This window comes from Pseudomonas sp. 5.2 (assembly GCF_059025405.1).
In genome coordinates this window covers 112,959-168,976 of record NZ_JBYBHH010000010.1, presented here as the reverse complement: position 1 = coordinate 168,976, position 56,018 = coordinate 112,959, and the positions used below count along the sequence as shown (strand labels likewise).

The following is a 56,018-nucleotide window of genomic DNA, read 5'->3' as shown; positions in this document are numbered from 1 at the left end:
CGACCTACGAGGGGGAGATTCCTGGTTTCAAGGGCCGTGATCTGCCGTTCTATTCACGCCAGGTGGCCACTGCCGGCGTGCGTTACGCGGTCAACCACTGGACCTGGAACCTGGACGCCTACGCCCAATCCAAGCAGCGCGCGCCGGGTACCGGTATCAATGCCGATGGCAGCTTCAATGGCGACTACATCACCGAGCCGAGCGCCGATGGGCAGTATGGCGACATTCCGGGCTACGTGACCTGGCATGCCCGCGGTGGGTACGACTTCGGGCCGAAGCTGTCCAACCTGACGCTGGCGGCGGGGGTGAAGAACCTGTTCGACAAGCAGTACTTCACCCGTTCCAGCGATAACAATGCGGGGATTTATGTGGGTGAGCCGCGGACGTTCTATGTGCAGGCCAGTGTAGGGTTCTGATACCGCGACGCCTGCTTCGCGGGACAAGCCCGCTCCCACAGGACTTTTGCAAGCCTTGAGGCTGGTGCTTAACCTGTGGGAGCGGGCTTGCCCCGCGAATGGGGCGCAAAGCGCCCCCGGCTTTTATGAAATCACCGCCTCAGCCGGCGACACGATCGAAGTCTTCGCCCCCCGCGAACGCCCCGAACTCAGGTAAGCCGCAATCGACTCCTGCGTCACCTCGCCCAAAAACACCTGCTCGGCATCCAGCACCGGCAACCACGCCCGATTGAACTCGTACATCCGCGACAGCAGGATGCGCAAGTGCTCATCGTGCGACGCCGTAGCGTTGAATTGGCGCAGGAAGTCGCCACAGGTCCCTTGCTGGCGGTGCATGTCGCGCCGGCGCACATAGCCCATCGCCTTGTTCTGCGCATCGGTCACTACCACATAGCGGCGGTCGTGCTCGTCCAGCAGCTCCAGCGCATCGCTCACCGGCGTCTCCGGGCTTACCGACGGTGCGTTGTCTGCCGCATCCTCGGCGCGCACCAGCAACAAGCGTTTCAATGTGCTGTCCTGGCCGACGAAGTTGCTGACAAAATCATCCACCGGGTGCGCCAGCAGGGTGTCCGGGTGGTCCAGCTGCAACAGCTTGCCGGCACGGAAGATGGCAATCTTGTCGCCCAGCTTGATCGCTTCGTCGATGTCATGGCTGACCATGATCACGGTCTTGTTCAGCGCCCGCTGCATCTCGAAGAACTCGTTCTGGATCATCTCGCGGTTGATCGGGTCGACCGCGCCGAACGGCTCGTCCATCAACAGCACAGGGGCCTCGGCCGCCAGGGCGCGGATCACGCCAATACGCTGCTGCTGGCCGCCGGACAGCTCGCGTGGGTAGCGCTGCAGGTACTGCTTGGGTTCGAGCTTGATCATGTGCATCAGCTCGCGGGCGCGGTCGTGGCACTTCTGCTTGTCCCAACCGAGCAGGCGCGGGACCACGGTGATGTTCTCTTCGATGGTCATGTTGGGGAACAGGCCGATCTGCTGGATCACGTAGCCGATGCGCCGGCGCAGGGTCACTTCGTCCAGCGCGCTGGTGTCTTCGCCATTGATGAACACTTGGCCGGAGGTGGGGGTGATCAGGCGGTTGATCATCTTCAGCGTGGTGCTCTTGCCGCAGCCCGAGGGGCCGAGGAACACGCAGATTTCGCCCTCGTTGACGGTGAGGTTGACCGCGTCGACGGCTTTGACGTCCTTGCCGTTGACGTTGAAGGTTTTGCTGAGGTTCTTGAGTTCGATCATGAGCGCAGTCCTTCTGGAGTCAGGGCACGTTGCAGGGTTTGCAGCAGCAGGTCGGCGATGATCGCCAGCAGGCTGACCAATACGGCGCCGACCAGCAGCATCGACATGTCGCTGCGGCTGATGGAGGTGAGGATGAGGACGCCCAGGCCGCCAGCACCGATGGTCGCGGCAATGGTCATCACGCCGATGTTCATCACCACGGCGGTGCGTACGCCGGCCAGGATCACCGGCACCGCGATGGGCAGCTCGACCATGCGCAAGCGCTGGCCGAAGGTCATGCCGATGCCGCGCGCGGCTTCACGGATGCCGGGCTCGACGTTGGTCAGCGCCAGGTAGGTGTTGCGCAGAATCGGCAGCAGTGAATAAAGGAACACGGCGGTGATCGCCGGCAGCGGGCCGAGGCCCTGGCCGAACTTGGAGTAGAACGGCAGCAGCAGGCCGAACAGGGCGATCGAGGGGATGGTCAGCAGCACCGTGGCACTGGCTTGCAGGGGGCCGGCGACGGCCGGGAAGCGAGTCATCAGGATGCCCAGTGGCACGCCGACGAGGATGGCCAGGCTGACGGCAATGCCGACCAACATGATGTGCTGCCAGGTCAATTGCAGGACCTGGGCCCAATCGAGGTGGGCGAAGGTGTCGAGCAGGCTCATGGCTGTACCTCCTTCAAGGGGTGTTCACGCAGGAAGGCTGCGGCCACGGCGGTCGGGTTCTGGTGTTCGACGTCGACCTTGGCGTTGAGCTGACGCATGGTGTCGTCGTCGAGCTGCTCGGCCAGCGGTTTGAGCAGGGCGGCCAGTTGCGGGTTGGCGTCGAGCACGGCTTTGCGTACGACAGGCGCAGCGGTGTAGTCAGGGAAGTAGTGCTTGTCGTCTTCGAGCAACTTGAGGTCGAACGCGTTCAGGCGCCCGTCGGTGGTGTAGACCAGCCCGGCGAACACCTGGTTGTTGTGCATGGCGGTGTAAACCAGCCCCGCGTCCATCTGGCGGATGTTGGCCCTGCCGACTTGCAGGTCGTACATGGCTTTGAGGCCGACCAGGCCGTCCGGGCGATTGGCGAACTCGGTGTCCAGGGCTACCAGGTGGTTGCGTTTGCTTTCGTCACGTAGCACCTGGTTGAGGTCGCTGATCGTATTCACCTGCGGGTAGGCCTCGGCGACCTCTTTAGGCAGGCCAAGGGCATAGGTGTTGCTGAATTTCGACGGGGTCAGCCAGATCAGGTCTTTTTTCGCATCAAGCGCCTTGACCTTGGCGTAAGTGGCTTCGGCGTTTGGCATGCGTTCATCGATGTGGTTGTACGACACCAACGACACACCGGTGTACTCCCACATCAGGTCGAGCTGGCCGGTTTCCTGCGCTTGGCGTGCAATGCTGCTGCCAAGGCCGGTGGTCACGCGCACATCGAAGCCGTTGGCGCGCAGGTATTGGGCGGTAATTTCGGCAAGCACGGTCTGTTCGGTGAACACCCTCGCACCGATACGCACCAGCGGTTTGTCCGCTGCCTGGGCAACACCTGTAAACAGCAGGGCTGCGCCGAGCAGCAAGGCGATTCTCTTCTTCATACGTTCCCTCGTCTTATTGGGCCAGGCCACGTTCCAGCCAGCGCTTGCTGGAGAAGCTCACCAGGGCGTCGAGCAGCAATGCCAGCAGCGCCGTACACGCGGCGCCCAGCAGCAGCTGCGGCTGGTTGTTCAAGGCAATGCCAGGGAAAATCAGGCTGCCCAGGCTGTTGGCGCCAATCAGGAATGCCAGGGGTGCGGTGCCCACGTTCAGCGCCAGGGCTACACGCACACCGCCGACGATGATTGGCACGGCATTGGGCAGTTCCACCTGCCACAGTTGCTGGCGCGGGGTCATGCCGATGCCGGTGGCGGCTTCCTTGAGCGAGGCGGGGACGTTTTTCAGGCCTTCGTAAGTGTTGCGCACGATGGGCAGGAGGGAGGCGAGGAACAGCGCGAAGATCGCGGGCCCGGCGCCGATGCCCAGGATACTGAGCGCGATGGCCAGAACGGCCAGCGGGGGGATGGTGTTGCCAACGTTGAAGAACTGCATGAAGCGCTCGGCTTTGTCGACCCGGTGCGGTCGACTTAGCGCAATGCCAGCGGGGATGCCCACGGCCAACGCCGCCGCCATCGAAGCCAGCACCAGTATCAGGTGCGCTTGCAGGTAGAACCCAAGATCGTCGCGGTAACGCGCGATCGTGTCGATGCCGATCCAGTGGATCAGCAGGGCCAGGATGACGAGCACGGTGGCGCATCCCAACAGCCCTTTTCCGTAGCGTGTAGCCACAGGCGGACTCCTTGTGTTGTCGGCGAGCACACTCTTTTTTTGGCCGGCCATACCTGGCAGCGAGTGGTGTGTTCGCGAGTAGCAGCGTGAAGCAACCGAAGGCTGCGATCAGGCCATGAGCCGAACCCCGTCGGGCCCGAAAAAGCTGATGAAACCAGTCCCCAACCGAAGCGGGTTGCAGGGGAGTGGACGTCTCCGAGGGCGTAAAGGTTCCCATCTGAGGCGGCATTTGGCCAGTGTTAATCACTGGGAGAGGTGTTTTTTCATACGAGAAAACAACGTTATTCCTACGTAAAGGCGTTGGTTTACCTGCTATCAATCCAATTGTGCTGATGGACAAAATTCCCCTCTCGTTTCTTTCAATATTTACTTGAGGGAATATTCCTCTGGAGGTATTTTGTTGGCGTGGACGATCAGATTTTGTGAGGAGTTCATCAGCGATTTCGATGCGTTGGATGACAGCGTTCAGGAGCGAATGCTGGGTCACCTGCGGTTGCTGCAATCATCAGGGCCAGCGCTTGGGCGACCTCATGTCGATACATTGAATGGATCCCGATATCCGAACATGAAGGAGTTGAGATTCACTGGGCGCAATGCGGTCTGGCGGGTCGCATTTGCTTTTGATCCTGACCGTCAGGCAGTCATCCTGGTGGCAGGTGACAAGTGCGGTGTCGGGGAGCACAGGTTTTATCAGGGGTTGATCAAGCAAGCAGACGCTCGCTTTGAGAATCACCTGTCGAGAGGAGAGAAAGATGTCCAAGACACTTGATGAGGTCATCAACGGATTGTCCCCTGAACGCAGGGAGCGGGTGGAGCAGCTGGGGCGTCAATTGATTCGCGAAGAAATGACGCTTCAGGCATTGCGTAAACAGCTCGAATTCACTCAAGAAGGTTTGGCAGAGCGTCTGGACATTCGTCAGGGCAACATATCCAAGGTGGAGAAGCGCAGTGACATGTTGATTTCGACCCTGCGCAGTTATGTGGAAGCATTGGGTGGCACCCTGGAGCTCGTCGTTCATATGCCTGGCCGTCCACCTGTAACGCTTGACGGCTTTTGTGAGGATCAGGCAAAGCGCGCCTGATTGACCGTCATTGACCAACGGCGGGGATCAAATTTTGGTCCCCGCCCAACTTCAGGTATGATATCGCCCCTTTTTGAATCCCCCAGTCAGGCGATTTCCCATGACCAACCAGGCCGCCGAAGTCGCGAAGCGCCGCACTTTCGCCATTATTTCCCACCCCGACGCCGGTAAGACCACCATCACCGAGAAGCTCCTGCTGATGGGCAAGGCCATTGCCGTCGCCGGTACCGTGAAGTCGCGCAAGTCCGACCGCCACGCCACCTCCGACTGGATGGAAATGGAGAAGCAGCGCGGCATCTCGATCACCACCTCGGTGATGCAGTTCCCGTACCGCGAGCACATGATCAACCTGCTCGACACCCCCGGCCACGAAGACTTCTCGGAAGACACCTACCGCACCCTGACCGCAGTGGACTCGGCGCTGATGGTGCTCGACGGCGGTAAAGGCGTAGAGCCGCGCACCATCGCCCTGATGGACGTCTGCCGCCTGCGCGACACGCCCATCGTCAGCTTCATCAACAAACTCGACCGTGACATCCGCGACCCGATCGAACTGCTCGACGAGATCGAAGCCGTTCTGAAGATCAAGGCCGCGCCGATCACCTGGCCGATCGGTTGCTACCGCGATTTCAAGGGCGTGTACCACCTGGCCGGCGACTACATCATCGTTTACACCCCGGGCCACGGCCATGAGCGTACCGAGGTCAAGATCATCGAGAAGCTCGATTCCGATGAAGCCCGTGCGCACCTGGGTGACGAATATGATCGCTTCCTCGAGCAGCTTGAGCTGGTTCAGGGCGCTTGCCACGAATTCGATCAGGACGAGTTCATCAATGGCCAGCTGACGCCGGTGTTCTTCGGTACCGCACTGGGCAACTTCGGTGTCGACCATGTGCTCGACGCCGTTGTCGACTGGGCGCCGCGCCCGCTGGCCCGTGTGGCCCACGAGCGTACCGTGGAGCCGGTGGAAGAGAAGTTCACAGGCTTCGTGTTCAAGATCCAGGCGAACATGGACCCGAAACACCGCGACCGTATCGCCTTCATGCGCATCTGCTCGGGCAAGTACGAGAAGGGCATGAAAATGCGCCACGTGCGTACCGGCAAGGACCTGCGCATCGGTGACGCGCTGACCTTCTTCTCTTCCGAGCGCGAGCAGCTGGAAGAAGCCTTTGCTGGCGACATCATCGGCCTGCACAACCACGGCACCATCCAGATCGGCGACACCTTCACCGAAGGCGAGGCGCTGGGCTTCACCGGTATTCCGCACTTCGCTCCAGAGCTTTTCCGCCGTGTGCGCCTGAAAGACCCGCTCAAGTCCAAGCAGTTGCGTCAGGGCCTGCAGCAATTGGCCGAAGAGGGCGCGACCCAGGTGTTCTTCCCAGAACGCAGCAACGACATCATCCTCGGTGCGGTCGGTGTGCTGCAGTTCGACGTGGTCGCCAGCCGCCTGAAGGAAGAGTACAAGGTCGAATGCGCCTACGAGCCGATCACTGTGTGGTCCGCGCGCTGGATCAGCTGTGACGACAAGAAGAAGCTCGAGGAATTCCAGACCAAGGCCATGGAGAACCTGGCCATCGACGGTGGCGGTCACCTGACCTACCTGGCGCCGACCCGGGTCAACCTGTCGCTGATGGAAGAGCGCTGGCCGGACGTCAAGTTCCGCGCTACCCGCGAACACCACTGACCCCAGGGCTGATCTAGCCCCCTGTAGGCGCAGCCTTGTGCTGCGAAGAGGCCGGTAATATCACCCACATTAGGTGGTGGTTTCACCGGCCTCTTCGCAGCACAAGGCTGCTCCTACAAAAAGCCCTGTTGATGCTGATTGCCCAGATCCGTGTCTGCGCCACCCGCGAACACCACTGATCCCAGGGCTGATCAAGCCCCCTGTAGGAGCAGCCTTGTGCTGCGAAGAGGCCGGTAATAACACCCACATAGGTGGTGGTTTCACCGGCCTCTTCGCAGCACAAGGCTGCTCCTACAAAAGCCATGCTAATTGCACCTGCAGCTTTATCACTGCATGAAGCCTTCCATGAAGTCTGCGAGCGAGCTGGCCAGGCGCCGCCTCCAAGGCGCGCTGGCGGGGTTGGCGAGGGTTCGGTCCTCGTGCACGAAGCTTTGGATGATCGCGTTGTAGCCCAGCCAGCGGCAGGGCTCGGCCGGCCAGGTGGCCAGGCTCGACAGCGGACGGTTGTCGAGCACCCAGGGTTGTGCGGTCAGTGCGTTGTGCTGGTTGAGAATCAGCGCAGCCAGGGTGCGCCCGCCGAGGTTGGTGGCACCGACGCCTTCGCCGCCGTAGCCGCCGGCCAGGGCAATACCGCGTTGGCGGTCGCACAGCATGTGCGGGCGGAAGCGCCGGGCCATGCCCAGGTTGCCGCCCCAGGAATGGGTGATGCGCACATGCTTGAGCTGGGGGAACAGCTCGCTGAATAGGTAGCGGCGCAGGTCAACCTCGGCATCGGTCAGGGTGAAGTCTTCGCGTAGCCGGCCACCGAAGCGGTAGCCGCCGCGGGCGCCGAACACCAGGCGATTGTCGGCCGTGCGCTGGCCATAGGTAACCTGGCGGCTGCTTTCGCTGAACGCCTGGCCCTGGCTCAGGCCGATCTGCTCCCAGGTCGATTCCGGCAGTGGCTCGGTGGCCACCAGCAGGCTCTGCACTGGCAACTGATGCTTGCCCAGCGGTGGCAGGCTGGCGGCGTAACCTTCCACAGCGGGCACCGTCCACTGGCAGCGGATGCGTGCCAGCGGGGTACGCACTTCACCCGGCTGCCAGTCGATGGCAGGGGTGTTCTCGTAAATCGGCACGCCGAGGTTTTCTACCGCCCGGGCCAGGCCGCGCGCCAGCTTGGCTGGCTGGATCGTTGCGGTGTGCGGGCTGTAGATCGCACCGTAGGCGTTGCTGACCCGCAACTGGGCGTCCAGCTGCTCGGGGCGCAGCCAGCGGTAGTCATCCTCGGTCATGCCCTGGCGATAGAGGTCGTCCAGGTAGGCGCGCAGGCTGCGCTCCTGCTCGGGGTAGCGGGCAGCGCAATACAGCACGCCACCTTTGCGGTAATCGCAGTCGATGGCTTCGCGTTGCAGCACGGCGTGCACTTCATCGGGAATGCCGTGCAGCAGGTCGATGCTGGCGCGGCGTTGTTGCGGCGACAGGCTGGCCAGCAGGCGGTCCTCGCCGAGCAGGTTGCCCATCAGCCAGCCGCCATTGCGCCCGGAGGCGCCGAAGCCGGCGATGTTGGCCTCGATCACCGCGATGTTCAACTGTGGCGCCTGGCGCTTGAGGTAGTACGCGGTCCACAGGCCGGTATAACCGGCGCCGATGATGCACACGTCAACGTCGAGGTCATCGCGCAGTGCCGGGCGCGCGCACAGCGGCTCGTCGAGCTGGTCCATCCACAGGCTGAGCGTGCGCAGGGGTTGCATCGGGTTCGGCTCCACATCGGTCAAGGTCTGTGGGCGATCCTAGTGCTGTCAGCCAGCGGCTGTCTTACGTGCGTGCACGCAGAGAAATTTGCTTGAGGTAGGCCTTGGGCGTGAGTCCGGTGTTTTCGCGGAAGCACTTGTAGAACGCCGACAGCGAATTGAAGCCCGCGCTGAATGCCAGGTCGTCGATCGGAGCCTGGGCAGTATTGTCGTCCAGGCTGGCCATCAGGTGCTGCAGGCGCGCCTGGTTGACGTAGCGGTAGAAGCTTTGGCCCAGCACCTGGTTGAGCAGGTAGGAGATCTGGTTGCGGCTGTAGCCGCTGGCATCGGCGACCTGTTGCAGGTCCAGTTCCGGGTCGAGGTAGGGGCGTTGACGCTGAAAGTAGTGCTCAAGGTCCTGGGCCATGGTCGACAGCTGGCGCGGCGAAAGCCCGAGGCGGCTGGTGGCCGGTCGCGGGCCGGCGTTGGTCAGGCCCTTACCCTGCTGTCGCACCAGCGTGGCGTATTCGTTGACCCGCCAGATCAGGCCATCCTTGACGGTGATGGCCTCGCTGGACTGGAACGCGACCAGGCCTTCGCCGCCTTGCACGGTGACTTGGTACTGGATGAAAGCTGTGCAGCCATCGATGCGGATACGGTCGCTGTGGACGATATCTTCACCCGCCTCACGTGGCAGGCTGGCGCGCACGTAGTCGCGCAGGCCGTTGAAGCCGAGCACGCGGTTCTGGAAGAAGTCGTGGTACCGCACGTCTGGGTGATACAGCGCAATGACGCCGTCGAGGTCGCGGTGCTTCCAGCACAGGTGATAGCGCATCACGGTTTCGGCGGTGATGGGCGTTTGTTCGGGGCCGTCGGCAGGGGGGGTAGGACGCATTGGCAAATAGTGCCGGGGGCAGTGGCGGTAGGCAAGCCAGTGGGCGCGGCCAGAAGACATTGCATAAACCCTGAGCCTGTACGAGCAAACCGGGTGTTTTGCACGACTCCAGGAAACGTGTTTGAGCTAACCCGTTGATTCGCTTGAAAGTCATTTTTTGACACATGTGGCACGGCCTCTGCACCGATCATCACGCGACTGGTCCCGATGCTCACAATAAAGGCGAAAAACCATGATCCCCTCTGCCGAATATCCGTATGTCGATTCCCAGAATCGTTCAGGCGTGTCCTGGGCGGCCATCTTCGCGGGTGCCGCTGCTGCTGCCGCGCTGTCTTTGATCCTTGTGGTGCTCGGTGCGGGGCTTGGCTTTGCCGCCACTTCGCCCTGGGCAGATGAAGGCGCCAGCGCCCAGACCTTGGGCGTGTCGGCGATCATCTGGTTGTTGTTGACGCAGATTCTCGCTTCAGGCCTGGGCGGCTATATCGCCGGCCGGCTGCGGGTGAAGTGGGCCAATCTGCATGGCGATGAAGTGTATTTCCGCGACACGGCCCATGGCTTCCTCGCCTGGGCAGTGGCCACGCTGGTTGCGGCCATGCTGATCGTTGGCACCGTCGGTGGTTTGGCCGGTGCGGGCGTGCAGGCCGGGGCGACGGCGGTTGGGGCGGCTGCGAGCATGGCGCCCAAGCCTGATGCCAATGGTTACTTCGTCGACAGCCTGTTCCGTAGCGATGGCCCGGCAGCGGTCAGCGACGATGCTGCCAATGGCGTAGCGGCGCGCATCCTGGCCAAGTCCATCGCGCAGGGTGGCACGCTGGCTGAAGGTGACCGCGCGTATCTCGCGCAATTGGTGGCCCAGCGTACCCGCTTGAGCCAGGCGGAAGCCGAAGCACGGGTAGATGAAGTGTACGCCCAAGTGCAGCAGGCCAAGGTGCAGGCAAAACAGGCGGCTGATACGGCGGCCAAAGTGGCGGCCTGGACGGCGCTGTGGACCTTCGTTGCGCTGCTCTGCGGTGCGTTCTTTGCCAGCCTGGCTGCGTTGTTCGGTGGCCGTCAGCGTGATCGCGTGCTGTGGCTGGAAGGGGAAGGCGTGGGCTACACGACCCATCGAAGCATTCAACGTTAAGGAAGGAGAAACAACATGCGCTCATTACTGCTGTGGATGCTTGGGGTACCGATTCCGGTGATCATCCTGATCGCGATATTCATGCATTGAGACGATGGGGCCGCTTTGCGGCCCTTCGCGGGGCAAGCCCGCTCCCACAGATCTCACACTGTTCTTGAGGGCAGTGTGATACCTGTGGGAGCGGGCTTGCCCCGCGAAGAATGTCACACCGACCTAGAGAAATTGCTCTGCATAATGGCAGGCGACTTGCCGGGTTCCCACTTGCCTGAAGGCCGGCACTTCAACAGCACACCGCTCCGTCGCATACGGGCAACGCTTGTGAAACGCGCAGCCATCCGGCGGGTTCAATGGGTTGGGTAATTCCCCCGCAATGCGAATCTTAGGCTTCAACGGGTCTGGATGAATCGCCGGCGTTGCCGACAGCAATGCCTGTGTATAAGGGTGCAGCGGCTTCTCGTAGATATCCGCCTTCGGCCCCATCTCCGCCGGCCGCCCCAGGTACATCACCAACACCTGATCCGCCACATGCCGCACCACCGCCAGGTTGTGCGAGATGAACACGTAAGCGGTGTTGAATTCCTTCTGCAGGTCCATGAACAGGTTCAGCACCTGTGCCTGGATCGACACGTCGAGTGCAGAGGTCGGCTCGTCCGCCACCAGCACCTTGGGCTGCAGCATCATGGCCCGGGCCAGGGCGATACGTTGGCGCTGCCCCCCCGAAAACATGTGCGGGTAGCGCTGGTAGTGCTCGGGTCGCAGGCCGACCTGCTCCATCATCTTCTGCACTTTCTCGCGCCGCTCGGCCTTGTTCAGCGAGGTATTGATCAGCAGTGGCTCGGCCAGTTGGTCGCCGATCTTCTGGCGCGGGTTCAGCGAGGCATACGGGCTCTGGAAGACCATCTGCACATCGCGGCGCAATTGCTTGCGCTCGGCCTTGCTGGCGCCTGTGACCTCGGTGCCGGCGATCTGCAGCGAGCCGGAGGAGGGCTCTTCGATCAAGGTCAGGGCGCGGGCCAGGGTCGATTTGCCACAGCCGGATTCACCGACCACAGCCAGGGTCTTGCCGGCCTCCAGCTCGAACGATACGCCATTGAGCGCACGCACCAGGGCATGGCCCTTGAACAGGCCGCGGGATACTTCGTAATGGCGAGTCAGCTCGCGGGCAGTAAGTACGACGGCCATCACGCCACCTCCTGGTTCAGCGGGTAGAAGCAACGCACCAGGCTGTGTGCCTGGGGGGCGAGGGGCGGGCGTTGTTGCCGGCAGTTGTCCTGCACATACGGGCAGCGCGGCGACAGCAGGCAACCTTGCGGCCGGTCGTAACGGCCAGGGACGATGCCGGGCAGGGTGGCCAGGCGCTCGGCGCCCAGGCTGTGCTCGGGGATCGCTGCCAGCAGGGCTTCGCTGTAGGGGTGGGCGGGGACGTCGAACAGCTCGGGCACCTGGCCCACTTCTACCGCTTGCCCGGCGTACATCACACACACGCGCCGGGCGGTTTCAGCCACTACGGCCAGGTCATGGGTAATGAGAATGAGCGCCATGTTGCGCTCTTTCTGCAGGTTGACCAGCAGCTCCATGATCTGCGCCTGGATGGTCACGTCGAGGGCGGTGGTGGGTTCGTCGGCGATCAGCAGCTTGGGTTCGCCGGCAATCGCCATGGCGATCGCCACGCGCTGGCTCATGCCGCCAGACAGCTGGTGCGGATACGCGTCCAGGCGGCTTTCCGCGGCGGGGATTTCGACCTTTTTCAACAGTTCCAGGGCCCGCTGGCGCGCAGCCTTGCCCTTCAGGCCCAGGTGCTGGCGCAGCACTTCTTCAATCTGGTAGCCCACGGTGAAGCTCGGGTTGAGCGCGGTCATCGGGTCCTGGAAGACCATGGCGATGTCCTTGCCCACCACCTTGCGCCGCTGGCGGCCGCTGAGCTTGAGCATGTCGGTGCCGTTGAACGTCATGGTATCGGCGGTGATGCGCCCGGGGGCGTCGATCAGGCCCATCAGGGCCATCATGGTCACGGATTTGCCCGAGCCGGACTCGCCGACGATGGCCAGGATCTCACCGGCATCCACGGCCAGGTCCAGGCCATCCACTACCGGCACTGCATGGGCATCGCCGAAGCGCACATTGAGGTTGTTGATCTGCAACAGTGACATGGCGTTCTCCTCAGGCGGCGTTCTTGAGTTTCGGGTCCAGCGCATCGCGCAGTCCGTCGCCCATCAGGTTGATTGCCAGCACGCTGAGCAGAATGGTCACCCCCGGCAGGCTCACCACCCACCAGGCCCGCTCGATGTAGTCGCGGGCCGAGGCCAGCATGGTGCCCCACTCGGGGGTGGGCGGTTGCACGCCCAGGCCGAGGAAGCCCAGGGCCGCGGCGTCGAGGATCGCCGAGGAGAAACTCAAGGTGGCCTGCACGATCAGCGGCGCCATGCAGTTGGGCAGCACGGTGACGAACATCAGCCGCGGCAAGCTGGCACCGGCCAGGCGGGCGGCGGTGACGTAGTCGCGGTTGAGTTCGCCCATTACCGCGGCGCGGGTCAGGCGCACATAGGCAGGCAACGAGACGATGGCGATGGCGATCACCGTGTTGATCAGGCCAGGGCCGAGGATGGCGACGATGGCCACGGCCAGTAGCAGCGAGGGCAGGGCCAGCATCACGTCCATCAGGCGCATGATCGAGGGGCCGAGGAAGTGCGGAAAGAAGCCGGCCAGCAGGCCCAGCAGAATCCCCGGGATCAGCGACATCACCACCGACGACAGGCCGATCAGCAATGACAGCCGGGCGCCCTGGATCAAGCGCGACAGCAGGTCGCGGCCCAGTTCGTCGGTGCCGAGGATGAACTGCCAGGTACCGCCTTCGAGCCACACCGGCGGGGTCAGCAGGAAGTCGCGGTACTGCTCGCTCGGGTCATGCGGTGCGACCCAAGGGGCGAACAGGGCGCAGAACACCACCAGGCACATGAAGGCCAGGCCCATCACCGCGCCTTTGTTGCGCGAGAAGGCGTGCCAGAATTCCTTGTACGGCGAGGGGTAGAGCAGGCTTTGGTCCACCGGGCTGGCCGGTGCGACGGATTTTGCAATCGGGCTAGTCATGGCGAAGGCCTCAGCGCTGATGACGGATGCGTGGGTTGGCCAGGCCGTAGAGGATGTCCACGACGAAGTTGACCAGAATCACCAGGCAGGCGATCAACAGGATGCCGTTCTGGACCACGGGGTAGTCACGGGCACCGATGGCTTCGATCAGCCATTTGCCGATGCCCGGCCAGGAAAAGATGGTTTCGGTGAGCACGGCGCCGGCCAGCAGTGTGCCGACTTGCAGGCCGAACACCGTGAGCACCGGGATCAGCGCGTTACGCAGGCCGTGCACGAACACCACGCGGGCGGGCGACAGGCCCTTGGCGCGGGCGGTGCGGATGTAGTCTTCGCGCAGTACTTCGAGCATGGACGAGCGGGTCATGCGGGCGATCACCGCCAGCGGAATGGTGCCCAGTACGATGGCCGGCAGGATCAGGTGCATCACCGCATCCTTGAACGCGCCTTCTTCGTCACTGAGCAGGGTGTCGATCAGCATGAAACCGGTTTTCGGCTCGATGTCGTAGAGCAGGTCGATGCGCCCGGACACCGGCGTCCAGCCCAGGCTGACCGAGAAGAACATGATCAGGATCAGGCCCCACCAGAAAATCGGCATGGAGTAGCCAGCGAGCGAGATGCCCATCAACCCATGATCGAACAGCGAGCCCCGCTTCAGTGCCGCGATCACCCCGGCCAGCAGGCCGACGATGCCGGCGAACAGCAGGGCGGCGAAGGCCAGCTCCAAGGTGGCGGGGAACAGGGTGAGGAATTCGGTCCACACGCTCTCGCGGGTACGCAGCGATTCGCCCAGGTCACCCTGGGCGAGCTTGCCCACATAGTCCAGGTACTGGACCGGCAGTGGCTTGTTCAGGCCCAGGCGCTCCATGGCCTGGGCGTGCATTTCGGGGTCGACCCTGCGCTCGCCCATCATCACTTCCACCGGGTCGCCGGGGATCAGGCGTATGAGCGCGAAGGTGAGCAAGGTGATACCGAAGAAGGTCGGGATCAGCAGGCCCAGGCGCCGGGCAATAAAACTCAACATTGTCGGGGTTACCTCTTCAGGCCAGGCGGCAGTCAGCACGCCACGGCAGTGCCGCCGGTCCCCATGTGGGCTGCCGGCGGTCGTTGTTTTTCTACTTCACCCGGGTGGTGGCGAAGTTGTTGTTGGTCAGAGGGTTGATCACGTAACCCTCCACGTTGTCACGCATGGCGGTAAACACCTTCGGGTGGGCCATGCTGATCCAGGGCTGGTCGTCATCGTACACCTTCAATGCCTCGCTATAGAGCCTTGCACGCGCGTCGTTATCGATCACCTCGCGGGCTTGGGTGATCAACGCCTGGAATTTCGAGTTGCACCAGCGCGCGTAGTTCTCGCCATTTTTCGCCGCCTCGCAGCTGAGCAGTGGGGTGAGGAAATTGTCTGGGTCGCCGTTGTCGCTGGCCCAGCCGGTGGACACCAGGTCGGCTTCGCCTTTTTTGGCCCGGCGCAGCATCTCGGCCCACTCCATGACGCGGATGTCGAGCTTGATGCCAACCTTGGCCAGGTCTGATTGCAACATCTCGGCGGACAGCCGCGGGTTGGGGTTGGTCATGCCACCGCCGTTGCGGGTGAACAGGGTGATGACCGTACCCTCCGGCACACCGGCCTCCTTGAGCAGCGCACGTGCCTTGTCGAGGTCGCGGGGCGGGTTTTTGTTGTCGCGGTTGAAGCCGATCATTGACGGCGGGTAGGGGTTGATAGCGACCAGGGCGTTGCCTTTGCCGAACAGCTGATCGACGTGGGACTGGCGGTCGAAGGCCATGTCGATGGCTTTGCGCACCCGCACATCGTTGAGGTATTTGTGCTCTGTGTTCATGGCGATGTAGCCGGTAACCAGTGCTTCGGTGTTGGCGATCTTGAGCTTGGGGTCTGCCTTGATCGACGGCACGTCCTCGGGCTTGGGGTACAGCGCTACCTGGCATTCGTTGGCGCGCAGCTTCTGCAGGCGGACGTTGCTGTCGTTGGCGATGGCAAAGACCAGGGCATCGGCCGGTGGCTTGCCACGGAAATAGTCCGGGTTGGCCTTGTAGCGGACCTGTGCGTCCTTGCTGTAGCGCTGGAAGATGAACGGGCCGGTGCCGATCGGCTTGCTGTTGAGGTCGCCTGTCTTACCGGCCTTCAGCAACTGGTCGCCGTATTCGGCGGAGTAGATCGAGGTGAAACCCATGGCCATGTCACGCAGAAACGGTGCTTCCGGGCGGGTGAGGGTGATCACCACGGTTTGATCGTCAGTCTTGTCTACCGACTTGAGCAATTTGCCAAAGGCCATGCTTTCGAAATACGGGTAGCCGACGCTGGTCTTGTCGTGCCAGGGGTGTTGTGGGTCTAGCTGGCGATTCAGGCTCCACAGTACATCGTCGGCATTGAAGTCGCGGGTGGGCGTGAAGTAGTCGGTGGTGTGGAACTTCACCCCCTGGCGCAGGTGGAAGGTGTAGGTCAACCCATCGGCGGAGATGTCCCAGCGTTCCGCCAGGGCTGGCTGGATGTCGGTCGTCCCGGGGGTGAAATCGACCAGGCGGTTGAACAGGGTTTCGGACGAGGCATCGAACGTCACGCCCGTGGTGTACTGGACGACATCGAAGCCCTCGGGGCTGGCTTCGGTACACACCACCAGCGGCTTGGCCGCAAGCGGCGCGGCGCTGCCCAGGATGAGCGCTGCCAGGGCAGCGCGGAGCGGTAGCGATTTCATGAATACTCCCTGCAAGCTTTGATTCCAGCGTAGCCGCCACGGCCTGTTTTTTTCAGTGGGCGAAGCAGGCCGTGGCGTCATGGGTCAGAGGATGTTGAACGGAATGGTGGTCACCACGCGGAACTCGTCCAGGCTGCCATCGGCCTGGGCCTTGCTGGCGCGGTGTGCGGTATAGGTGGCGCGGATGCTGGTGTCTTTCAGCGGGCCGCTCTGCACCGCGTAGCTGGTGCCGATGCCCCACTCGTAGTGGGTCTCGCCGTCCATCCCCTTCACGTCATAGGCGGTGCCGCGGTAGTGCGTGCCATCGATGCCCCAGCCGCGGGCGTTGTACAGGTTGAACTTCAGGCCCGGCACGCCGTAGGGCGCCATGTTCAGCACATAGGAAATCTGCAGGGATTTCTCGTTGGGGCCGTTGAAGTCCGAGAGCAGCGAGTTGGCCAGGTAGATGCCGTTGGTTTCGTGCAGGTAGTCGAAGTACTCGTTGCCGTTGACCTGCTGCCAGGCTGCCGAAAGGGTGTGGGCCTGGTGGGTCAGGCCAAGCGACAGGCTGTAGGTGTCGTTGTCGATCTCACCCATCTTCTTGCTGCCTTCGTCCACGGTCTTGTAGTAGTTCAGACCGGTGCTCAGGCTGAGTACGGCGCTGTCACCCAGCACGTGGTTGGCGCCGAAGTAGTACTGGTTCCAGAAGTCGTCGACCTTGGTGGCGTACAGGCTGGTGGTCAGGCTCTTGAACGGCTGGTAGTTGACCCCGGTGGTGCTGGCGCGGTCGGTCTCGACGCCAGCGGCGCCGTACTCGCTGCGGAATTTGCTGAGGCTTTGCTCGGTGCGCGGCGAGACGCGGTCGAAGGTGCCCAGGTCGAACGAGAGGTTGTCGAATTCGGCACTGTGCAGAAAGGCACCCTGGAAGCTCGAAGGCAGAGCGCGGTTGCCGATGTAGGCGATCATCGGCGTGTCCACCGACTGGCGGCCGACGGTGAGTGTGGTGTTGGACACACGGGCTTTGATGTTGCCCAGGCCCAGTTTGCTCCACTGGCCAATGGGGTCGCCGTCGCTGTGGGTCAGCGTCCGGTTGTTGGGGCCGGCGATGGCCTCGCGGTCCTGTAGCAGGGCAACGGCGTTGTAGCCGGCCGCTTCAACGGCAAAGCCCACGGTGCCTTGGGTAAAGCCCGAGCTGTAGTTGAGGATGGTGCCTTGCAGCCAGTTCTCGCGGCTGTGGGTGTCGTGGCGGGTGCCGTCGCTTTTGTAGTACTTCCACAACGGGCCGCGGGTGGCGCGCTCGCGGGCGTACCAGTTGCGGGTAGAGCCAGACAGGCTCTGGCCGTCGATGAAGCCAGTGGCTTGTTCCTGTTCGTTGCCGGTCTTGAGGGTGAGCGGGACGTAGTCCTGGCTCTGAGGGTCGGCTTCGACCACGGAGCAAAAGCTGCCGATGGTTAAGGCCAGTGCGGTTGAGGTGAATATTCTCAAGGTGAAAGCTCCCTTTCCTTTTTCTAGTTATTACCGGCCTTGTGAGCCGGGTTTTTTGCTGCGGTGTTGCCAGGTTTGCCTGGGGTTGCCGGGCTAATCAGGGGGAGAGGTGTTGCCTGCACTGACCTCTTCGTGGGGAACCTGTGGGAGCGGGTTTACCCGCGAAGAGGCCGGTGCAGGTTGAAAAATCAATCAACACTCACACCGGAAAAATCATTGCGGCCAAAGGGGCTGACCTTGAAGTCGGAAACCTTGACACTGATCGGCTGGTTCACCGTGGAATGCGCCACCGGGGTAATCGGCACCTGTTGCTTGAGCCGCTGCTGGGCCTGGCGGTAGAGGGCGGTGCGCTGGTCGCGGTCGGTCACCTGCTTGGCCTGCTTGACCAGGCTGTCGTACTGCGGGTCGCACCACAGGGAGTAGTTGTTGCTGCCGATGGCGTCGCAGTTGTAGAGGGTGCCGAGCCAGTTGTCGGGGTCGCCGTTGTCACCGGTCCAGCCGATCAGGGCGATGTCGTGCTCGCCGCTTTTCATGCGCTTGAGGTACTCGCCCCATTCGTAGCTGACGATGCGCACCTTGAAGCCCAGCTTGTTCCAGTCGGCCTGGAGCATCTCGGCCATGAGCTTGGCGTTGGGGTTGTACGGGCGCTGCACCGGCATGGCCCATAGGGTGACTTCGGTGCCGTCCTTGACCCCGGCCTGCTTGAGCAGTTGCTTGGCTTTTTCCGGGTCGAACGGGGCGTCCTTGAGGCTGTCGTCGTAGGACCATTGGGTGGGCGGCATGGCGTTCACTGCCAGTTGCCCGGAGTCCTGATACACCGCCTGCAGGATCGCCTGCTTGTTGACTGCCATGTCCATGGCCTGGCGCACTTCCAGGCGGTCGAAGGGCGGGTGCTGGGTGTTGTAGGCGATGTAGCCGAGGTTGAAGCCGGGCCGTTGCAGCACCTCGAGTGTCTTGTCGGCCTTGAGCGCGGGCAGGTCGGCCGGCCGTGGGTGCAAGGTGACCTGGCATTCGTTGCGGCGCAGCTTCTGGATGCGCACCGAAGGGTCGGTATTGATCGAGAACACCAGGTTGTCGATCTTCACCTCGTCCGGTGCCCAATAGTCCTTGTTGCCCTTGAAGCGGATCTGCGCGTCCTTCTGGTAGCGCTGGAACACGAACGGCCCGGTGCCGATGGGTTGCTGGTTGATGTCGCTGGGGCGCCCGCGGGTCATCAACTGCTCGGCGTATTCGGCAGACAGGATGGACGCGAAGCTCATGGCAAGGTTCTGGATGAACGCGGCGTCGACCTTGTTCAGGGTGAACACCACGGTCAGCGGGCCGGCCTTCTCGATGCGGGCGATGTTCTTGTCCAGGCCCATGCTGACGAAGTAGGGGAACTCGGTGGAGTAGGCCAGCCGGAACGGGTGGCCCTTGTCGAGCATGCGGTTGAAGGTGAACAGCACGTCGTCGGCATTGAAGTCGCGGCCTGGGGTGAACGCCTTGTTGGCGTGGAACTTCACGCCCTCGCGCAGGTGGAAGGTGTAGCGCAGGCCATCCTCGGAGATGTCCCATTTGGTCGCCAGGGCCGGGTGCACGGCAGTGCCGCCGCGTTCGAATTCGACCAGGCGGTTGTAGATCGGCTCGGCGGCGTCGTTGTCGGTGGCGCTGGTGTACTGGGCGGTGTCGAAACCAGCCGGGCTGCCTTCAGAACAGAACACCAGGTTTTTCGCGAGCAGGGCCGGGGATTGGCTCATCAGGCCCAGCGCGAGCAGGGTCGAAAGGGCGGTGGCATGGCGCATGGCAAGTCCTTGTTCGTCTGTTTCGCCGCCTCGGGGTACGAATGGCGGCAACAGGTTGCCTATCCCGCTGCGGGTAGCAGCAGGCAGGCGTGATGGAGGTTGGCTGTGGTGGGGCAGGCACCCGCCGCGCGGCGGGTGCCGGGGGCTACCCTATTATTCGTCCACGCTGACGCCGTAGAAGGCATTCAGCGAGAACGGGCTGATCTTGAAGTCCTTCACCCTGACACTCATGGGCTGGTACACGGTGGAGTGGGCGATCGGGGTGATCGGCACCTGCTGCTTGAGGATGTGCTGCGCCTGTTGGTACAGCTCAGTGCGTTTGGCGGGGTCCGAGGTGGCTTTGGCCTGTTTGATCAGGTCGTCGTAGGGTTTGTAGCACCACTTGGAGAAGTTGTTGCCGTCGATCGCATCGCAGCCGTACAGGGTACCTAGCCAGTTGTCCGGGTCGCCGTTGTCGCCGCTCCAGCCGATCAGCATGGCGCCCTGTTCGCCGCCTTTGGAGCGCTTGATGTATTCGCCCCATTCATAACTGACGATCTTGGCCTTGATGCCGATCTTGGCCCAGTCCGATTGCAGCATTTCGGCCATCAGCTTGGCATTGGGGTTGTACGGGCGTTGCACGGGCATGGCCCACAGGGTGATCTCGGTGCCCTCCGGGATGCCAGCTTGCTTGAGCAGCTGCTTGGCCTTTTCCGGGTCGTAGGGGGCGTCCTTGATGCTGTCGTCATAGGACCACTGGGTGGGTGGCATGCCGTTTACCGCCAGTTGGCCGGCACCCTGGTAAACCGATTCGATGATCTTCTTCTTGTCCACCGCCATGTCCAGTGCCTGACGCACTTCGAGCTTGGCCATGGGGTTGGGCACGCTGCTGCCTTTGATTTTGTCCATCACGTTGTAGGCGATGTAGCCGACGTTGAAGCCGGCCTGTTGCGGCATCTGCAGGTTCTTGTCGGCCTTGAGCGGCTCGATGTCGGCAGGACGCGGGAACAGCGTGACCTGGCACTCGCCTTTCTTGAGCTTCTGCATGCGCACCGAGGCATCGGTGGTGATGGCGAAGATCAGGTTGTCGAGCTTCACGTCCTCGGGTTTCCAGTAGTCCTTGTTGCCCTTGAAGCGGATTTGCGCGTCTTTCTGGTACTTGCTGAACACAAATGGGCCGGTGCCGATCGGTTTCTGGTTGAGGTCGGCAGCCTTGCCGCCTTTCAGCAACTGGTCGGCATACTCGGCCGACTGGATGGACGCGAAGCTCATCGCCAGGTTCTGAATGAACGCGGCGTCCACCTCGTTGAGGGTGAAGCGCACGGTGTGCTCGTCGACCTTCTCGAGCTTGGCGATGTTCTTGTCCATGCCCATGTCGGTGAAGTAGGGGAATTCGGTGGGGTAGGCCTTACGGAACGGGTGGTTCTTGTCGAGCATGCGGTTGAACGTGAACAGCACGTCATCGGCATTGAATGTGCGGGTGGGCTTGAAGTAGTCGGTGGTGTGGAACTTGACCCCTTCGCGCAAGTGGAAGGTGTAGGTCTTGCCGTCGTCGGACACTTCCCATTTAGTCGCCAGGCCCGGGATCACGGCGGTACCGCCGCGTTCGAACTGGGTCAGGCGGTTGAACACGGTCTCGGCCGAGGCGTCGAAGTCGGTTCCCGTCGTGTATTGCCCTGGGTCGAAGCCAGCCGGGCTGCCTTCGGAGCAGAACACCAGGTTGGACGCTGCGTGGGCGAGCGGGGCGCCGGTCAGCAAACCTGCGCCTAGCAGGAACGGAATGACTGCGTGTTTGAGCATGGTGGCCTCATTGTTGTCATTTTTGATTGAGGTGGCCTCGTGAGCCGACCTGAGGATACTTATGCAGGGGCTGTTCCCAATGCAACACTCAGAAGGATAGTTGGCGCCAGAAAGGTGGTACGAGCGTACATGGATGTCGCATCAGTATAACTTTCGACGAAGTTGAACGTTTGCGCGGGCAAAATGATGGCAATTGCAGGATGTTTCGAGGGGGAGGGATATGTAAGCTGCACCTTAAAAGTGCGTAGGAAATGTCTTAAATTGCAGAATGGGGGCTGCTTTGCAGCCCATCGCAACGCAAGGCCGCTCCTACAGGTGCAGCACAAGCCTTAGGCTCTGCGCTGCCCCTGTGGGAGTCGGCTTGCAGGCGATTGGGCCGCAAGGCGGCCCCATTCAGATCAGGGCATCTGAACTTCGATCAAACCATCGGCATTCATGCTCACTTCGCTGGTACCCGCTTCGATATCCGGCGCCGGCGCCGCTTCGTCAGCGCCCATGGCTTTCATGGCCATCGGTGCGCTGCGCAGGTACGGGCGTGGGTAGCCGCTGCTGTTGAGGTTCAGGTTGACCACTTTGTAGCCCTTGCCACCCAGCGCCTCGGTGGCCAGCTGAGCGCGTGCCTTGAAGGCATTGACCGCGTCCTTGAGCAAATCATCTTCGCTGGCCTTGCGCGTGGCCGGGGCGATGGAGAAGTCCATGCCGCCCATTTTCAGGTCTTGCAGCAGGTCGGCGGTCAATTGCGACAGGGCTGGGAAGTTGGCGCTTTCCAGGCGCAGCTCGGCGCGTTCACGCCAGCCGGTGATTTTCTGCCCTTTGCTGTCATAGACCGGGTAGCTGTTGCGGCTGCCCTGGCTGATCTTCACATCCTTGACCTGGCGAGACTGCTGCACAGCCTTGTTCATGGTCTCGGTGATCTCTTTGGCAAGTTTGCCCGGGTCGGTGTTCTGCGCTTCGCTGTAGAGGGTCACGACCATCAGGTCGCGTGGCACTTCCTTGCTGACTTCGGCACGCAGCGACACCTGGTTGAAGCGCGGCTCATCGGCCGCCAGCGCAGGCAGGCTGGCGAGCAGGCCGCAAGACAGGATCAAGGCAGTGCCGCGACGAGGGATTTGCATGTAAGACTCCTTGGCAATAAAAGGGCGTGGGTGCTGGCTCTCCATTCCACGCATGGCCCATCAGACCGGGAACAGTGTAGTGGGTTCAAAAGTGCCATCATGAACCTGTGACAAAGTGTGGCGCTTTGCCGCATCGCTGCAGCGAGGCGCCCGGCTTCGGTATACTCCAGCCGATTTTCTGGAGCACTCATCAGGAGAGCTCATGCTCGCCGACGTACAACCGTTGTCCGCTACACGTCAGAACCTCTGGCGCCTGACTGTTATTCGCGTGCTGGTCCTGGCTGCCCAGGCAGGTTCCGTGGGCGTCGCCTACTGGACCGACCTGCTGCCCTTGCCGTGGTTTTCGCTGGCGGCGACGCTGGCCCTGTCGTCCATCCTGTGCGCCTTCACTGCGTTGCGCCTGCGCCTGTCGCTGCCGGTCACCGAAATGGAATATGCACTGCAGCTTGCCTGTGACCTGCTGATCCACAGTGCCTTGCTGTATTACTCCGGCGGTTCGACCAACCCGTTCGTTTCGTATTACCTGGTGCCGCTGGCCATTGCTGCGGTGACCTTGCCCTGGCTCTATTCGCTGATTCTTTCGGGCATTGCCCTGACGGCCTACAGCCTGCTGCTGGTGCAGTTTTACCCGCTGGAAGGGCTGCCGCTGGCGCGGGACAAGATGCAGGTCTACGGCATGTGGCTGAGCATTGCCCTGGCGGCAGCGGTCATCACCTTCTTTGCCGCGCGCATGGCCGAAGAACTCCGCCGCCAGGAACAACTGCGTTCCGAGCGCCGTGAGGAGAGCCTGCGCGATGAGCAGTTGCTGGCCGTGGCCACCCAGGCCGCTGGCGCTGCCCACGAACTGGGCACCCCGCTGGCGACGATGAGCGTGCTGCTCAACGAAATGCGCCAGGACCACCCCGACCCACTGTTGCAGGAAGACCTTCAGATCCTTCAGGACCAGGTCAAACTGTGCAAGGAGACCTTGCAGCAACTGGTGCGTGCCGCCGAGGCCAACCGCCGCCTGGCGATGGTCGAGCAGGACGTTACCGCCTGGCTCGACGAAGCGCTCAACCGTTGGCACCTGATGCGGCCCGAGGCCAGCTACCGCTTCCAGCGCCTCAGGGATGGCCAGGTACCGCGCCTGACCCCACCACCGGACCTGACCCAGGCGCTGCTGAACCTGCTGAACAATGCAGCCGACGCATGCCCGGACGATCTCGAGGTGCGCCTTGACTGGGACGCCCAGGACATTGTCATCAGTATCCGTGACCATGGCCCCGGTGTGCCCCCAGCGATCGCCGAGGCGATTGGCAAACCCTTTATTACCACCAAGGGCAAAGGCTTCGGCCTGGGCCTGTTCTTGAGCAAGGCCAGCGTGACGCGTGCGGGCGGTTCGGTGAAACTCTATAGTCATGAGCAGGGTGGCACCCTGACCGAATTGCGCCTGCCCTATGGCAAGCGAGGAGATGAATGATGAGTGACGAAACCCAGCTTGAAAGCGAAGAGCTGCCGCACCTGCTGCTGGTGGATGACGATGCCACCTTCACCCGGGTCATGGCGCGCGCCATGAGCCGTCGCGGGTTCCGCGTGAGCACTGCAGGCTCCGCCGAAGAAGGGCTGATCCTGGCCCAGCAGGACCTGCCAGACTACGCCACGCTGGACCTGAAGATGGAAGGCGACTCGGGGCTTGTGCTGCTGCCCAAGCTGCTGGAGCTGGACCCGGAAATGCGCGTGGTGATCCTGACGGGTTATTCCAGCATCGCCACCGCGGTGGAGGCGGTCAAGCGCGGCGCCTGCAACTACCTGTGCAAGCCGGCCGATGCCGACGATGTACTGGCTGCGTTGCTTTCCGAGCATGCCGACCTGGATGCCCTGGTGCCGGAAAACCCGATGTCGGTCGACCGCCTGCAGTGGGAGCACATCCAGCGTGTGCTGAACGAGCACGAGGGCAATATCTCGGCCACGGCGCGGGCGCTGGGCATGCACCGGCGGACCTTGCAGCGCAAACTGCAGAAGCGGCCGGTTCGGCGCTGAATCTGTGCTGTAAATGCCGGCCTCTTCGCGGGCACCACTGAGCCCGAGAAGGGTGGTTACCTGTGGGAGCGGGCTTGCCCGCGAAGGGGCCGGCACTGACAGAAATTGCCCTGTATCACATCCCGATCCCCGCAACTCGCAGCCGTTGACGTATCATTAGCCCCCTAACGGCAACTCCCTGCAGGATCGCTTGCGCATGCTCGCCCTTCTTATCCAGACGCTGAACATCACGGCACCTGTCTTCGCCATGCTGTTCATGGGCGTGCTGCTCAAACGCATCCACCTGATCGACGACAACTTCAACCGCGTCGCCTCACAGCTGGTGTTCAACGTCTGCATGCCGGCGCTGCTGTTCCTCGGCATCTACCACGCCGACCTGGCAACGGCGGTCAAACCGGGCGTGCTGCTGTATTTCGTCGCGGCCACCCTGGTTGGCTTTGGCGTGGCCTGGGGGCTGGCCATTTGGCGTTGCCCGCCAGCGGACCGCGGCATCTACACCCAAGGCGCATTTCGCGGCAACAACGGCGTAATCGGCCTGGCCCTGGCCGCCAGCCTGTATGGCGACTACGGCATCTCGCTGGGCGCGGTGCTGGCAGGCCTGGTGATCCTCCTGTACAACTCGCTGTCGGCGGTGGTGCTGGCGGTGTACAGCCCGGACCTCAAGTCCGACCCGTGGAGCATCTGCAAGAACATCTTCAGCAACCCATTGATCATCAGCGTGCTGGTGGCAACGCCCATGGCCTATGGCCAGGTGCCGTTGCCCAACTGGTTGCTCACTTCAGGCGACTACCTGGCGCAGATGACCTTGCCGCTGGCATTGATGTGCATCGGTGGCACCCTGTCGCTGGCGGCGCTGCGTGACAGTGGCAGGCTGGCCATCGATGCCAGCCTGGTGAAGATGGTCTGGTTACCGCTGATCGGCACACTGGGTGCGTGGCTGTGCGGGTTCCGCGGTGCCGAGCTGGGCATCCTGTTCCTGTACATCGGCAGCCCGACGGCGGCAGCCAGCTATGTCATGGCGCGGGCGGCCAACGGCAACCATGAGTTGGCGGCTTCGATCATCGTGATCACTACGCTAATGGCGGCGATCACCACCAATATCGGTATTTTCATCTTGCAGTGGGGCGGATGGATCTAGATCCTTGACTGCAAATAACAGCAATAACACTGCCTCACTGAGCTAAAGGACACTTCATGCAAGACCAGAGCACGCCCGAGCGCTTGCAGCGCGGGCTGAAGAATCGCCATATCCAGCTGATCGCGCTGGGTGGGGCCATCGGCACCGGGCTGTTCCTGGGGATCGCCCAGACCATTCAACTGGCCGGCCCTTCCGTATTGCTGGGCTACGCCATCGCCGGCCTGATGGCTTTCTTCATCATGCGCCAGCTGGGCGAAATGGTGGTCGAAGAGCCGGTCGCCGGCAGCTTCAGCCACTTCGCCCACCAGTATTGGAGCGAGTTCGCAGGCTTCGTTTCGGGCTGGAACTACTGGGTGGTGTACGTGCTGGTGGGCATGGCCGAGCTGACCGCCGTGGGCATCTATGTGCAGTACTGGTGGCCCGATTTCCCCACCTGGGCGACGGCGGCGATCTTCTTCGTGGCGATCAACCTCATCAACCTGACCCAAGTGAAGGTCTACGGGGAGATGGAGTTCTGGTTCGCCTTGGTCAAGGTAGTGGCCATCGTCAGCATGATTGGCTTTGGTGCCTGGCTGCTGAGCAGCGGCCACGGCGGCCCGGACGCCAGCGTGGCCAACCTGTGGCAATACGGCGGGTTCTTCCCGAATGGCGTTACTGGCCTGATCATGGCCTTGGCTGTGATCATGTTCTCTTTCGGTGGGCTGGAGCTGGTGGGTATCACCGCCGCCGAGGCAGATAACCCGCGCCAGAGCATCCCCAAGGCCACCAACCAGGTGGTCTACCGCATCCTGATTTTCTACATCGGCGCCCTGGCGGTGCTGTTGTCGCTGTACCCGTGGCAGAAGGTGGTGCAGGGGGGTAGCCCGTTCGTGATGATTTTCCATGAACTGGACAGCGACCTGGTTGCGACCATCCTCAATGTCGTGGTGCTGACGGCGGCGCTGTCGGTCTACAACAGCTGCGTCTACGCCAACAGCCGCATGCTGTTCGGCCTGGCCAGCCAGGGGGATGCGCCACGCCAGTTGCTCAAAGTCAGCCGCAGTGGTGTGCCGCTGACAGCGCTGGGTGTTTCGGCGTTTGCCACGGGCATGTGCGTACTGATCAACTACCTGATGCCCGGTGAAGCCTTTGGCTTGCTGATGGCCCTGGCGGTGTCGGCGCTGGTGATCAACTGGGCGAGCATCAGCATCACCCACCTCAAATTCCGCAAAGCCAAGCTGGCGTCGGGTATTACCCCGTTCTACCAGAGCTGGGGGCACCCGGTTACCAATTACCTGTGCCTGGCGTTCATCGTGCTGATTCTGGTCGTGATGTACCTGACGCCGCCGATTCGCATCTCGGTGATGCTGATTCCGGGTTGGATTGCGGTGCTTTGGGTCGCGTTCCGGTTGAAGAAGGCCCGGCAGGGCTGAGGGCTTGTGGCGCCCTCCGCTGGCCTCAGTGCTGCCGCCGCCACGCACGTACGGTGGTGTACAGCAGCACCAAGGCCAGCACTGGCAAGACATAGAACAGCATGAGCCGCTCCAGGCGGCCGGCCAATGGCATGCCGGTGGTAAAGGCCACCACATGCAGCCCATAGGCCAGGTACAGGCAGAGAAACACCAGGCCTTCAGCGCGGGTGATCCGGTAGCCCGAATAGAACACGGGCAGGCTCAAGACGGCGACGCCCAGCATCACGGGCAGGTCGAAGGCCAGCGCGTTGGGTGAGATCGACAGCGGTTCAGGGGTGATCAGCGCGGTCAGGCCCAGCACTCCCAGCAGGTTGAACAGGTTGCTGCCGATCACCGTGCCAACGGCGATTTCCCGTTCGCCGCGAAGGGCGGCAATCATCGCGGCGGCCAGCTCTGGCAATGACGTGCAGACCGCGACCACGGTGAGGCCGATGATGCGTTCGGAAAGGCCCAGGTCAGTCGCCACCTCAACGGCGGCTTCCAGTAGCAAGTGGCCGGCCAGGCTCAGCAGGCCAAGGCCAAGCGCAATCTGCAGCAGCGTGCTTGACCAAAAGCGTGCACCACTGACCTTGATGTTGCTGGGCGCGGGGTAGGTGCGAGCGTAATGGCGTGATTGATGCCAGAGCATGACCAGGTAGCCCACCAGCGCCAGCAACAGCAGCAGGCCCTCCCCGCGGCCCAGGTAGCCATTGGCGGCCAGCGCATACACCAGCGCACTGGCGACGATCATCAAGGGGATGTCCAGACGAACCAGTTGGCGTGAAACACGCAGCGGGATGATCAGCGCGGCCAGGCCGAGAATCACCAGTACGTTGAAGATGTTGCTGCCAATCACGCTGCCGACGGCGACATCCGGTGCGCCCTGGAAGGCGGCCTGTAGGCTTACCGTGAGCTGCGGTGCGGTGCTGCCGAAGGCCACCAGGCTCAGCCCGATGATCAGTGGGCGCACGTGCAGGCGCAGGGCCAGGCGCAGGGCCATGCGTACCAGCAGCTCGGCACCGCAGGCCAGCAGCAGCAAGGCGACGCCCAGTTGCAGGAGGCTGAAGGTGGGAAGGGTGGCCAGGTCGAAAATGGTCAGGGCTCCAGTAGGGTCAGTCGCTCAGACCTTGTACCCGCACGCGCGCCGTTCCGCTACGGAGCATGCCGATTTTTTCTGCTGCAGCGCGTGACAGGTCGATCAGCCGGCCGCGTGTATGCGGGCCGCGGTCATTGATGCGCACCACCACGCTGCGTTGGTTGGCGAGGTTGGTGACCAGCACGCGGCTGTCGAACGGCAGGCTGCGGTGAGCAGCGGTAAGGCCGTGCTGGTTGAACGGTTCGCCACTGGCCGTGCGTTTGCCGTGGTGGCGCGAACCGTAATAGGAGGCGGTGCCGGTCTTGTCGTAGCCGCGGGGGTCGATATCGTGGCTGGCACAGCCGGCCAGCAGGGAGAACAAGGCGAGGGTGCCGAGGGATCGTTTTAGCAAGTCAAAGGCTCTCCAGTGCGACCATTCGCGGGCAAGCCCGCTCCCACAGGTATGTCAGCGTCTGTGAGAGCGGCGCTGTACCTGTGGGAGCGGGCTTGCCCGCGAACGAGGGCGAAGCCCTCGCAGGATTACAGGGTCAAAACAATCAACCTTCGAGCTTGGCTTTGAGCAATTGGTTCACTTGCCCCGGGTTGGCCTTGCCCTTCGACGCCTTCATCGCCTGGCCGACGAAGAAGCCGAACATCTTGCCGCGCTTGGCCTCGTCGGCGGCGCGGTACTGTTCGACCTGTTCGGCATTGGCAGCCAGCATTTCGTCGAGCATCTTGTCGATCGCACCGGTGTCGGTGACTTGCTTCAGGCCACGGCTCTCGATGATGCTGTCGGCATCGCCTTCACCGGCGGCCATGGCCTCGAACACGGTTTTGGCGATCTTGCCGCTGATGGTGTTGTCGCTGATACGCAGCAGCATGCCACCCAACTGCTCGGCGCTGACCGGCGCCTGGTCAATCTCGACACCCAGCTTGTTCAGTAGGCTGCCCAGCTCGACCATGACCCAGTTGGCTGCCAGCTTGGCGTCGCCACCTATCTTCACCACTTGTTCGAAGTAGTCTGCCTGTTCGCGGCTCGATGCCAGCACGTTCGCGTCGTAGGCCGACAGGCCGTACTGGCTCTGGAAGCGCTCGACCTTCTGTGGCGGCAGCTCTGGCAGGCCGGCGCGGATGGTGTCGAGGAAGCTGTCCTCGATGACCACCGGCAGCAGGTCTGGGTCGGGGAAGTAACGGTAGTCGTTGGCTTCCTCCTTGCTGCGCATGGAGCGGGTCTCGTCCTTGTTCGGGTCGTACAGGCGGGTTTCCTGGATGACCTTGCCACCGTCTTCGATCAGGTCGATCTGGCGCTGGATCTCGCTGTTGATCGCACGTTCGATGAAGCGGAACGAGTTGACGTTCTTGATCTCGCAGCGGGTACCGAACTCGGCCTGGCCTTTTGGCCGGATCGACACGTTGCAGTCGCAACGCAGCGAGCCTTCGGCCATGTTGCCGTCGCAGATGCCCAGGTAGCGCACCAGGGCGTGGATCGCCTTGACGTAGGCCACGGCTTCTTTGGCGCTACGCATGTCCGGCTCGGAAACGATTTCCAGCAGCGGCGTGCCGGCGCGGTTCAGGTCGATGCCGGTGGAGCCGCTGAAGTCTTCGTGCAGGCTCTTGCCGGCGTCTTCCTCCAGGTGCGCACGGGTCACGCCGATGCGCTTGATGGTGCCGTCTTCCAGAGCGATGTCCAGGTGGCCCTTGCCGACGATCGGCAGGTCCATCTGGCTGATCTGGTAGCCCTTGGGCAGGTCGGGGTAGAAGTAGTTCTTGCGCGCGAACACGTTGCGCTTGCCGATCTCGGCATCGATCGCCAGGCCGAACATGCACGCCATGCGCACGGCTTCCTGGTTCAGCACCGGCAGTACACCGGGCATGCCCAAGTCAACCAGGCTGGCCTGGGTGTTCGGCTCGGAGCCGAAGGTGGTGGCGCTGCCGGAGAAGATCTTCGACTGGGTGGCGAGCTGAGTATGAATTTCCAGCCCGATCACAACTTCCCATTGCATGTGTGAACTCCTCAGAAGCCGTTGGGGGCGCGGGTGTGCCAGTCGGTCACTTGCTGGTAGCGGTGCGCGACGTTGAGCAGGCGGCCTTCCTGGAAGTAGGGCGCCAGCAGTTGCACGCCGACCGGCAGGCCATCGACGAAGCCAGCCGGCATCGACAGGCCCGGCAGGCCCGCCAGGTTGGCGGTGATGGTGTAGACGTCTTCCAGGTAGGCGGCGACGGGGTCGCTGCTCTTGGCGCCGAGCTTCCAAGCCGGGTTCGGCGTGGTCGGGCCGAGGATCAGGTCAACACCTTCGAACGCGGCCATGAAGTCGTTCTTGATCAGGCGACGAATCTGCTGGGCTTTGACGTAGTAGGCGTCGTAGTAGCCGGCCGACAGGGCGTAGGTGCCCACCATGATGCGGCGCTGCACTTCGGCACCGAAGCCTTCGCCACGGGAACGCTTGTACAGGTCGGTCAGGTCTTTTGGTGCTTCGCAGCGGTAGCCGAAGCGCACGCCGTCGAAACGCGACAGGTTGGAGGATGCCTCAGCAGGCGCGATCACGTAGTACGCCGGGATGGCGTGCTGCATGTTTGGCAGGCTGATTTCCTTGACCACGGCGCCGAGCTTTTCCAGCTCCTTGACGCTGGCTTGCACCAGGTCAGCGATGCGCGGGTCCAGGCCTGCGCCGAAGTATTCCTTCGGCAGGCCGATGCGCAGGCCTTGCAGCGAAGCGTTGAGGTTGGCGCTGTAGTCCGGCACCGGCTCTTCGATGCTGGTGGAGTCCTTGGTATCGAAACCGGCCATGCCTTGCAGCAGCAGCGCGCAGTCTTCGGCCGTGCGGGCCAGCGGGCCGCCTTGGTCGAGGCTGGAGGCGTAAGCGATCATGCCCCAGCGCGAAACACGACCGTACGTCGGTTTCAGGCCAGTCAGGTTAGTCAGCGCTGCCGGCTGTCGGATCGAGCCGCCAGTGTCGGTGCCGGTGGTGGCCGGCAGCAGGCGCGCGGCGACTGCCGCAGCCGAGCCGCCCGACGAACCACCCGGGACGTGCTCCAGGTTCCACGGGTTTTTCACCGGGCCGTAGTGGCTGGATTCGTTGGCCGAACCCATGGCGAATTCGTCCATGTTGGTCTTGCCCAGGGTTACCATGCCGGCTTCAGCCAGCTTGGCGACCACGGTGGCATCGTACGGCGCCTTGAAGTTGTCGAGCATCTTCGAGCCGCAGCTGGTGCGTACGCCGTTGGTGCAGAACAGGTCCTTGTGGGCAATGGGCGCACCCAGCAGGGCGCCAGCCTCGCCAGCGGCGCGACGGGCGTCAGCGGCACGGGCCTGGCCCAGGGCCAGTTCCTCGGTGACGCTGATGAAGCTGTTGATTTGCGGGTCGAGCTGTTTGATGCGCGCCAGTAGGGCGCCCGTCAGCTCTTCGGAGGAAAACGACTTGTCGGCGAGTCCGCGGGCGATCTCGGCCAGGGTCAATTGGTGCATGGCAGGCTCTATCCCTTACTCGATGACTTTGGGAACCAGGTACAGACCGCTTTCGGTCGACGGTGCGATGGCCTGGTAGGCCTCGCGCTGGTTGCTTTCGGTGACCTGGTCGGGACGCAGTCGCTGGCTGGCCTCCAGGGGGTGGGCGAGGGGCTCGATGCCAGTGGTGTCGACCGCTTGCATCTGGTCGACCAGCCCGAGAATGCTGTTCAGTGCATCGGTAATGCGTGGCAGTTCGCCATCATTCAGCCCCAGACGGGCCAGATGGGCGATCTTTTCCACGTCGCAGCGTTCAAGCGCCATGGGGATCTCCAGGGGAAACAAAGAACGGAATTAGGGTCCGTGATGAGGAACATGTCGGCATTCTGGCGGTCATACGGCCGCGATCATCTGCTGGCGTGCTCGGAAAAACGACCAATTTAACATATTGGCTCCTTGCCCAAAATCCCTGCCATTGTTAGAGTTTGCCGCACTTTTTTACCCACGCTTTCCCCAGGGTCACTTTCCCATGTTCAAGAAACTGCGTGGCATGTTTTCCAGCGATCTTTCCATCGACCTGGGTACTGCCAACACCCTTATTTACGTGCGTGAGCGCGGTATCGTCCTGAATGAGCCCTCGGTTGTTGCCATCCGTACCCATGGCAATCAGAAAAGCGTCGTCGCCGTCGGTACCGAAGCCAAACGCATGCTGGGCCGTACGCCCGGCAACATTGCTGCCATTCGTCCGATGAAGGACGGCGTCATTGCCGACTTCAGCGTTTGTGAAAAAATGTTGCAGTATTTCATCAACAAGGTTCACGAGAACAGCTTCCTGCAGCCCAGCCCTCGCGTGCTGATCTGCGTGCCGTGCAAGTCGACCCAGGTAGAGCGCCGCGCGATTCGCGAGTCGGCCCTGGGTGCCGGTGCCCGTGAAGTGTTCCTGATCGAAGAGCCAATGGCCGCCGCCATCGGTGCCGGCCTGCCGGTCGAAGAAGCCCGTGGTTCGATGGTCGTCGATATCGGTGGTGGTACCACTGAAATCGCCCTGATCTCGTTGAACGGCGTGGTTTACGCCGAATCCGTCCGCGTCGGCGGCGACCGCTTCGACGAAGCCATCGTGACCTACGTGCGCCGCAACTACGGCAGCCTGATCGGCGAGTCCACCGCCGAGCGCATCAAGCAGGAAATCGGCACCGCCTACCCAGGTGGCGAAGTGCGCGAAGTTGATGTCCGCGGCCGTAACCTGGCCGAAGGCGTACCGCGTGCCTTCACCCTGAATTCCAACGAAGTGCTGGAAGCCCTGCAAGAATCCCTGGCGACCATCGTCCAGGCGGTCAAAAGCGCCCTGGAGCAATCGCCGCCGGAGCTGGCCTCCGACATCGCCGAGCGCGGCCTGGTGCTGACCGGTGGTGGCGCGCTGCTGCGCGACCTCGACAAACTGCTGGCCCAGGAAACTGGCCTGCCGGTGATCGTCGCCGAGGACCCGCTGACCTGTGTCGCCCGTGGCGGCGGTCGCGCCCTGGAGATGATGGACAAGCACGCGATGGACCTGCTCTCCAGCGAGTGATGCTGCTCGCTGTTCCTGAGCGCCCGGTTTACAGGTAGCACGCACAGTGCTACCTGTATGCGCTGGGCTGGCGTCCGTCCGGGCGTCGTTTCCGTCAACCCGCAACCAGGCTGGTGCGTTGTCCCATGTCCAATGACCTCCTGAGTCGTCCACGAGGAACGGCCCATTAAACCGCTTTTCTCCAAGGGCCCTTCGCTGGGCGTTCGTCTGCTCGTATTGGTGGTGCTGTCGGTCGCGCTGATGGTGGTCGATGCGCGCTTTGCCGTGCTCAAACCCGTGCGCAGCCAGATGGGCCTGGTATTGATGGAGTCGTACTGGATCACCGATTTGCCGCAGCGTTTGTGGCAAGGCGTGGCAGGCCAGTTCGGCAGCCGTACCGAACTCATCGCGGAAAACGAAAAACTCAAGACCGAGGCCCTGCTGTTGCAGGGGCGCCTGCAGAAGCTGGCGGCCCTGACCGAGCAGAACGTGCGCTTGCGTGAACTGCTCAACTCATCCGCCCTGGTCAACGAAAAGGTTGAAGTGGCCGAGTTGATCGGCGTCGACCCCAACCCGTTCACCCACCGCATCCTGATCAACAAGGGCGAGCGCGATGGCGTGTTCCTCGGCCAGCCGGTGCTCGATGCCCGCGGCCTGATGGGCCAAGTGGTCGAGTTGATGCCCTACACCTCGCGGGTACTGTTGCTGACCGATACCACCCACAGCATTCCGGTGCAGGTCAACCGCAACGGCCTGCGCGCCATCGCCAGTGGCACCGGCAACCCGGAGCGCCTGGAGCTACGCCATGTGGCCGATACCGCCGACATCAAGGAAGGCGACCTGCTGGTCAGTTCCGGCATGGGCCAGCGCTTCCCGGCGGGTTACCCGGTGGCCACGGTCAACGAAGTGATTCACGACTCCGGCCAGCCGTTCGCCATCGTTCGCGCCATCCCTACCGCCGCGCTCAACCGCAGCCGCTACATGCTGCTGGTGTTCAGCGACCGACGCAGCCCGGAGCAACGCGCCACTGACGCTGCGATCGCGCAGGAAGAGGCCGATCGCAAAGGCACATCGGTCGGCGTCCAGCCTGGCGCCAATGGCGAGCAGGGCGCACCTGCCACTCCGGCGGCGACGCCTGCAGCACCTGCAGCCGCTACCCCGCAGCCCACCGCGGCCCCTGCAGCGCCTGTAGCGCCGGCCGCACCTGCGGCAGCGCCCGCCCAACCTCGGAGGCAATGATGGCTGCATCACGCCGTAATAATGGCTGGGTCATCTGGCTGACGTTCGCCATCGGCCTGCTGCTCAGCGTTTCGCCGATGCCGCAGTTCATGGAAGTGTTCCGGCCTATGTGGCTGGCGCTGCTGGTGTCGTTCTGGACACTTGCGGTCCCAAGCAAGGTCGGCATGACCACGGCCTTTGTGCTAGGGCTGGCCGAGGATGTGCTGTATGGCACGTTGCTGGGGCAGAACGCGCTGATCCTGACCTTGATCACCTTCCTGGTGCTGTCATTGCAACAGCGCCTGCGCATGTTCCCGATGTGGCAGCAGAGCCTGGTGATTCTGGTGATTTTCGGTATTGCCCAGTTGATCCAGCTGTGGCTCAGTGCCTTGACCGGTAACCGCCTGCCGACCTTGGCGCTGGTGTGGTCAGCAGTCATCAGTGCCTTGCTCTGGCCATGGATCAGCTTTGCCCTGCGCGACCTGCGCCGACGCTTGCGTATAAATTGACGGCGTTGCCGCGACTGACAGGGAGATGTCTACATGAACCCGCTTTACCTGGCCTCTGGCTCGCCACGTCGTCGTGAATTGCTGACCCAGATCGGCGTACCGTTCACCACGGTCAGCGCCCCCATCGATGAAACCCCGCTCGCCGACGAAGGCGCCGCAGCCTATGTCGAGCGCCTTGCCCGGGCCAAGGCAGAGGCTGGCCTGGCCTGCCTCCAGGGCCCGGCTGTCGTCCTGGGCGCAGATACGGCGGTGGTCCTCGAAGGCCGTATTCTCGGTAAACCCGAAAACCGTGAACATGCCCTGGCCATGCTGGCCGACCTGTCTGGCCGCGAGCATCAGGTGCTGACGGCTGTCGCCCTGAGCGATGGCCAGCGCAGGCAAAGCCTGTGCGTCACCAGCAACGTCCGTTTTCGTACCATCAGCGCCGATGAAGCCGCCCGTTATTGGGCCAGCGGCGAGCCTGCCGACAAAGCCGGTGGCTATGCCATCCAGGGGCTGGCGGCGGTATTCGTCACCGCCCTGACGGGCAGCTACTCCGCCGTGGTCGGCTTGCCGTTGAGCGAGACTGCCGATTTGCTGGCCCAGTTCGGCATTGCCTGCTGGCAAGTGCCCGCGCTTTCTTCAGAGGTAACAAACCCGCGGTAGCCAGTACCGCGTACGCGATCCATCATTATCCAAGACCTTTGACGAGAGCCTGCCATGAGTGAAGAGATCCTGATCAACATCACCCCGATGGAGTCACGTGTGGCGGTGGTGGAAAACGGGGTGCTGCAGGAAGTGCACGTCGAGCGCACCCTGCGCCGCGGCATCGTCGGCAATATCTACAAGGGCAAGGTGGTGCGCGTGCTGCCCGGCATGCAGGCGGCCTTCGTCGACATCGGCCTGGAGCGGGCGGCGTTCATCCACGCCTCGGAGATCTCCCAGCGCGAAGGCTCGGCGGTAGAGAACATTACCGCGCTGGTGCATGAAGGCCAGGCCCTGGTGGTACAGGTGACCAAAGACCCGATCGGCACCAAGGGCGCACGCCTGACCACGCAGTTGTCGATCCCTTCGCGTTACCTGGTGTACATGCCGCGCAGCAGCCATGTCGGTATTTCCCTGAAGATCGAAGACGAAGCTGAGCGTGATCGCCTCAAGCAGGTAGTCAGCAGCTGCATGGACAGCGAGAACATCAAGGATGCCGGGGGTTTCATCTTGCGCACTGCCGCCGAAGGCGCGCGCGCGGAAGAAATCCTCCAGGACATCCGCTACCTGCGCCGCCTGTGGGAACAGATCGGCAGCCAGATCCAGAGCTGCGGCGCACCCACGGTAATCTACGAAGACCTCGGCCTGGCCCTGCGTACCCTGCGCGACCTGGTCAACCCGAAGATCGAGAAAATCCGCATCGATTCGCGCGAAACGTTCCAGAAAACCACGCAGTTCGTCGGCGAACTGATGCCCGAAATCGCCGATCGCCTCGAGCATTACCCTGGCGAACGGCCGATCTTTGACCTGTACGGCGTCGAAGACGAGATTCAGCGCGCCCTGGAGCGCAAGGTGCCGCTCAAATCCGGTGGCTACCTGGTGGTCGACCCGGCTGAAGCGATGACCACCATCGACGTCAACACCGGTGCCTTTGTCGGCCATCGCAACCTCGAAGAGACCATCTTCAAGACCAACTTAGAAGCTGCCACCGCCATTGCCCGGCAACTGCGCCTGCGCAATATCGGCGGCATCATCATCATCGACTTCATCGACATGGAAGATGAAGAGCATCAGCGCCAGGTGCTGCGCACCCTGGAAAAACAGCTCGAGCGTGATCACGCCAAGACCAACATCATTGGCATTACCGAACTGGGCCTGGTGCAGATGACCCGCAAGCGCACCCGCGAGAGCCTCGAGCAGGTGCTGTGCGAACCGTGCCTGGCGTGCCAGGGGCGCGGCAAGCTGAAAACCCCCGAGACCATCTGCTACGAAATCTTCCGTGAAATCCTGCGCGAGGCACGTGCCTATCAGGCCGAGGGCTACCGCGTGCTGGCCAATCAGAAGGTGGTCGACCGGCTGCTGGACGAGGAGTCCGGCAACGTTGCGGAGCTTGAAACCTTCATCGGCCGAACTATCCGCTTCCAGGTCGAGTCGATGTACTCGCAGGAACAATACGATGTGGTGCTGCTCTGAGGTTTCGCGAAACGCGCCACAGGATGGCCGGGCTGGCAAAACCGGCACTTAGGGCCATCATGGATAAACGACCTGGAGGGCCATGGCCATGGGACGTCTGAACCGCGTTCTTGTCGCCTCGACCCGCTGGGGGCTGGGCATTTGCGCGCTGCTGGCGGTGTTGGTGGCGCTGTACGTTAGCGTTGGCCGGCAACTGGTGCCGCTGGTGGCCGAATACCGTGCCGATGTCGAGCACAAGGCCGAGCAAGCGTTGGGCTTGCCGGTGCACGTTGGTGCCCTGGAGGGCCGCTGGAGCGGGCTTGCGCCTGTACTGCGCGTTCGCGACCTGCAATTGGGCGAAGGTGCTGGCGCGTTGCGCCTGGACGAGGTCAAGCTGGTGCCAGACCTCTGGGCCAGCCTGACCTCCCGTGAGGTACGCCTGGCACGTATCCAACTGGGTGGCTTGCAACTGATCCTGCGCGAAGACGCGCAAGGCGCCTGGAACCTCGAAGGGCTGCCGAAGAAGGATGATGCCCCGCTCGACCCCGCCGAGTTGCTGCAGCGCCTGCGCCAACTGGGGCGCATCGATGTGTTCGACAGCCAGGTAACCCTGCATCCCTGGCAGCGCGACCCCCTGACCTTGACCTACGTGAGCGTGGGCTTGCAGGCCGGTGCCTCGCGCCAGGCCCTCGACCTGCGCGCCACGCTGCCTGACGGCCAGCCCCTGGCGCTGAACCTGCGCAGCCGCGCGTCGGCCGAGGCCTGGCGCGATGGCCAGGTTGCCGCCTACCTGAGCCTGCCGCAAAGCGACTGGGCACGCTGGTTGCCGCCGAGCCTGCTGGGCAAGTGGCACGCCAGCGCATTGCGCGCGGGTGGCGAGTTCTGGGTCGACTGGGGCAAAGGCCAGTTGCAGCAAGCCGTGGTCCGGCTCAATGCGCCCCAGCTACAAGGCGCTTATGCCGAGCGCAAAGCCGCGACCTTGGAGAATCTGGCGCTGTCTGCGTGGTTCCAGCGCAACGCGCAAGGTTTTGATGTGATGGTCGATTCCCTGGCCATGAATATCGGCAAGAACCGTTGGGAATCCCACCTTCAATTACGTCAGCGCCCAGGGCAGGCCCCCGCTGATGAGCGCTGGCAAGTGCAGGCCGATCGCCTCGACCTCACCCCCCTGACCCCGTTGATCGATGCCCTGGCACCGCTGCCGGACAACCTCATGGCCGTGGTCGATGGCCTGAACGTCACCGGCGCGCTGCGCAACGTGCGCCTGGAGGCGCGGCCCAAAGCCGAAGGCGACCAGCGCCTGCAGTTTGCCGCCAACCTGGAGAAGGTTGGTTTCAACGCTTACCACGGTGCCCCGGCGGCCGGCAATGTCAGCGGCAGCGTCAGTGGTGACCTGGGCCACGGCGAGCTGCGGCTGGATACTGATGCGTTCATGCTGCACCTGTACCCGATCTTCGCCAAACCCTGGCATTACCAGCAGGCCAATGCGCGCCTGACCTGGGCCCTCGACAAAGAAGGCTTCACCCTCGTCGCGCCCTACCTGAAGGTACTGGGCGAGGAGGGCAAGATCGCCGGTGACTTCCTCATTCGCCTGCTGTTCGAAGAGGGCCGCGAAGACTACATGGACCTGCGCGTCGGCTTGACCGAGGGCGATGGCCGCTACACGGCCAAGTACCTGCCCGAAGTGCTGAGCCCGGCCCTCGACGAATGGCTGCGCAGTGCGATCGTCAAAGGCACCGTGGACGAGGGCTACTTCCAGTACCAGGGCTCGCTGAACCATGGCGCCGCGCCAGAGGCGCGCAGTATCAGCCTGTTCTTCAAGGTGCGCGACGCGGTGTTGGACTTCCAGCCCGGCTGGCCACAGGTGCAACAGGTGGACGGTGATGTGCTGATCGAGGACAGCGGTGTGCGCATCAAGGCTCACCATGGCCTGTTGCTCGACACCAAGGTCAGTGACGTCAGTGTCGACATCCCCCACGTCGAGGGTGACCAGCACAGCCATCTTTACCTTGATGGTGATTTCGACGGCGGCCTGGACGACGGCCTGAAAATTCTCAAAGAGGCGCCGATCGGCACGGGCGAGATCTTCGCCGGCTGGGAAGGCGAGGGCCCGCTCAAGGGCAAGGTCAAGCTCGATATCCCTCTGGCCCATGGGGAACGGCCCAAGGTTCAGGTGGACTTCGCCACCGCTGATGCCCGCCTCAAGGTGGCCCCGCCTACCCTGGAGTTGAACCGCCTGAAGGGCGATTTCAGCTTCGATTTGGACAAAGGGCTCAGTGGCAAGAACATCAGCTTGCAGGCGTTCGGCAAGCCGGTCACCGCGCAGATCGTTGCCGAGGGCGCGCCAGGGCAGATGCAGACTCGCATCAACGCCAATGGCCAGGTCGCGCTGAAGGCGCTGACCGAGTGGCTGCAATTCAACCAGGCCTTGCCGGCCTCGGGCGACTTGCCGTACCAGTTGCAGCTCAACCTGGGCAGCCGGGACAACAGCCTTAGCGTCAATTCCTCACTCAAGGGCCTTGCCATCGACTTGCCTGCGCCCTTTGGCAAGGCCGCTGCGGACACCCGCGACAGCCGTTTCAGCATGAACCTGCAAGGCTCGGAGCGGCGCATTGACGCCGGTTATGCCGACCTCGCGCGCTTCGCCTATGCCGCGCCTTCCGACAAGCTGGCCCAGGGCCGCGGCGAATTGCTGCTGGGCACGGGGCAGGCGCAAGTACCGGCCGGCCAGGGCTTGCGCGTACGTGGGCGCCTGGAAACACTCGACCTGGCCCCCTGGCAGGCCAAGGTGGCCAGCCTGGGCGGTGATGACCCCGGTGGCAGTGCGCGGCAGATCCTGCAAAGCGTCGACCTGAGCATTGGCCAACTGAAGGCCTTCGGCATGGACCTCAACCAGGCGGTGGTACGCCTGGCCCGAGGTGGCCCTGCGTGGGACCTGCGGCTGGACAGCAAGGAAGTCATCGGCAACGCACGCGTGCCGGATGCCAAGGGCGCGCCCATGTCGATTCGCTTGCAGACCTTGCGCCTGCCGGCGGCCGACCCGGCCCAGGCCCAGGCCGAGGAAGGGCCTGACCCGTTGGCCTCGTTCGACCCGCGCAAGGTACCTGCGCTGGACCTGAGCATCGACAAGCTCTACCGCGGCGACGACCTGTTCGGCAGCGCCTCGATCAAGCTGCGCCCAACCGCGCGCGGCGTGTCGGCAGACGATATCGACCTGGACTTCAAAGGCCTGCGCATCGACGGCGGCGGTGGCTGGGAAGGCCAGCCGGGCAGCACCAGCAGCTGGTACAAAGGGCGCCTGGATGGCAAGAACCTGGCCGATGTGCTCAAGGCGTGGGGGTTCGCGCCTACCGTAACCAGCCGCGATTTCCGCCTGGATGTCGATGGCCGTTGGCCCGGTTCGCCTGCCTGGGTGGGCCTGAACCGCTTCTCCGGGAGCATGGACGCGGCGTTGCGTACCGGCCAGTTTGTCGAAGTCGAAGGCAGTGCCCAGGCCTTGCGCGTGTTCGGCCTGCTCAATTTCAACTCCATCGGCCGTCGCCTGCGCCTGGACTTCTCCGACCTGTTCGAAAAAGGCCTGGCCTATGACCGGGTCAAAGGCCTGCTGGTGGCCAGTAATGGCGTGTACGTGACCCGTGAACCGATTACGGTGACCGGCCCTTCGAGCAATTTCGAGCTCGAGGGCACCCTGGACATGGTCCGTGACCGTGTGGATGCCAACCTGCAAGTGACCCTGCCGGTCACCAACAACCTGCCGCTGGCCGCTTTGATCGTCGGTGCTCCAGCGGTCGGGGGCGCGCTGTTCCTTGTGGATCGGTTGATCGGCGACCGGGTCTCACGCTTTGCCAGCGTGCATTACCGCGTCGAGGGGCCGTGGAAAGAGCCTAGAATCACATTTGTGAAACCTTTCGAGAAATAGCGCCAGGAGTATTCATGAAGGCAGCGGTGATCCAGATGGTCAGCCAGGACGACGTGCTGGCCAACCTGCAGCGGGCCGGCGCCCTGCTTGAGCAGGCCGTGCTCGGTGGCGCACGCCTGGCCGTGCTGCCAGAGAACTTCGCTGCAATGGGGCGCAAGGATGCTGCGGCGATCGGGCGTGCCGAAGCCTTGGGGGAAGGGCCGATCCTGCCCTGGTTGAAACGCACGGCGCGCGACCTCAAGTTATGGATTGTTGCCGGCACGTTGCCGTTGCCACCGGTCGGCCAACCTGATGCCAAGGCCCATGCCTGCTCGTTGTTGATCGATGAACACGGTGAAGTGGCCGCGCGCTATGACAAGTTGCACCTGTTCGACGTGGACGTCGCCGACAACCGCGGCCGTTATCGCGAGTCTGACGATTATGCCCATGGCGCACAGGTGGTGGTGGCCGATACCCCGGTTGGGCGCCTGGGCTTGAGCGTATGCTATGACCTGCGCTTCCCCGAGTTGTACAGCGCATTGCGCGCAGCCGGGGCAGAACTGATCACCGCACCTGCCGCCTTCACGGCGGTGACGGGGGCGGCGCACTGGGATGTGCTGATTCGCGCGCGTGCCATCGAGACCCAGTGCTATCTGTTGGCCGCAGCGCAGGGCGGCACCCATCCAGGGCCACGGGAAACCCATGGCCATGCAGCGATCATCGACCCTTGGGGGCGGATCGTTGCGCAGCAGGCGCAGGGCGAAGCGGTATTGCTCGCTGAGCGCGACATTGACGAACAAGCGTCCATTCGGGCGCGCATGCCGGTGGTATCGCACCGGCGCTTTTTCTCGCAGGACGCCTTGCGGCCTGCGCACACCTCGGAGTGACTATGAGCCAGATGTTATCCACCGTCAGCGAGCAGCTCCTGGCCCCAGGCGGATTGACCCTGGACAGCCTGCAGGCTGTGCTGGGTGAGTTGGCCGGCCCGGGCATCGATGCCGCCGACTTGTATTTCCAGGGCCAGATCTCAGAAACCTGGGCGCTCGAGGACGGCATCGTCAAAGAGGGCAGCTTCAACCTGGATCAGGGCGTGGGCGTACGTGCCCAATCCGGTGAAAAGACCGGCTTCGCCTACAGCAATGCTATCAACCTGGAAGCCTTGACCTCGGCGGCCCGCGCCGCGCGTTCGATTTCCCGCGCTGGGCAGAATGGCACGGTGCAGGCGTTCCGTAGCCAGGATGTGACCGCCCTGTATGCCCCGGACAACCCGCTGGATGTGCTGACGCGCGCCGAAAAGGTCGACCTGCTCAAGCGTGTCGACGCGGCGACCCGTGCGCTGGACCCGCGTATCCAGCAGGTCAGCGTGAGCATGGCCGGGGTCTGGGAGCGCATTCTCATCGCCGCGGCTGATGGCAGCCTGGCCGCCGACGTGCGCCCGCTGGTGCGTTTCAACGTCAGTGTCATCGTCGAACAGAATGGCCGCCGCGAGCGCGGTGGCCAGGGCGGTGGCGGGCGTACCGACTACCGGTTCTTCACCGAAGAGAAGGTCATGGGCTATGCCCGTGAGGCCTTGCGCCAAGCGCTGGTGAACCTGGAGGCGATTCCTGCGCCGGCGGGCACCTTGCCGGTGGTGCTGGGCTCGGGTTGGTCGGGCGTGTTGTTGCATGAAGCGGTGGGCCATGGCCTGGAAGGCGACTTCAACCGCAAGGGCAGCTCGGCGTTCAGTGGCCGCATCGGTGAGCAGGTGGCGTCGAAGCTGTGCACCATCGTCGACGACGGCACCCTTGAAGGCCGCCGTGGCTCACTGAGCGTGGATGACGAAGGCACCCCGACCGAGTGCACCACGCTGATCGAAAACGGTGTGCTCAAAGGCTACATGCAGGACAAGCTGAACGCCCGCCTGATGGGCATGGCCGTGACCGGCAACGGCCGTCGCGAGTCCTACGCGCATCTGCCGATGCCACGCATGACCAACACCTACATGCGTGCCGGCGAGAGCGACCCGCAAGAAATCATCGCCTCGGTGAAAAAAGGCATCTACTGCGCCAACCTTGGTGGTGGCCAGGTGGATATCACCAGCGGCAAGTTCGTGTTCTCAACCAGTGAGGCGTACTTGATCGAGGACGGCAAGATTACTGCGCCGGTCAAAGGGGCAACGCTGATTGGTAACGGACCGGAGGCGATGAGCCGCGTGTCGATGGTCGGCAATGACCTGGCCCTGGACAGTGGTGTCGGGACCTGCGGCAAGGATGGGCAATCGGTGCCGGTAGGGGTAGGGCAGCCGACGCTGAAGCTGGATGCGATCACAGTTGGCGGTACTGGTGCGTGATGGCGTTGGGGACCGCTTTGCGGTCCTTTTGCAGCGCAAGGCTGCTCCTACAGGTATCGCATGCACCTGTAGGAGCAGCCTTGCGCTGCGAATGGGCCGCAAAGCGGCCCTACGGCATCAACGCAAGCCGCGCTGCAGCTCGTCGAGGTCGCGGATGTACTTGAACACTTTGCGCGCAGCAGCAGGCGGTTTGTTCCGCGCTTTTTCGTGCTGGGCATGGCGGATCAGCGAGCGCAGTTGCTGGCGATCGGTGTCCGGGTATTCGTTGACGAAGCGCTCGAGGTCTTCGTCATTACCGTCGATGAGCCGGTCGCGCCAGCGCTCCAGGCCGTGGAAGCGCTCGTTGTACTGGCGGGTCGAGCTGTCCATCTGTTCGAGCAAGGCATGGATGGCATCCAGGTCCTGGACGCGCATCAGCTTGCCGACGAACGACATGTGCCGTTTGCGGGCTCCGTGAGCTGTGTGCTTGCTGGCCTCGGCCAACGCTTTGCGTAGCTCGTCGGTCAACGGCAGGCGTGCCAGGGTGTCGGCCTTGAGCGTAGTGAGGCGCTCGCCGAGTTCAACCAGTTCATGCAGTTCGCGCTTGATCTGGGTTTTGCTTTTTTCGCCGTCGTAGGCGTCGTTTGAATCAACCATGGTGGCAGTCCGCTAGAAATCGCCGCCATGATAACCAGTCGGGGGCCGCTTGTCCGGCCCGGTCGTAGAATGACCCTCGCCGAACGCAGAATTTGAGTGGAGAGAACCATGAGTGCAGTCCAGAGCGTAGGTCCGAAAGACCTGCCAGCGTTGCAGGAACAGGTCGAAGCGATCATCGCCGAAGCGCGTCGCCAGGGTGCCAGTGCCTGCGAAGTAGCGGTGTCGCTGGAGCAGGGCCTGTCCACCACGGTGCGCCAGCGTGAGGTCGAAACGGTCGAGTTCAACCGTGACCAGGGCTTTGGCATCACCCTCTATGTCGGCCAGCGCAAAGGCTCGGCCAGCACCTCCGCGAGTGGCCCAGACGCGATCCGCGAGACCGTTGCCGCAGCCTTGGCCATCGCCAAGCACACCTCCGAAGACGAATGCTCGGGGCTGGCCGATGCCGCGTTGATGGCGCGCGAAATCCCGGACCTGGACCTTTATCACGACTGGGATATCGAACCCGAGAAGGCGATCGAGATGGCCTTGGCCTGCGAGGCTGCGGCGTTCGACGCCGATGCCCGCATTCTCAACGCCGATGGCACCACCCTCAACACCCATCAAGGGTGCCGGGTGTACGGCAACAGCCACGGTTTCATCGGTGGTTATGCGTCGACCCGGCACAGCCTGAGCTGTGTGATGATCGCCGAGGGCGACGGGCAGATGCAGCGCGACTACTGGTATGACGTGAACCGCCAAGGCACCTTGCTGGCTGACCCGCGCAGCATCGGCCAGCGCGCGGCCCAGCGTGCGGCCAGCCGCCTCGGCGCGCGCCCGGTACCAACCTGCGAAGTGCCGGTGCTGTTCTCGGCAGAGCTGGCCGGCGGCCTGTTCGGCAGCTTCCTCTCGGCGATTTCCGGCGGCAACCTGTACCGCAAGTCGTCGTTCCTTGAAGGCACCCTTGGCCAGCGCCTGTTCCCAAGCTGGCTGACCCTCGATGAGCGCCCGCATATTCCTCGGGCCTTGGGCAGTGCCGCGTTCGATGGCGATGGCTTGGCGACCTACGCCAAACCGTTCGTCGACAAAGGTGAGTTGGTGTCGTACCTGCTGGGCACCTATTCCGGTCGCAAGCTCGGGCTGCCGAGCACGGCCAACTCCGGTGGTGTTCACAACTTGTACGTAACCCATGGCGTCGAAGACCAGGCTGCCCTGATCCGCCGCATGGGGCGTGGCTTGCTGGTGACCGAGCTGATGGGGCATGGCCTGAACATGGTGACCGGCGATTATTCGCGTGGGGCTGCGGGTTTCTGGGTCGAGAACGGCGAGATTCAGCACGCGGTGCAGGAAGTGACCATCGCCGGGAACATGAAGGATATGTTCCAGCAAATTGTCGCGATCGGTAACGATCTAGAGACACGCAGCAATATCCATACGGGCTCCGTGCTGATCGAGCGAATGACGGTTGCAGGGAGCTGATAGGTAACCTGCTCTGGCCGCTTCGCGGGTAAACCCGCTCCCACAGGATCACCGACTGGCTTCAGGGTACTGTGGGAGCGGGTTTACCCGCGAAGAGGCCGGTACAGCCCAACCTGTTTCAGACTGATTTAGAGAACCCGGCCTTGGTGCCGGGTTTTTTTATGCGTCCTACCTCACGGCTTTAGTCGATCCGCACTTGAAGTGATTCTATTTATCACTTAATAATGAATATCATTACCCAGTTGCTTGGCGATGGTGTTCATGAAATCCGTCCTTCACGAATTGCCCTATTTGGAAAACTGGCGCTGGCTCAGCCGGCGCATTCGCTGCGCGCTCGAGCCCGATGAGCCGCGCCTTATCGAGCACTACCTGGCCGAAGGCCGTTACCTGGTGTGCTGCACCGAAACCTCGTCCTGGACGGTGGCGTTGACCTCCTTCCGCCTGCTGCTGGATACCGCCTGCGACCGCATGCTGCCGTGGCATTGGCGCTGCCTGTGCCTGGACCAGGCCTGGCGCCCGTTGCTGGACCTGCGCAACCTCGACCGCCGCGAACAGAACCAGCGCTGGCAGCCCTACGCCCTGCAATTGGCCAACTGCGTGCTGCTGCCTTCGATTTCTCCCGATGAACTGATGCAAGGATTAGACGATGAGTAATACCCGTATCGAGCGTGACAGCATGGGTGAGCTGCAGGTGCCTGCCGAGGCCCTGTATGGCGCCCAGACACAGCGCGCGGTCGACAACTTCCCGATCAGCGGCCAGCGCATGCCGGCCCAGTTCATTCGCGCATTGCTGCTGGCCAAGGCGGCAGCGGCCAAGGCCAACATCGAGCTGGAGCAAGTGACCGCCGACCAAGGCCAGGCCATCGTCAAGGCGGTCGAGCAACTGCTTGCGGAAGATTTTATCCAGCATTTCCCGGTGGACGTGTTCCAGACAGGTTCCGGCACCAGTTCGAACATGAACGCCAACGAAGTGATCGCCACCCTGGCCAGCCGGGTGCTCGGTGATGCGGTCAATGCCAACGACCATGTTAACTGCGGCCAGAGCAGCAACGACATCATCCCGACCACCATCCATGTCAGTGCCGCCTTGGCGCTGCACGAGCAGCTACTGCCGGCGTTGCGGCACCTGGTGCAGGTGATCGAGGCCAAGTCGGTGCAGGTGCACGCCTTTGTAAAAACCGGCCGCACTCACCTGATGGACGCCATGCCCGTGCGCATGAGCCAGGTGCTCGACGGCTGGGCGGCGCAAATCAACGGCGCGCTGGCGCACATTGAGGCGACCCTGCCGAGCTTGCAGGCGCTGGCCCAGGGCGGTACCGCCGTCGGGACCGGCATCAACGCCCATCCACAGTTCGCTGCCGGCTTCGCGCGTCAGTTGAGTGCCCTGACCCAGGTCGAGTTCACCCCCGGGCAAAACCTGTTTGCGCTGATCGGCTCGCAAGACACGGCGGTGGCCCTTTCCGGCCAGCTCAAGACCACCGCCGTGGCACTGATGAAAATCGCCAACGACCTGCGCTGGATGAACTCCGGCCCCTTGGCCGGCCTTGGCGAGATCGAGCTGCAAGGCTTGCAGCCGGGCTCGTCGATCATGCCGGGCAAGGTCAACCCGGTGATCCCGGAAGCCACCGCCATGGTCGCCGCGCAGGTGATCGGCAATGACGCGACCATCGCCATCGCCGGGCAGTCGGGCAACTTCGAGCTGAACGTCATGTTGCCGGTGATCGCCCGCAACCTGCTGGAGAGCATCGAGCTGATGGCCAACGTCAGCCGCCTGCTGGCCGACAAGGCCATCGCCACCTTCAAGGTCAATGAAAGCAAGCTCAAGGAGGCGCTGGCGCGCAACCCGATCCTGGTCACTGCGCTGAACCCGATCATCGGCTACCTCAAGGCCGCCGAAATCGCCAAGACCGCCTACAAGCAGGGCCGCCCGATCATCGACGTGGCGCTGGAGCACACCGACTTGTCGCGTGACCAACTCGAGGCCCTGCTGGACCCGGAAAAACTCACGGCCGGCGGTATCTGACTCAGCGTCACCGCCGAGCGTACGAGCCATCGCGCTCAGGAGAAACGTCATGCAGCACTGGAAACGCACCACTGAAACCGCCAACCGCCTGTTCGAGCAAGGTGAATGGGTCGATGCCCGGGAACACTACCTGCAAGCCTTGGCCTTGGCCCAGGTGCTGTTCGAGCGCTGGCATGACGTCGACGAAGCGGTGGCGGTGTTCGTCATCGCTCACCACAACCTGGCTGACCTGCACCTGCGCCTGAACCAGCCGCACGAGAGCGCCGACTACCTGTGCTCTGCACACCAGCGCCTGCTCCAGGCCAGCCAGGAAGCGCGCTTGCCCCAGGCGCTGCGGGATGCAGCGCTGCGCCACAGTTCACGCACCTACACCGAATTGCTGAGTTTCATTGCCGAGTACGGACAGTACCCGCGCACCGAGCGCCTGCTCAACCGTCACGCCCCCGCCGCCAGCGAGCTGGCCGCGCAAACAGGCGTGACACCCAGAACCCACGCTTACGGAATCCATTGATATGCCACATACCTTGCCTGCGTTGCCTTATGCCTACGATGCGCTGGAGCCGCACATCGATGCCCAGACCATGGAAATTCACCACAGCAAGCACCACCAGACCTACATCAACAACCTCAACGCTGCCATCGAAGGCACCGAGTGGGCCGAATGGCCGGTGGAGCAGCTGGTAAGCGCGGTCAAGCAACTGCCAGAAAAGCTGCAGGGCGCCGTGATCAACCAAGGCGGCGGCCACGCCAACCACACGCTGTTCTGGACGGTGATGGCGCCACACGGCGGCGGCCAGCCACACGGTCAGGTGGCCAAGGCCATCGAGGCCGAGCTGGGTGGGTTCGACGCGTTCAAGGACGCCTTCACCAAAGCAGCGCTGACCCGCTTTGGCAGTGGCTGGGCCTGGCTCAGCGTCACCCCGGGCAACACGCTGGTGGTCGAAAGCAGCGGTAACCAGGACAGCCCGCTGATGCACGGCAACACGCCGATTCTCGGGTTGGACGTGTGGGAGCACGCCTACTACCTGAAATACCAGAACCGTCGCCCTGAATACATCGGTGCCTTCTACAACGTCGTCGACTGGGCGGAAGTGGAACGTCGTTATCTCGAAGCCTTGAAGTGAGTCGATCCGGTATGCGTTCACAGGTGTTGTCCGTCAGCAGCGTGCGTCTGTTTCGTCTGGCGATAGGAACCTTGCTGTTGCTGGCGGGCACAGCATTGCTGCTGGCGCAGGGCATTGCCTGGCTGGGCCTGGAGCCGCGCATGCTGCGTGCCCTCGAAGGGGGCGCATTGTGTGCGTTGGGGACAGCGCTGGGCGCGGTACCGGTGTTGGTGATTCGTAACATGCCGGTGGCCCTGGCCGACACACTGCTGGGCTTCGGTGCGGGAGTGATGCTGGCGGCCACCGCGTTTTCCCTGATCATCCCGGGGCTGGAGGCGGCGCAAGGCATCGGCTTCAGCCCTTGGGGCGCGGGCGGCTTGATCAGCTTTGGCCTGATGTTTGGCGCCTTGTGCCTGTTCCTGGTCGACCTCAAGGTCTCCGGTGCCTCGCCAGAAGCCTTGGTCGGCACGGACAACCAGCCGGTGATCGCCGCGCGAATCTGGTTGTTCGTGATCGCCATCATCGCCCACAACATTCCTGAAGGCATGGCCATTGGCGTGTCTGCGGGCGGTGGCATGGCCGATGCCGACAGCCTGGCAATGGGCATCGCTTTGCAGGATGTGCCGGAAGGGCTGGTGATTGCGCTGGTGCTGGCGGGGGCGGGCATGCCGCGTTTCAAGGCATTCTTGATTGGTGCCGCTTCAGGCCTGGTCGAACCGGTGGCAGCGGTTATCTGTGCCTGGCTGGTAAATGTGGCAGAGTTGCTGTTGCCGTTGGGCCTGGCGTGTGCCGCGGGGGCGATGCTGCTGGTAGTGACCCAGGAGATCATCCCCGAGTCGCGCAGCAATGGGCATCACCGCCTGGCCAGTTTGGGGTTGTGTATCGGTTTTTGCCTGATGATGGTGATGGACACGGCGATGTCTTGAATTGATTGCGCCATGATGATTGTGTCGTGCTTGCGACCGTTCGGCGGGAGATTCTCTGGGCCTGTAAGGCCGAGCGCCGCCCGCGCGGCGCTTCGCAGCACAAGGCTGCTCCTACATTTGTTTCGGGCCAATTACCCCAGCGTCATAGGCGCACGCCCCTTGGCATATGGCACGATATCGTGTTGTGAAAACAAGACGGTATCGCGCTGGCACAGGCGTTACTGGCCCGAAACAGATGTAGGAGCAGCCTTGTGCTGCGAAGCGCCGCGCGGGCGGCGCTCGATCTCACAGGCGCTGAAGGTGTTGTGACAAGCCCAGCGTTCCCTACTCGCCTTCGTCGAAGTAGTTGTTGATCAACTCGACCAGTGCGTCCAGCGCGTCGTTGTCCTGTTCGCCTTCGGTCAGCAAGTGCACTTGGGTGCCTTTGCCTGCCGCGAGCATCATCACCGCCATGATGCTCTTGCCGTCCACCAGCTTGTCTGGCGCGCGGCCTACCTTGACCTGGCAGGGAAAGCGCCCGGCCACGCCGACGAACTTGGCCGCCGCCCGGGCATGCAGGCCCAGCTTGTTGATGATGGTGATTTCGCGGGCGGGCATCGTGGGGTGGATCCTGTAGGCTAGAGGTCGCGGTGGCGGACCTGGACGTTTTTCAGGGATTGCTGCAGCAACGTGCCGAGGCGTTCGGTCAGGTATACCGACCGGTGATGGCCACCGGTGCAGCCAATGGCGATGGTGACATAGGCTCGGTTGCTGGCGGCGAAGCGGGGCAGCCATTTAAGCAGGTAGCTGGAAATGTCGTTGAACATCTCTTCGACGTCCGGCTGTGCGGCGAGGTAGTCGATTACCGGTTGTTCGAGACCAGAATGCTCACGCAGTTCGGGCTTCCAGTAGGGGTTGGGCAAGCAGCGCACGTCGAACACCAGGTCGGCATCGACCGGCATACCACGTTTGAAGCCAAAGGATTCGACCAGGAACGCGGTGCCAGGCTCTGGCTGGTTGAGCAGGCGCAGCTTGATCGAGTCGCGCAACTGGTAAAGGTTGAGGCTGGTGGTGTCGATCTTGAGGTCGGCAAGGTCGGCGATCGGCCCCAGCATGTCGCTTTCCACGCGTATCGCTTCTGCCAGGGAACGGTCGGCATTGGTCAGCGGGTGACGCCGACGGGTCTCCGAAAAGCGCTTGAGCAGGGTGTCTTCGTCGGCATCCAGGTACAGCACATCACACTTGATATGCCGGGCACGGGCCTCTTCGAGCAGCTCGGGGAAACGCGTCAGGTGACTGGGCAGGTTGCGCGCGTCAATCGACACGGCGACCTTGGGCTGCAGCAACTCGGTATTGATCAAGGCATCTTCCGCAAGCTGCGGCAGCAGCCCGGCGGGAAGGTTGTCGATGCAATAGAAACCGTTGTCTTCCAGGACATCGAGGGCGGTGCTCTTGCCGGAGCCGGACCGGCCGCTGACGATGATCAGGTGCATGTTCAGTGCTCGTTCTGTACGTCCAGGACAACCTGGTACAGGGCCTCGTTACTGCTGGCGGCACGCAGACGATCACGGACCTCTTTGCGATCGAGCATGCTGGCGATCTGGCGCAGCAGTTCCAGGTGCGCATCGGTGGCAGCTTCGGGCACCAGCAGGACGAACAGCAGGTCCACGGGTGCGCCATCGATGGCGTCGTAGTCGATCGGCGCCTCCAGGTGCAGCAGTGCGCTGACCGGGGCGGTGCATCCTTCGAGTCGGCAGTGGGGGATGGCGATGCCGTTGCCGAACCCGGTCGAACCGAGTTTTTCACGGGCGACCAGTTTTTCGAAGACGTCTTGCATCTCCAGCTCTGGCACTTGTTCGGCGATGACGGTGGCGACCTTTTCGAGGGCGCGCTTCTTACTGCCGCCCGGCACGTTCACGAGGGAACGGCCGGGGGTCAGGATGGTTTCAAGTCGGATCATGGATGAGGGGGATCAGCGGGCAGCTGCACCTTGCAGCAGGCTTTGCTGTTTTTCCTTGTGTTTTTTCAGTTGGCGGTCGAGCTTGTCGGCCAAGGCGTCGATCGCTGCATACATGTCTTCGTGTTCCGCGTTGGCTACCACTTCACCGCCCGGAATCTGCAGGGTCGCTTCGACCTTCTGCTGCAGCTTCTCGACCTTCATGATGACCTGCACGTTAGTGATCTTGTCGAAGTGACTTTCCACGCGGGCGAGCTTTTCAAGCACATAATCGCGCAGCGGCTGGGTGACTTCTACATGCTGTCCACTGATATTGACTTGCATACAGCTTCTCCTTTATTGCCCGTGCATAAAGAGGCAAGTCTTGCACCTGCCCCAAAAACGCTGTGGCACATACCAGGTGCTACATCAGTCGCTTGCGCTCGCTCGACGGTGCGATGCCGAGAGACTCGCGGTACTTGGCGACGGTGCGACGGGCTACCTGGATGCCTTGTGCCTCCAGTAAACCAGCGATCTTGCTGTCACTCAATGGCTTTTTCTGATTTTCCGCCGCAACCAGTTTCTTGATGATCGCGCGGATCGCTGTGGACGAGCATTCTCCGCCTTCAGCGGTGCTGACGTGGCTTGAGAAAAAGTATTTCAGTTCGTAGATGCCGCGGGGCGTGTGCATGTATTTTTGCGTGGTAACCCGCGAAATGGTCGACTCGTGCATGCCGACGGCTTCGGCGATGTCATGCAGGACCAACGGCTTCATCGCTTCGTCGCCATGGTCGAGGAAGCCGCGCTGATGCTCGACGATCTGCGTGGCTACTTTCATCAGGGTTTCGTTGCGGCTTTGCAGGCTCTTGATGAACCAGCGCGCTTCTTGCAGCTGATTGCGCATGAAGGTGTTGTCGGCGCTGGTGTCGGCGCGGCGGACAAAGCCTGCGTACTGCGGGTTGACGCGCAGGCGCGGGATGGCTTCCTGGTTCAGCTCCACCAGCCAGCGGTCGCTGTCCTTGCGCACGATGACGTCGGGCACGACGTACTCGGGCTCGCTCGATTCGATCTGCGAGCCAGGGCGCGGGTTGAGGCTTTGCACCAGCTCGATGACCTGGCGCAGCTCGTCTTCCTTGATCTTCATGCGCCGCATCAGCTGGCTGTAGTCGCGGCTGCCCAGCAGGTCGATGAAGTCGGTGACCAGGCGTTTGGCCTCGGCCATCCACGGCGTGCTGGCCGGTAGCTGGCGCAGTTGCAGCAGCAGGCATTCGCCCAGGTTGCGTGCGGCGATGCCGGCAGGCTCGAACTGCTGAATACGGTGCAGGACTGCTTCGACCTCGTCCAGCTCGATATCCAGTTCGGGGTCGAAACCGGCGCAGATCTCTTCGAGGGTGTCTTCGAGGTAGCCCTGGCCATTGATGCTGTCGATCAGGGTGACGGCGATCAGGCGATCGGTGTCGGACATCGGCGCCAGGTTCAACTGCCACAGCAGGTGGCTTTGCAGGCTTTCGCCGGCCGATGTGCGGGTGGTGAAGTCCCACTCGTCGTCATCGTTGCTCGGCAGGCTGCTGGCGCTGGTCTGGTAGATGTCTTCCCAGGCGGTATCGACGGGCAGCTCGTTGGGGATTCGCTCGCTCCACTCGCCGTCTTCCAGGTTTTCGGCACTGTTGGTGCTTTCCTGGAAGCTGTTGTCCTGGACTTCGGCGGCCGGTTTGTTCTCGGCGTTATCGGCCATCGGGTCGCTGTTGTCGAAGTCCTCGCCGTCTTCCTGACGTTCGAGCATCGGGTTCGATTCCAGCGCTTCCTGGATTTCCTGTTGGAGGTCCAGGGTAGAGAGCTGGAGGAGGCGGATGGCCTGTTGCAACTGAGGAGTCATCGTCAGTTGCTGGCCCATTTTTAGGACGAGCGATGGTTTCATGGCAGGGGCTTAATACCTTGTTCGCCGGCGCGCATGCGCCATCCACTACACGAGGGCGCCGGAGCGCCAAATTCAAGCAAGTTTTATGCCTTAAATTGTAGCGTTTGCCTAGAGCACCGTAACAACTTAAACCCCGACAGGGTCGATTTGCCAGTGCTCCAGGTGCGTCCCGGGGTCAGAGCCGGAACTCGTGACCCAGGTAAACCTCTTTGACCAGTTCGTTGGCCAGGATGGTCTCGGCGTCGCCTTCGGCGATCAGTCGGCCATCATTGACGATATAGGCGGTTTCGCAGATATCCAAGGTCTCACGCACGTTGTGGTCGGTAATCAGTACGCCGATCCCCTTGGCCTTGAGGTGGTGGATGATCTGCTTGATGTCACCGACGGAAATCGGGTCGACGCCCGCGAAGGGTTCGTCGAGCAGGATGAACTTCGGGGCGGTCGCCAGGGCGCGTGCGATCTCGACACGGCGGCGTTCGCCACCCGAGAGGCTCATGCCGAGGTTGTCGCGGATGTGGCTGATGTGGAACTCCTGCAGCAGGCTTTCCAGCTCCTTGCGGCGGCCGTCGCGGTCGAGCTCCTTGCGGGTCTCGAGGATCGCCATGATGTTGTCGGCCACCGACAGCTTGCGGAAGATCGAAGCTTCCTGCGGCAGGTAGCCGATACCGGCACGCGCGCGACCGTGCATGGGCTGGTGGCTGACATCGAGGTTGTCGATCAGCACGCGCCCTTGCTCAGCCTGGACCAGGCCGACGATCATGTAGAAGCAGGTGGTCTTGCCGGCGCCGTTAGGGCCGAGCAGGCCGACGATCTGGCCGCTGTCGATCGACAGGCTGACGTCGCGCACGACTTGCCGACCCTTGTAGCTCTTGGCCAGGTGCTGGGCTTTGAGGGTTGCCATTTACTCGGCCTTCTTCTTCGGCTGGATCACCATGTCGATGCGCTGACGTGGTTGAGTCACGTTGCCACCACGACCGGCGGTCGCAACCTGGGTCTTGGTGTTGTAGACGATCTTCTCGCCTTCAGTGGTGTTGCCTTCATTCTCGACCTTGGCGCGGTCGGTGAGGATCACCGTGTCTTTCTGCGCCTGGTACTGAATGGTCACGGCCCAGCCTTTCATCTTGTCCGGCTTGGCGGTGCTCTGCTGCTGTTCGAAGTAGGCCAGGTTGCCCACCGAGGTGACCACGTCGATGTCGCCATTGGCGGCGCGGGTCATGGTCACGGTGTTGCCTTTGATCATCATCGAACCTTGGGTGATGATGACGTCACCGGTGTAGGTGGCCACGCCTTGCTTGTCGTCCAGGTGCGCGTTGTCGGCCTGGATGCGGATAGGCTGGTCACGGTCGGTCGGCAGTGCGAAGGCGCTCGCGCTTCCCAGTGCTGCGCTCAGGCTGAGCAAAAGGGGGAGGGTTTTAACGAGCCTCATACTGTCCTCTTACGTTAGAGAGCAGGTCCATCCTGCCTTCTTTCAAATACGCTTTCATTCCTTTGCCCGTGGTCGTGCCACCGGCGCCGTCGATTCTAACGGCTTGCTCGGTCTGCGCATATTGCTTCTGCGGGAATACGGTCATGCGTGAGCTGGTGATAATCGTTTCACGCTTCTTTTCGTCGGTGCGGGCAATGCGCACCTGGTCGATCAGCTCGACCTCGGTGCCGTCCGGGTTGACCTCGGCACGGACGCTTTGCACGTGCCACGGGTACTCGGTGCCGCGGTACATGTGCAGGTCTGGCGTGGTCACCAGTGTGACCTCGGTGGCCGTCAGGTGTTCGACCTTGTCGGCGGTCATTTCGTACTGCAACTTGCCGTCGGGCAGGAACTGCACGCTGTGGGCATTGATCGCGTAGTAGTCGATGGCGCTCTCGTCGACCTGGGCCGTGGGCTGGTCGAGGAAGCTCTCGGGGCTGACATTCCAGTAGCCGATCGCCGCCAGCAGGGCGCCGATGGCCAAGAGCAGCACAATATTGCGGGCTTTCTTGCTGAACATGAGCAGCCTTAAAGGTAATGTGCGTTGGCAGCGTCCAGGGTGCCCTGGGCCTGCATGATCAGTTCACAAAATTCACGCGCCGCGCCTTCACCGCCGCGGGCCTGGGTCACCCCGTGCGCATGTTGGCGAACGAAGGGGGCGGCGTTGGCCACCGCCATGCCCAGGCCGACCCGGCGGATCACCGGCAGGTCGGGCAGGTCGTCGCCCAGGTAGGCGACTTGTTCATAGCTTAGGCCGAGTTCGGCGAGCAAGCCGTCGAGTACCACCAATTTGTCCTCGCGGCCCTGGTACAGGTGCGGGATGCCGAGGTTTTTCGCACGGCGCTCGACCACCGGGGTTTTGCGCCCACTGATAATTGCCGTGGTCACGCCCGATGCCATGAGCATCTTGATGCCCTGGCCGTCGAGGGTGTTGAAGGTCTTGAACTCGCTGCCGTCTTCGAGGAAGTACAGGCGGCCGTCGGTGAGCACGCCGTCAACGTCGAACACGGCAAGCTTGATGGCCTGGCCACGTTGAATCAAATCCTGGGTCATTTACATTACTCCGGCGCGCAACAGGTCGTGCATGTTCAGGGCGCCGGTCGGGCGGTCGTCCTGGTCGACCACCACCAGCGCGTTGATCTTGTGGTCTTCCATGATTTTCAGCGCCTCGGCGGCCAGCATTTCGGCGCGGGCGGTCTTGCCATGCACGGTCATCACCTGGTCGATCAAGGTGGTGTGCATGTCGATATTGCGGTCCAGGCTGCGGCGCAGGTCGCCGTCGGTGAAGATCCCGGCCAGTTTGCCGTCCGGTTCGAGGATCACGGTCATGCCCAGGCCTTTGCGTGACATTTCCAGTAGCGCATCCTTGAGCAGGGTGCCGCGTGCCACCTGGGGCAGTTCGGCGCCTGCGTGCATCACGTT

54 protein-coding genes (2 of these 54 cut by a window edge) are annotated in these 56,018 nt (G+C 62.7%); 23 read left to right on the top strand and 31 right to left on the bottom strand.

All coding sequences use genetic code 11. The annotated features are described in order from the left end of the window. On the top strand, positions 1-416 hold the end of the coding sequence (locus AC5PZ0_RS16935) for a TonB-dependent siderophore receptor (RefSeq protein WP_493855363.1). 2,014 nt of this gene lie to the left of the window's left edge; the window shows 416 of its 2,430 coding nt (coding positions 2,015-2,430); the start codon falls outside the window, past its left edge; it ends in the stop codon at positions 414-416. A 123-nt stretch (positions 417-539) separates the two neighbouring features. On the opposite strand, the gene AC5PZ0_RS16930 is transcribed toward AC5PZ0_RS16935, so the two are convergent. The 4 genes from AC5PZ0_RS16930 to AC5PZ0_RS16915 are packed head-to-tail and all read right to left on the bottom strand — an operon-like array spanning position 540 to position 3,982. Next, on the bottom strand, positions 540-1,697 hold the full coding sequence (locus AC5PZ0_RS16930; protein ID WP_339548981.1) for an osmoprotectant ABC transporter ATP-binding protein OsmV: 1,158 nt from the start codon (positions 1,695-1,697) through the stop codon (positions 540-542). Further along, positions 1,694-2,347 carry an ABC transporter permease gene (locus AC5PZ0_RS16925; protein WP_008090677.1) on the bottom strand — a complete coding sequence of 218 codons (654 nt, stop codon included), beginning with the start codon at positions 2,345-2,347 and terminating at the stop codon, positions 1,694-1,696. Before AC5PZ0_RS16925 ends, AC5PZ0_RS16930 begins: the two co-directional genes overlap by 4 nt. Beyond that, entirely contained in the window at positions 2,344-3,255 is a 912-nt protein-coding gene (locus AC5PZ0_RS16920; RefSeq protein WP_265970354.1) for a glycine betaine ABC transporter substrate-binding protein, read from the bottom strand. The genes AC5PZ0_RS16925 and AC5PZ0_RS16920 overlap by 4 nt, the downstream gene beginning before the upstream one ends. Positions 3,256-3,268: 13 nt before the next feature. Next, positions 3,269-3,982 carry an ABC transporter permease gene (locus AC5PZ0_RS16915; RefSeq protein ID WP_027595567.1) on the bottom strand — a complete coding sequence of 238 codons (714 nt, stop codon included), beginning with the start codon at positions 3,980-3,982 and terminating at the stop codon, positions 3,269-3,271. Between the two features lie 400 nt (positions 3,983-4,382). Here AC5PZ0_RS16915 and AC5PZ0_RS16910 point away from each other — a divergent pair, with 400 nt between their 5' ends. From AC5PZ0_RS16910 to AC5PZ0_RS16900, 3 genes are all read left to right on the top strand, one after another. After that, the gene (locus AC5PZ0_RS16910) at positions 4,383-4,751 is read left to right on the top strand and encodes a type II toxin-antitoxin system RelE/ParE family toxin (RefSeq protein WP_186675578.1); all 369 of its coding nucleotides are present in this window, start codon (positions 4,383-4,385) and stop codon (positions 4,749-4,751) included. Beyond that, positions 4,735-5,064 (top strand): XRE family transcriptional regulator, encoded by a 330-nt coding sequence (locus tag AC5PZ0_RS16905; protein ID WP_238210419.1) that lies wholly within the window; start codon positions 4,735-4,737, stop codon positions 5,062-5,064. The genes AC5PZ0_RS16910 and AC5PZ0_RS16905 overlap by 17 nt, the downstream gene beginning before the upstream one ends. A gap of 100 nt (positions 5,065-5,164) precedes the next feature. Beyond that, positions 5,165-6,748 (top strand): peptide chain release factor 3, encoded by a 1,584-nt coding sequence (locus AC5PZ0_RS16900; protein ID WP_027595568.1) that lies wholly within the window; start codon positions 5,165-5,167, stop codon positions 6,746-6,748. Positions 6,749-7,074: 326 nt separating this feature from the next. On the opposite strand, the gene AC5PZ0_RS16895 is transcribed toward AC5PZ0_RS16900, so the two are convergent. Together AC5PZ0_RS16895 and AC5PZ0_RS16890 are read right to left on the bottom strand one after the other, a co-directional pair. Further along, positions 7,075-8,481: an NAD(P)/FAD-dependent oxidoreductase gene (locus AC5PZ0_RS16895; protein WP_238210417.1), complete on the bottom strand. Its 1,407-nt coding sequence runs from the start codon at positions 8,479-8,481 to the stop codon at positions 7,075-7,077. 64 nt (positions 8,482-8,545) lie between these two features. Beyond that, positions 8,546-9,355, bottom strand: a complete 810-nt coding sequence (locus tag AC5PZ0_RS16890) for an AraC family transcriptional regulator (RefSeq protein WP_493855362.1) — start codon at positions 9,353-9,355, stop codon at positions 8,546-8,548. A gap of 232 nt (positions 9,356-9,587) precedes the next feature. Here AC5PZ0_RS16890 and AC5PZ0_RS16885 point away from each other — a divergent pair, with 232 nt between their 5' ends. Then, on the top strand, positions 9,588-10,478 hold the full coding sequence (locus AC5PZ0_RS16885) for a hypothetical protein (protein WP_027595571.1): 891 nt from the start codon (positions 9,588-9,590) through the stop codon (positions 10,476-10,478). Between the two features lie 213 nt (positions 10,479-10,691). Here AC5PZ0_RS16885 and AC5PZ0_RS16880 read toward each other — a convergent pair whose 3' ends face one another. The 9 genes from AC5PZ0_RS16880 to AC5PZ0_RS16840 all read right to left on the bottom strand — a co-directional run bounded on the left by AC5PZ0_RS16880 (position 10,692) and on the right by AC5PZ0_RS16840 (position 22,412). Further along, positions 10,692-11,660, bottom strand: a complete 969-nt coding sequence (locus AC5PZ0_RS16880; RefSeq protein WP_099428382.1) for a peptide ABC transporter ATP-binding protein — start codon at positions 11,658-11,660, stop codon at positions 10,692-10,694. Further along, a complete protein-coding gene (locus AC5PZ0_RS16875; protein WP_027595573.1) occupies positions 11,660-12,628 on the bottom strand; it encodes an ABC transporter ATP-binding protein in 969 nt (322 codons plus the stop codon). The genes AC5PZ0_RS16880 and AC5PZ0_RS16875 overlap by 1 nt, the downstream gene beginning before the upstream one ends. Positions 12,629-12,638: 10 nt before the next feature. Then, complete coding sequence (locus AC5PZ0_RS16870; protein WP_027595574.1) at positions 12,639-13,565, bottom strand: ABC transporter permease subunit; 927 nt, start codon at positions 13,563-13,565, stop codon at positions 12,639-12,641. A gap of 10 nt (positions 13,566-13,575) precedes the next feature. Beyond that, a complete protein-coding gene (locus tag AC5PZ0_RS16865; protein ID WP_493855361.1) occupies positions 13,576-14,586 on the bottom strand; it encodes an ABC transporter permease subunit in 1,011 nt (336 codons plus the stop codon). A gap of 91 nt (positions 14,587-14,677) precedes the next feature. Further along, complete coding sequence (locus AC5PZ0_RS16860) at positions 14,678-16,273, bottom strand: ABC transporter substrate-binding protein (RefSeq protein WP_493855360.1); 1,596 nt, start codon at positions 16,271-16,273, stop codon at positions 14,678-14,680. 84 nt (positions 16,274-16,357) lie between these two features. Further along, on the bottom strand, positions 16,358-17,737 hold the full coding sequence (locus tag AC5PZ0_RS16855; RefSeq protein WP_493855359.1) for an OprD family porin: 1,380 nt from the start codon (positions 17,735-17,737) through the stop codon (positions 16,358-16,360). A gap of 188 nt (positions 17,738-17,925) precedes the next feature. Then, the gene (locus AC5PZ0_RS16850; RefSeq protein WP_493855358.1) at positions 17,926-19,518 is read right to left on the bottom strand and encodes an ABC transporter substrate-binding protein; all 1,593 of its coding nucleotides are present in this window, start codon (positions 19,516-19,518) and stop codon (positions 17,926-17,928) included. A 153-nt stretch (positions 19,519-19,671) separates the two neighbouring features. Continuing rightward, positions 19,672-21,297: an ABC transporter substrate-binding protein gene (locus tag AC5PZ0_RS16845; protein WP_493855357.1), complete on the bottom strand. Its 1,626-nt coding sequence runs from the start codon at positions 21,295-21,297 to the stop codon at positions 19,672-19,674. A 398-nt stretch (positions 21,298-21,695) separates the two neighbouring features. After that, positions 21,696-22,412: an SIMPL domain-containing protein gene (locus AC5PZ0_RS16840; protein ID WP_027595579.1), complete on the bottom strand. Its 717-nt coding sequence runs from the start codon at positions 22,410-22,412 to the stop codon at positions 21,696-21,698. 202 nt (positions 22,413-22,614) lie between these two features. Between AC5PZ0_RS16840 and AC5PZ0_RS16835 the strand changes: the two genes are divergently transcribed. The 4 genes from AC5PZ0_RS16835 to AC5PZ0_RS16820 all read left to right on the top strand — a co-directional run bounded on the left by AC5PZ0_RS16835 (position 22,615) and on the right by AC5PZ0_RS16820 (position 26,981). Further along, positions 22,615-23,871 (top strand): ATP-binding protein, encoded by a 1,257-nt coding sequence (locus tag AC5PZ0_RS16835; protein WP_099428388.1) that lies wholly within the window; start codon positions 22,615-22,617, stop codon positions 23,869-23,871. Then, the gene (locus AC5PZ0_RS16830) at positions 23,871-24,431 is read left to right on the top strand and encodes a response regulator transcription factor (RefSeq protein WP_027595581.1); all 561 of its coding nucleotides are present in this window, start codon (positions 23,871-23,873) and stop codon (positions 24,429-24,431) included. The genes AC5PZ0_RS16835 and AC5PZ0_RS16830 overlap by 1 nt, the downstream gene beginning before the upstream one ends. 196 nt (positions 24,432-24,627) lie before the next feature. Continuing rightward, on the top strand, positions 24,628-25,569 hold the full coding sequence (locus AC5PZ0_RS16825; RefSeq protein ID WP_085272652.1) for an AEC family transporter: 942 nt from the start codon (positions 24,628-24,630) through the stop codon (positions 25,567-25,569). Positions 25,570-25,625: 56 nt separating this feature from the next. Beyond that, positions 25,626-26,981 carry an amino acid permease gene (locus AC5PZ0_RS16820; RefSeq protein WP_027595583.1) on the top strand — a complete coding sequence of 452 codons (1,356 nt, stop codon included), beginning with the start codon at positions 25,626-25,628 and terminating at the stop codon, positions 26,979-26,981. Between the two features lie 25 nt (positions 26,982-27,006). Here the strand turns inward: AC5PZ0_RS16820 and AC5PZ0_RS16815 are convergent, their stop codons facing one another. The 5 genes from AC5PZ0_RS16815 to gatC form a co-directional block, all read right to left on the bottom strand. Continuing rightward, positions 27,007-28,050, bottom strand: coding sequence for a calcium/sodium antiporter (locus AC5PZ0_RS16815; RefSeq protein ID WP_027595584.1), 1,044 nt, complete (start codon positions 28,048-28,050; stop codon positions 27,007-27,009). A 61-nt stretch (positions 28,051-28,111) separates the two neighbouring features. Beyond that, the gene (locus AC5PZ0_RS16810; RefSeq protein WP_493855356.1) at positions 28,112-28,486 is read right to left on the bottom strand and encodes a septal ring lytic transglycosylase RlpA family protein; all 375 of its coding nucleotides are present in this window, start codon (positions 28,484-28,486) and stop codon (positions 28,112-28,114) included. 145 nt (positions 28,487-28,631) lie between these two features. Further along, entirely contained in the window at positions 28,632-30,077 is a 1,446-nt protein-coding gene (gene gatB / locus AC5PZ0_RS16805) for an Asp-tRNA(Asn)/Glu-tRNA(Gln) amidotransferase subunit GatB (RefSeq protein WP_085272653.1), read from the bottom strand. Positions 30,078-30,088: 11 nt separating this feature from the next. Continuing rightward, positions 30,089-31,540, bottom strand: coding sequence for an Asp-tRNA(Asn)/Glu-tRNA(Gln) amidotransferase subunit GatA (gatA, locus tag AC5PZ0_RS16800; protein ID WP_085272654.1), 1,452 nt, complete (start codon positions 31,538-31,540; stop codon positions 30,089-30,091). A gap of 15 nt (positions 31,541-31,555) precedes the next feature. Next, positions 31,556-31,843 carry an Asp-tRNA(Asn)/Glu-tRNA(Gln) amidotransferase subunit GatC gene (gene gatC, locus AC5PZ0_RS16795; protein WP_027595588.1) on the bottom strand — a complete coding sequence of 96 codons (288 nt, stop codon included), beginning with the start codon at positions 31,841-31,843 and terminating at the stop codon, positions 31,556-31,558. 205 nt (positions 31,844-32,048) lie between these two features. Here gatC and mreB point away from each other — a divergent pair, with 205 nt between their 5' ends. The 8 genes from mreB to tldD all read left to right on the top strand — a co-directional run bounded on the left by mreB (position 32,049) and on the right by tldD (position 43,155). After that, the gene (gene mreB, locus AC5PZ0_RS16790) at positions 32,049-33,086 is read left to right on the top strand and encodes a rod shape-determining protein MreB (RefSeq protein WP_003255163.1); all 1,038 of its coding nucleotides are present in this window, start codon (positions 32,049-32,051) and stop codon (positions 33,084-33,086) included. Positions 33,087-33,281: 195 nt separating this feature from the next. Beyond that, positions 33,282-34,304: a rod shape-determining protein MreC gene (mreC, locus tag AC5PZ0_RS16785; RefSeq protein WP_493855387.1), complete on the top strand. Its 1,023-nt coding sequence runs from the start codon at positions 33,282-33,284 to the stop codon at positions 34,302-34,304. Further along, positions 34,304-34,792, top strand: coding sequence for a rod shape-determining protein MreD (mreD, locus tag AC5PZ0_RS16780; protein ID WP_027595590.1), 489 nt, complete (start codon positions 34,304-34,306; stop codon positions 34,790-34,792). The genes mreC and mreD overlap by 1 nt, the downstream gene beginning before the upstream one ends. Positions 34,793-34,825: 33 nt before the next feature. After that, positions 34,826-35,437 (top strand): Maf family protein, encoded by a 612-nt coding sequence (locus AC5PZ0_RS16775; protein ID WP_099428390.1) that lies wholly within the window; start codon positions 34,826-34,828, stop codon positions 35,435-35,437. 54 nt (positions 35,438-35,491) lie between these two features. Beyond that, positions 35,492-36,949, top strand: coding sequence for a ribonuclease G (rng, locus tag AC5PZ0_RS16770; RefSeq protein ID WP_027595592.1), 1,458 nt, complete (start codon positions 35,492-35,494; stop codon positions 36,947-36,949). Positions 36,950-37,031: 82 nt separating this feature from the next. Next, entirely contained in the window at positions 37,032-40,847 is a 3,816-nt protein-coding gene (locus AC5PZ0_RS16765) for a YhdP family protein (RefSeq protein ID WP_493855355.1), read from the top strand. A gap of 14 nt (positions 40,848-40,861) precedes the next feature. After that, entirely contained in the window at positions 40,862-41,713 is an 852-nt protein-coding gene (locus AC5PZ0_RS16760) for a carbon-nitrogen hydrolase family protein (RefSeq protein ID WP_493855354.1), read from the top strand. 2 nt (positions 41,714-41,715) lie between these two features. Then, positions 41,716-43,155 carry a metalloprotease TldD gene (gene tldD, locus AC5PZ0_RS16755; RefSeq protein ID WP_099452990.1) on the top strand — a complete coding sequence of 480 codons (1,440 nt, stop codon included), beginning with the start codon at positions 41,716-41,718 and terminating at the stop codon, positions 43,153-43,155. 117 nt (positions 43,156-43,272) lie between these two features. On the opposite strand, the gene yjgA is transcribed toward tldD, so the two are convergent. Beyond that, positions 43,273-43,791: a ribosome biogenesis factor YjgA gene (gene yjgA, locus AC5PZ0_RS16750; RefSeq protein WP_027595596.1), complete on the bottom strand. Its 519-nt coding sequence runs from the start codon at positions 43,789-43,791 to the stop codon at positions 43,273-43,275. A 108-nt stretch (positions 43,792-43,899) separates the two neighbouring features. On the opposite strand from yjgA, the gene pmbA reads away from it, so the two are divergent. From pmbA to AC5PZ0_RS16720, 6 genes are all read left to right on the top strand, one after another. Then, complete coding sequence (gene pmbA / locus AC5PZ0_RS16745; RefSeq protein WP_027595597.1) at positions 43,900-45,246, top strand: metalloprotease PmbA; 1,347 nt, start codon at positions 43,900-43,902, stop codon at positions 45,244-45,246. Positions 45,247-45,498: 252 nt separating this feature from the next. Further along, the gene (locus tag AC5PZ0_RS16740; RefSeq protein WP_027595598.1) at positions 45,499-45,900 is read left to right on the top strand and encodes a hypothetical protein; all 402 of its coding nucleotides are present in this window, start codon (positions 45,499-45,501) and stop codon (positions 45,898-45,900) included. Continuing rightward, complete coding sequence (locus tag AC5PZ0_RS16735) at positions 45,893-47,269, top strand: class II fumarate hydratase (protein WP_099428394.1); 1,377 nt, start codon at positions 45,893-45,895, stop codon at positions 47,267-47,269. Before AC5PZ0_RS16740 ends, AC5PZ0_RS16735 begins: the two co-directional genes overlap by 8 nt. Before the next feature lie 49 nt (positions 47,270-47,318). Next, complete coding sequence (locus tag AC5PZ0_RS16730) at positions 47,319-47,780, top strand: DUF2753 family protein (RefSeq protein ID WP_027595600.1); 462 nt, start codon at positions 47,319-47,321, stop codon at positions 47,778-47,780. A 1-nt stretch (position 47,781) separates the two neighbouring features. After that, a complete protein-coding gene (locus AC5PZ0_RS16725; RefSeq protein ID WP_027595601.1) occupies positions 47,782-48,393 on the top strand; it encodes a superoxide dismutase in 612 nt (203 codons plus the stop codon). An 11-nt stretch (positions 48,394-48,404) separates the two neighbouring features. Continuing rightward, a complete protein-coding gene (locus AC5PZ0_RS16720; RefSeq protein WP_027595602.1) occupies positions 48,405-49,298 on the top strand; it encodes a ZIP family metal transporter in 894 nt (297 codons plus the stop codon). A 324-nt stretch (positions 49,299-49,622) separates the two neighbouring features. Here AC5PZ0_RS16720 and AC5PZ0_RS16715 read toward each other — a convergent pair whose 3' ends face one another. The 10 genes from AC5PZ0_RS16715 to AC5PZ0_RS16670 form a co-directional block, all read right to left on the bottom strand. Further along, positions 49,623-49,895 carry an HPr family phosphocarrier protein gene (locus AC5PZ0_RS16715; protein WP_027595603.1) on the bottom strand — a complete coding sequence of 91 codons (273 nt, stop codon included), beginning with the start codon at positions 49,893-49,895 and terminating at the stop codon, positions 49,623-49,625. 20 nt (positions 49,896-49,915) lie between these two features. Continuing rightward, on the bottom strand, positions 49,916-50,770 hold the full coding sequence (rapZ, locus tag AC5PZ0_RS16710; protein WP_027595604.1) for an RNase adapter RapZ: 855 nt from the start codon (positions 50,768-50,770) through the stop codon (positions 49,916-49,918). 2 nt (positions 50,771-50,772) lie between these two features. Next, positions 50,773-51,237: a PTS IIA-like nitrogen regulatory protein PtsN gene (gene ptsN, locus AC5PZ0_RS16705; protein WP_027595605.1), complete on the bottom strand. Its 465-nt coding sequence runs from the start codon at positions 51,235-51,237 to the stop codon at positions 50,773-50,775. Between the two features lie 12 nt (positions 51,238-51,249). Further along, on the bottom strand, positions 51,250-51,558 hold the full coding sequence (gene hpf, locus AC5PZ0_RS16700) for a ribosome hibernation-promoting factor, HPF/YfiA family (RefSeq protein ID WP_003255135.1): 309 nt from the start codon (positions 51,556-51,558) through the stop codon (positions 51,250-51,252). Positions 51,559-51,637: 79 nt separating this feature from the next. Beyond that, positions 51,638-53,131 (bottom strand): RNA polymerase factor sigma-54, encoded by a 1,494-nt coding sequence (locus AC5PZ0_RS16695; RefSeq protein WP_027595606.1) that lies wholly within the window; start codon positions 53,129-53,131, stop codon positions 51,638-51,640. A 175-nt stretch (positions 53,132-53,306) separates the two neighbouring features. After that, positions 53,307-54,032, bottom strand: coding sequence for an LPS export ABC transporter ATP-binding protein (lptB, locus tag AC5PZ0_RS16690; RefSeq protein ID WP_027595607.1), 726 nt, complete (start codon positions 54,030-54,032; stop codon positions 53,307-53,309). Beyond that, positions 54,033-54,557 (bottom strand): lipopolysaccharide transport periplasmic protein LptA, encoded by a 525-nt coding sequence (gene lptA / locus AC5PZ0_RS16685; RefSeq protein WP_027595608.1) that lies wholly within the window; start codon positions 54,555-54,557, stop codon positions 54,033-54,035. Next, complete coding sequence (lptC, locus tag AC5PZ0_RS16680; protein ID WP_493855353.1) at positions 54,544-55,116, bottom strand: LPS export ABC transporter periplasmic protein LptC; 573 nt, start codon at positions 55,114-55,116, stop codon at positions 54,544-54,546. Before lptC ends, lptA begins: the two co-directional genes overlap by 14 nt. A gap of 8 nt (positions 55,117-55,124) precedes the next feature. After that, entirely contained in the window at positions 55,125-55,649 is a 525-nt protein-coding gene (locus AC5PZ0_RS16675) for a KdsC family phosphatase (RefSeq protein WP_027595610.1), read from the bottom strand. Continuing rightward, positions 55,650-56,018, bottom strand: partial view of a KpsF/GutQ family sugar-phosphate isomerase gene (locus AC5PZ0_RS16670; RefSeq protein WP_027595611.1) — the 3' portion only. 606 nt of this gene lie beyond the right edge of the window; the window shows 369 of its 975 coding nt (coding positions 607-975); its start codon lies beyond the right edge, outside the window; it ends in the stop codon at positions 55,650-55,652. It abuts the gene before it with no gap.

Bases quoted from the DNA above. Each gene is read 5' to 3' on its own strand.
- AC5PZ0_RS16760 (WP_493855354.1), top strand. From the start codon at position 40,862: ATGAAGGCAGCGGTGATCCAGATGGTCAGCCAGGACGACGTGCTGGCC.
- AC5PZ0_RS16905 (WP_238210419.1), top strand. From the start codon at position 4,735: ATGTCCAAGACACTTGATGAGGTCATCAACGGATTGTCCCCTGAACGC.
- AC5PZ0_RS16675 (WP_027595610.1), bottom strand. From the start codon at position 55,649: ATGACCCAGGATTTGATTCAACGTGGCCAGGCCATCAAGCTTGCCGTG.
- pmbA (WP_027595597.1), top strand. From the start codon at position 43,900: ATGAGTGCAGTCCAGAGCGTAGGTCCGAAAGACCTGCCAGCGTTGCAG.
- AC5PZ0_RS16740 (WP_027595598.1), top strand. From the start codon at position 45,499: ATGGTGTTCATGAAATCCGTCCTTCACGAATTGCCCTATTTGGAAAAC.
- gatB (WP_085272653.1), bottom strand. From the start codon at position 30,077: ATGCAATGGGAAGTTGTGATCGGGCTGGAAATTCATACTCAGCTCGCC.
- AC5PZ0_RS16865 (WP_493855361.1), bottom strand. From the start codon at position 14,586: ATGTTGAGTTTTATTGCCCGGCGCCTGGGCCTGCTGATCCCGACCTTC.
- hpf (WP_003255135.1), bottom strand. From the start codon at position 51,558: ATGCAAGTCAATATCAGTGGACAGCATGTAGAAGTCACCCAGCCGCTG.
- AC5PZ0_RS16850 (WP_493855358.1), bottom strand. From the start codon at position 19,518: ATGCGCCATGCCACCGCCCTTTCGACCCTGCTCGCGCTGGGCCTGATG.
- lptA (WP_027595608.1), bottom strand. From the start codon at position 54,557: ATGAGGCTCGTTAAAACCCTCCCCCTTTTGCTCAGCCTGAGCGCAGCA.
- lptB (WP_027595607.1), bottom strand. From the start codon at position 54,032: ATGGCAACCCTCAAAGCCCAGCACCTGGCCAAGAGCTACAAGGGTCGG.
- AC5PZ0_RS16820 (WP_027595583.1), top strand. From the start codon at position 25,626: ATGCAAGACCAGAGCACGCCCGAGCGCTTGCAGCGCGGGCTGAAGAAT.
- gatC (WP_027595588.1), bottom strand. From the start codon at position 31,843: ATGGCGCTTGAACGCTGCGACGTGGAAAAGATCGCCCATCTGGCCCGT.
- mreB (WP_003255163.1), top strand. From the start codon at position 32,049: ATGTTCAAGAAACTGCGTGGCATGTTTTCCAGCGATCTTTCCATCGAC.
- rng (WP_027595592.1), top strand. From the start codon at position 35,492: ATGAGTGAAGAGATCCTGATCAACATCACCCCGATGGAGTCACGTGTG.
- AC5PZ0_RS16870 (WP_027595574.1), bottom strand. From the start codon at position 13,565: ATGACTAGCCCGATTGCAAAATCCGTCGCACCGGCCAGCCCGGTGGAC.
- AC5PZ0_RS16695 (WP_027595606.1), bottom strand. From the start codon at position 53,131: ATGAAACCATCGCTCGTCCTAAAAATGGGCCAGCAACTGACGATGACT.
- AC5PZ0_RS16830 (WP_027595581.1), top strand. From the start codon at position 23,871: ATGAGTGACGAAACCCAGCTTGAAAGCGAAGAGCTGCCGCACCTGCTG.
- AC5PZ0_RS16860 (WP_493855360.1), bottom strand. From the start codon at position 16,273: ATGAAATCGCTACCGCTCCGCGCTGCCCTGGCAGCGCTCATCCTGGGC.
- yjgA (WP_027595596.1), bottom strand. From the start codon at position 43,791: ATGGTTGATTCAAACGACGCCTACGACGGCGAAAAAAGCAAAACCCAG.
- mreD (WP_027595590.1), top strand. From the start codon at position 34,304: ATGGCTGCATCACGCCGTAATAATGGCTGGGTCATCTGGCTGACGTTC.
- AC5PZ0_RS16925 (WP_008090677.1), bottom strand. From the start codon at position 2,347: ATGAGCCTGCTCGACACCTTCGCCCACCTCGATTGGGCCCAGGTCCTG.
- AC5PZ0_RS16775 (WP_099428390.1), top strand. From the start codon at position 34,826: ATGAACCCGCTTTACCTGGCCTCTGGCTCGCCACGTCGTCGTGAATTG.
- AC5PZ0_RS16895 (WP_238210417.1), bottom strand. From the start codon at position 8,481: ATGCAACCCCTGCGCACGCTCAGCCTGTGGATGGACCAGCTCGACGAG.
- AC5PZ0_RS16875 (WP_027595573.1), bottom strand. From the start codon at position 12,628: ATGTCACTGTTGCAGATCAACAACCTCAATGTGCGCTTCGGCGATGCC.
- ptsN (WP_027595605.1), bottom strand. From the start codon at position 51,237: ATGATCCGACTTGAAACCATCCTGACCCCCGGCCGTTCCCTCGTGAAC.
- AC5PZ0_RS16900 (WP_027595568.1), top strand. From the start codon at position 5,165: ATGACCAACCAGGCCGCCGAAGTCGCGAAGCGCCGCACTTTCGCCATT.
- AC5PZ0_RS16890 (WP_493855362.1), bottom strand. From the start codon at position 9,355: ATGCGTCCTACCCCCCCTGCCGACGGCCCCGAACAAACGCCCATCACC.
- AC5PZ0_RS16720 (WP_027595602.1), top strand. From the start codon at position 48,405: ATGCGTTCACAGGTGTTGTCCGTCAGCAGCGTGCGTCTGTTTCGTCTG.
- AC5PZ0_RS16835 (WP_099428388.1), top strand. From the start codon at position 22,615: ATGCTCGCCGACGTACAACCGTTGTCCGCTACACGTCAGAACCTCTGG.
- AC5PZ0_RS16725 (WP_027595601.1), top strand. From the start codon at position 47,782: ATGCCACATACCTTGCCTGCGTTGCCTTATGCCTACGATGCGCTGGAG.
- AC5PZ0_RS16880 (WP_099428382.1), bottom strand. From the start codon at position 11,660: ATGGCCGTCGTACTTACTGCCCGCGAGCTGACTCGCCATTACGAAGTA.
- gatA (WP_085272654.1), bottom strand. From the start codon at position 31,540: ATGCACCAATTGACCCTGGCCGAGATCGCCCGCGGACTCGCCGACAAG.
- AC5PZ0_RS16735 (WP_099428394.1), top strand. From the start codon at position 45,893: ATGAGTAATACCCGTATCGAGCGTGACAGCATGGGTGAGCTGCAGGTG.
- lptC (WP_493855353.1), bottom strand. From the start codon at position 55,116: ATGTTCAGCAAGAAAGCCCGCAATATTGTGCTGCTCTTGGCCATCGGC.
- AC5PZ0_RS16885 (WP_027595571.1), top strand. From the start codon at position 9,588: ATGATCCCCTCTGCCGAATATCCGTATGTCGATTCCCAGAATCGTTCA.
- AC5PZ0_RS16845 (WP_493855357.1), bottom strand. From the start codon at position 21,297: ATGCTCAAACACGCAGTCATTCCGTTCCTGCTAGGCGCAGGTTTGCTG.
- AC5PZ0_RS16765 (WP_493855355.1), top strand. From the start codon at position 37,032: ATGGCCATGGGACGTCTGAACCGCGTTCTTGTCGCCTCGACCCGCTGG.
- tldD (WP_099452990.1), top strand. From the start codon at position 41,716: ATGAGCCAGATGTTATCCACCGTCAGCGAGCAGCTCCTGGCCCCAGGC.
- AC5PZ0_RS16920 (WP_265970354.1), bottom strand. From the start codon at position 3,255: ATGAAGAAGAGAATCGCCTTGCTGCTCGGCGCAGCCCTGCTGTTTACA.
- rapZ (WP_027595604.1), bottom strand. From the start codon at position 50,770: ATGCACCTGATCATCGTCAGCGGCCGGTCCGGCTCCGGCAAGAGCACC.
- AC5PZ0_RS16840 (WP_027595579.1), bottom strand. From the start codon at position 22,412: ATGCAAATCCCTCGTCGCGGCACTGCCTTGATCCTGTCTTGCGGCCTG.
- AC5PZ0_RS16730 (WP_027595600.1), top strand. From the start codon at position 47,319: ATGCAGCACTGGAAACGCACCACTGAAACCGCCAACCGCCTGTTCGAG.
- AC5PZ0_RS16825 (WP_085272652.1), top strand. From the start codon at position 24,628: ATGCTCGCCCTTCTTATCCAGACGCTGAACATCACGGCACCTGTCTTC.
- AC5PZ0_RS16715 (WP_027595603.1), bottom strand. From the start codon at position 49,895: ATGCCCGCCCGCGAAATCACCATCATCAACAAGCTGGGCCTGCATGCC.
- AC5PZ0_RS16930 (WP_339548981.1), bottom strand. From the start codon at position 1,697: ATGATCGAACTCAAGAACCTCAGCAAAACCTTCAACGTCAACGGCAAG.